Raw genomic sequence first — 57671 nt, 5'->3', positions numbered from 1 at the left:
TCATTGGTTTATCAACCATTGCAGTAATGGCATTTTCCGCAGATAAAATTTTGATTCTTTCACTATCCCTAGTTGTGATCGGAAGTACAATCGGTTTTCTTTTTTATAATTTCCATCCAGCTAAAATATTTATGGGAGATACAGGTTCGTTATTCTTAGGATATATGCTGTCGGTCTTGTCCCTTTTAGGCTTATATAAAAGCGTGACATTGTTTAGTGTTGTGGTACCAGTTATTATTTTAGGTGTACCGATTTTTGACACAACATTTGCGATTGTCAGAAGAATTTTGAATAAACAACCAATTTCTTCCCCAGATAAATCCCATATCCATCATCGACTGATGGCTTTTGGTCTGTCTCATCGAATGGCAGTGCTCGTTATTTACATGATTGGTCTTGTATTTAGCTTAAGTGCCATCTTGCTTACGAGTGCCACGATTTGGCTCTCGCTCATCATCATCTTTTTACTGGTTATTTTTATGCAAGTGATTGCAGAGGTTACCGGATTGGTAAATGAAGAATACAAACCATTCACTAAATTTTACAAACGAATGGTGAAACGAAATTAAATAGAAAGCAGCTCGTTTCATTGGAAACGGGCTGCTCTTTTTTTATGGCGTAGTTGATTCAGTTGTACTAGAAGAATTTGATGAATCAGACGAATCTCCAGTGGAAGTTGATTCAGTTGGTAGCTTCAAATGCTCCCTTAGTCCTTGTTGGACCTCAGCTAAATTCGCTTGATCTGGCTCAAAATAATACGTACGGTTTGGTCCTAAATAAAGATCAGTTCCTTTAATAGAGAGAGTTTCAGTATCGTCCCCTTTAAAACCGCTATAGATTTGTTGAAGAGCAAGTCCTTCGGTAATACGGAAATTTGTCGTAATATGATCGCTCACTGCTTTTGCGATATTATCAACATTAGTAATGTTATTAGGTTTTGCCATTTGGTCAATCATTGCACGTAAAATTTGTTTTTGGCGATCATTTCGTCCAAAATCACCACGTGGATCCTGCTTTCTCATACGAGCATAGGCAAGGGCTTCTTCCCCGTTTAAGTGCATGTTCCCTTTGGTGAAGTAAATTTTTTTGGATTTCTTTATATCACTTTTTTCGTCGAAATCAAATGGAACCTCTACATCAATTCCACCCAATTCATCAATTACATCTTTAAAGCCATCAAAGTCAACAGTGGCATACTTATCAATCGGAATATTGAGGAAATGTTCAACGGTTTCAATTGATTCATCTTTTCCGCCTGTTGCAAAAGCTGCATTAATCTTTACTTTGTTCCCCGTTGTATCGCTTGCAAGCTGTACACGAGTATCACGAGGGATACTGACCATCTTCATGGTTTTGTCCTGAGGGTTAATCGTTGCGACGATTAATGAGTCAGAACGTCCATAAGCACCCTTTGTGGCATAATCTTCAATTCCAATAAATAGGACAGAAAACGGTTTTTTCTTAATATCAATGACTGCATCGCGAAGCCTTGATTTTTCACCACGTTGTAGCTCATCGTATGTTTTGTCAGCAGCTTGAAGTGTATTGACAATCTTATATACAGCAAACCCGCCGAGGCAGATGATGAGTAGTAAAAACATCACCATGATGCGCTTGAAAATCTTTTTCTTCTTGTTTTTCTTTTTACGTACACGCACTCTTACTCTTTGTGCCATCCATCTGTCTCCTTTATCGGACCAATGTCCCTTTCTAAGTACGTTAAATCGCCTTCTTTAGTAACACTCTTTCCATTTGTGAGTTCTGTCATCCACTCAACAAAATGCTGTTTTTCAGTTTCTTCAACATATGTCTCGAAAATGACATCTCCTGCATAATGGATGTCCTTCAATTGAAAAGATGAGGCTCTAAGCTCATTCTCAACCTTTCCAAGCCATGTATAATCTATTGTTGTATGCATGATGCGCATTAAACAGCGTTCAACAATACCTACATGATTCAGTGCTTCAGAAACGGATTTACCATAAGCGCGAATCAGACCACCGGCACCTAACTTAATGCCACCAAAATAGCGTGTCACAACAACGACCGTATCTTTAAGCTTACGTTTTTTAAGCACTTCAAGCATCGGGACTCCAGCAGTACCACTTGGTTCGCCGTCATCATTTGCTTTTTGGATTAAGTCATTTTCACCAATGAGATATGCAGAACAATTATGCGTCGCGTTCCAATGCTGTTTTTTGATGGACTGTATAAATTCATGTGCTTCCTCTTCTGAGACAGCACGTTGAATATGACAAATAAAACGTGATTTCTCAATGACGATCTCATGCTCGCCTCGACATTTAACTGTAAGGTAACGATTTAGCAAAAGAGATACCCTCCTGACAAGCAAATTATGAGTCTAGAGAAAATTTGCATTGATTTTAGAATTTTAAAGCGTATTTTGTTATGATGGGAGGAGCGGAAAAAGGTCGTCATAGAAACTTCATAAATAATACGCATTCTTCCATTATAATTCGACATAAAATACAGATCAATGACATTTATAATAAAATAAGATGACATTTCACTGTTACGGGAGGGAAAAGCCATGACCGCTACTAAAATGGATCCAAAGGTGCTGGATTCAATCATCATGAAGATGCTAAATACAGTAGATGGCAGTAAGGACGAAGTATTTAGAATAGGCGAACAGTCCCGTCAGCAATATGAAAGCCTCGTAGAAGAGCTAAAACAGATCAAGCAGCAAGTAAACGAGGTAATTGATTTTGGAGATAAACTAGAAGTACACACTAGACATGCGCGTAATCGTCTATCAGAAGTGAGCAGGAATTTCAACAAATTCAGCGAAGACGAAATTAGGGAAGCGTATGAGAAAGCACATAACCTTCAAGTTGAACTCACGATGATTCAGCAGCGTGAAAAGCAGCTGAGAGAACGAAGGGACGACTTAGAACGACGTTTACTTAGTTTACAAGATGTGATTGAACGCTCTGAAGCACTTGTAAGTCAAATAACAGTCGTGCTCAACTATTTAAATCAAGATTTACGTCAGGTTGGTGTGCTCCTTGAAGATGCACAGGCAAAACAAGATTTTGGACTTAGAATTATCGAGGCACAGGAGGAAGAGCGCAAGAGAGTGTCGAGAGAAATTCATGACGGCCCTGCACAAATGCTAGCAAACGTGATGATGCGTTCTGAATTGATTGAGCGTATCTTTAGGGACAGGGGAACTGAGGAAGGCTTTAAAGAAATTAGAAGTTTAAGGCAAAACGTTCGAAATGCTCTATACGAGGTCCGAAGAATCATTTATGATTTAAGACCAATGGCATTAGATGATTTAGGTTTGATACCAACCTTAAGAAAATACTTAAATACAATAGAAGAGTATGATGGGAAAACCAAGATTACATTTCAATGCATTGGCGATACAGAAAGTGAACGGATTGCATCACAATTTGAGGTGGCTTTATTTAGATTAGCGCAGGAAGCTGTAACAAACTCATTAAAGCACTCCGAAGCTGAGGAAATATCGGTAAAAGTAGAAGTGACAAAAGAGTTTGTTACATTAATTATAAAAGATGATGGAAAAGGTTTTGATATCAAGGATGTAAAGACAAACAAAAACAAATCTTTTGGATTGCTCGGCATGAAAGAACGTGTTGATTTATTAGAAGGAAAAATGACCATAGATTCTAAAGTAGGTCTAGGGACATTCATTATGATCAGAGTTCCATTAGCATTGCAAAATAAAATTGTAAAATAGAGTCAAAAGACATATTGACCACAAAGATCAGGTGTAGAACAATAAACATGGGGAGGCGTGGCTTGTGACTAAAGTAAATATTGTAATTATTGATGACCACCAATTATTCCGTGAAGGTGTCAAACGGATATTAGATTTTGAACCTACTTTTGAAGTAGTAGCTGAAGGAGACGACGGTGACGAAGCTGCACGTATCGTAGAGCATTATCATCCGGATGTTGTCATTATGGACATTAATATGCCAAATGTAAACGGAGTAGAGGCTACAAAGCAGTTAGTTGAGCTTTATCCCGAATCAAAAGTCATTATTCTATCTATTCATGATGATGAAAACTATGTGACACATGCTTTAAAAACAGGTGCAAGAGGCTATTTATTAAAAGAAATGGATGCAGATACTCTCATTGAAGCTGTTAAAGTAGTAGCTGATGGAGGATCATATTTACATCCGAAAGTAACACATAACCTTGTAAATGAATTCCGCCGATTAGCAACGAGTGGTGTTTCAGCACATCCACAGCATGAGGTATATCCAGAGATTCGTAGACCTTTGCATATCTTAACAAGACGTGAATGTGAAGTTCTTCAAATGCTTGCGGATGGAAAAAGCAACAGAGGAATTGGAGAATCGTTATTTATTAGTGAAAAAACGGTTAAAAACCATGTGAGCAATATTTTACAAAAAATGAATGTAAATGATCGTACACAAGCTGTTGTTGTGGCTATTAAAAACGGTTGGGTAGAAATGAGATAATGGTCCGGACAAGCTCCTGAGATACACCATTTCATTTTCTAGTAGCACTTAGCCAAAGGAAAATGAAATGGATATCCCGCTTATTTAGCAGGAGTTTATTCCGGAGATGGAGCTTGCCTATTGATTAGGCAGGCTTTTTTCCTTTACAATTATTATTTTAATGAAAAACATCTCCTTTTCTTTTAGAATAGAAAAAGAGTAACGAATAAGGAAGGAATTTAAGAATGAAAATAGCCGTTGTAACAGACAGTACAGCTTATATACCACAAGAATTGCGCGAGACATATCAAATCCATATGATCCCTCTAAATGTCGTATTCGGCAATGAGTCTTATCGAGAAGAAATAGATATGGACTGGAAAACATATTATGAGGAAGTCAAAAAACATAAAGATCTCCCAACAACGTCTCAGCCTGCTTTTGGTGAGCTTATTGATCTATATGAAAAGCTAGGCCAAGAGTATGATGCTGTTATCAGTATTCATTTATCTAGCGGCATTAGTGGAACCTTCAATAGTGTCATATCAGCTAATGAACTAGTTGATGGTATTGAGATCTATCCATTCGACTCTGAAGCGAGTTGTATGGTTCAAGGCTTTTATGCAATAGAGGCAGCTGAAAAAATGAAATCAGGTGCTAGTCCAGAAGAGATTATTGATCATTTAAATAAATTAAAAGAAACAGAGCGTGCGTATTTTATGGTTGACGATTTGACACACTTACAAAGAGGCGGCAGATTAAATGGAGCTCAGGCGTTTATTGGAAGTCTTCTAAAAGTAAAGCCTATTCTTCATTTTGACAACAAGTTAATTGTCCCTTTTGAAAAGATCCGAACACGTAAAAAAGCCATTTCCCGTATTTATGAGTTGTTTGGCGAGGATGCAAGCCGCGGAATCCCGATGCGGGCAACGGTTATACATGCTAATAGAGAAGAAGAAGCAGATGAAATGATTGCAGAATTATCAGCGAAATATCCCCATGTTGAATTGTATAAAAGCTACTTTGGCGCAGTCATAGGCACACATTTAGGTGAAGGTTCCATCGGTCTAGGATGGTATTTAAAATAAAGGTCAAATCCCCTTTTTAAACAGAAAAGGGGATTTGTTTTGCATTTTTTTAGGTTGGACATAAATAAACCCCTCTTCCATAATATGAAAACAACCACATCAAAAGAGGTGTTGAAATTGGAAGTGAGTAAGACAAAAGCAATGAGAGATTTACTGCAGTACAGGCATCTTCTTTCATCTGAACTCCCTTTCTCTCACTGTTTACTCAAATGGCACGAGAGGCATTGTTTATTAAAAAAAATGCCTGCGATTGAAATGACAACAAAAGGTTATACGTGTAAACGATGTGGAGCAACAAACAAACGGTATTTTGCATTAACACCGTGTGAAATTTGTCAAAAGCAGTGTGTGTACTGTAGATCATGCATCATGATGGGAAAAGCAAGTGAGTGTACCTTCTTGTATGAATGGACAGAAGCTTCGGCATTACAGTTCTTTCAAGTGAAGATGACATGGGATGGAGAACTGTCTAGTGGACAAAAAGCCGCATCAAAAAAAATCATAGAAGTAATAAAGAAAAAAGAAGACCTATTAATTTGGGCAGTTTGTGGGGCGGGAAAAACAGAGCTTCTCTTTCATGGGATTGAGTATGCATTAAAAAAAGGAAAGCGAGTGTGTATTGCGACGCCTAGAACAGATGTTGTTCTGGAATTGGAGCCGAGAATCAGAAATGTATTTATGGGCATTGAAATAGCTGCTCTGTATGGAAATAGTCCAAATCGATTTCAAACATCTCCATTGACGATCTCAACGACTCACCAGCTTCTTAGGTATAAGGAAGCTTTTGATGTCATGATTATTGATGAAGTCGATGCGTTTCCTTACTCGCTAGATGATCGATTACGATTTGCTGTTGAAAAAGCACGTCGAAAAGACAGTGTCTGCATTTATTTAAGTGCGACACCTTCACATGAAATGAAAAGCCAAATAGAGAAAGAGATGCTGACAGCAATAAAGATTCCTCTTCGTTTTCATAAGCATCTCTTGCCAGTTCCTTGTTTTAAATGGATCGGTCATTGGAAAAAGAAAATAAAAAAAAGAAGGTTGCCATTTCCTTTAATAAAATGGCTAACTGGTCATGTTGTTCAAAAAAGAAGAGTTTTATTATTTGTCCCTTCTATTTCAATCATGAATGAAGTAACAAACATACTCACTCATTTAAATATAAACGCCCAAGGTGTTTCAGCCGAGGATAAAGACAGAAAAAAGAAAGTGAGGCAATTTCGAGAGCACATGTATGATGTTCTTGTCACGACAACTATATTAGAAAGAGGCGTGACGATTCAAAATGTTCAAGTAGGTGTTATAGGTGCTGAAGTACATATATTTACTGAAAGCGCACTTGTGCAAATCGCAGGCAGAGTTGGAAGGCATCCTGAGTATTTTAGTGGAGACGTTTATTTTTTTCATTATGGTGTGACACAAAGTATGCGAGAGGCAAAAAAGCACATTAGCCAAATGAACAAAGTTGCATTGAAAGAGTTTTCTGAAAAATAGTGTAGCCGCACCTAAATCATGGTACAGTATACACATAATACATGAAATGGCAAGGAGGTTACTAAAATGCTAATCAATGCAAAAGAAGAGTTACTTAAAGAAATATTACATCAATATCTCCATCATTTAAATATGAATTGTCATTGTGTGAAATGTATAGAAGATGTACTGGCTATCGCTTTAAATCAAGTTAAGCCTCAGTATATAACAGATATAGAGAAATTGACCTACAGTAAGTCAGAAATGGTGGATAAACAAAAAAATACGGCAATGTTGGTGATCTTAATCGAGGCAGCAGCAAAAGTAACAACTTATCCGAGATGTGAGATTCAATTAGCGAAGAAGGGGAAAGTTTGATTTGCCTCATATGTGATGAAATGTATATGCCTTCATTTACCTGGAAATCATTACTGCTTTCAGAGCAAGACTGCATTTGTATAGGATGTAAGAGTCAGTTGAAAAAGATTAATGGCCATATCTGTCCTAAATGCGGAAGAGAACAGGCAAATGAAAAGTTATGTGCGGATTGTATTAAGTGGAAAGAGAGATGGAATTCATCTGAAGTGCTTACACAAAATAGATCGGTTTATCTTTATAACGATTTTATGAAAGAAACTTTATCTCGTTTTAAATTCCGAGGTGATGTCGCTTTGGCTGAAGTGTTTAAGCGAGATTTTAGAGAAGTGTTTAAACGATATTATCAAAGTCGTCATCATGTGTTTGTACCTATCCCTTTAAGTAAAGAAAGGTTAAAAGATAGAGGCTTTAATCAATCTACAATTCTTGCGTCTCTATTAAAAGGGCGTATCATTCATCCCCTTGCTAAAGCCAATCAAGAAAAACAATCTAAAAAAAGAAAAAGCGAACGTTTGCATCAAACGGGAATGTTTACATTATTAAATCAGGATATAGCTGGTCAGGATGTTATATTAATAGACGATATTTATACGACTGGTGCAACAATCTATGAAGCGGCCAGACTCTTGAAAAATCGTTCAGGTGCCAAAAGTGTTTCTTCATTTACGTTAATTCGTAGTTAAAAATAATGATAATCAACCGATATTAATAAAAGAAAATTAACGTGAGGGGTTTTAGTCATGAATCAATTGGCAAACTGCCCAGAATGCAATCAATTGTTTTTAAAGACAAATGTTCAAACAGTCTGTAATTCCTGTTTTGAAGAAGAAGAACGTTCATTCGACATTGTTTATAAATTTTTACGTAAGCAAAGTAACAGACAATCGACGATTGCGGAAATTGTTGAAGCAACAGAAGTTGATGAAGATTTAATTTTAAAATTTATTCGACTCAAAAGACTTCAAATTAGTCAATTTCCTAATATCAATTATCCTTGTGAAAGATGTGGCAATCCGATCAGGAAAAACAAGCTATGTAGCAATTGTGAGCAAGATATTCATTCACAAATCGGTCAAATTAACCAAGAAGAAGAACGTAAGAAAGAGATCGAATCTAGGAAAAAAGACACCTATTATGCCATTAATCCTAAAAACGACTGATTCCCTAAACTAAGCTGCAGTTTGGTCGATAGAATGGATAGAATCAAGACAGACTGTAACGGAAAGCGAGAGGAATCCCGTGAAAATTAATCAATATGGAACACAGCCAGTAAACCCTTACAAGAAAACATATGAGAAACAAACGTTGCAATCGAACCAAACAAAATCAACCGATAAAGTAGAAATTTCCAAAAAAGCAATTGAAATGCAAAAGGTGCCAGATTTAATGAAAGAACGTCAAGATAAGATAGAACAAATTAAAAAAAATATTGAAGCAGGCACATATCAAGTCGATACTAAAGGCATCGCTGATAAAATGGTGAACTTTTATAAACAACAATAAAAGGAGAAGCGCGAATGTCAGTTAAAATAATCATTGAAGAGCTGCATCGTCTCTACGGACTACATGAACAGCTACTAAAGCTGTCTAACGAGAAAACAGACATTTTAAAAAGCAATGAGATTGAGGCTCTTTCTGAGATACTGAATCTTGAGCAGAAATATATTCAGGCTATTTCACAATTAGAAGAAAAGCGAATTGAAGCAACGTCCGCTTTTTTAGAGAGTGATCAAGACCCAACGATTTCTGCATGTATCGAAAAAGCTGAAGGTACAGATAAAGAAGAGCTCATTTCACTGCATCATAAGTTAAATGACATCATGATGGAATTAAAACGATTAAACGAATTAAACAAACAGCTCATTCATCAATCGCTTCAATTTATTTCACTGACATTCGATCTTGTCAACCCTAATAAAGAACATATCAATTACGGACAAAAAGGTCTTGAAGGTCCAAAGCCTAAACAGCATATGGCTTTGTTTGATTCAAAGGCGTAATAAAGGAGGATAAACAATGGGTTCAACATTTATGGGGCTTGAAACGGCCAAAAGAGGAATAACAGCCCAGCGTGCAGGTCTTTATGTGACTTCAAACAATGTGTCCAATGCGAATACTGAAGGCTATTCAAGACAACGTGTAACCTTTAAAGCGGATAATCCTTACCCAGTTGTTTCGGTTTATGATGGTAAAACATATGGCCAAATGGGGACAGGTGTACAAGTTGGAACAGTTGAGAGAATTCGAGACAGTTTTTTAGATCTGCAGTACAGAGATCACAATAACAATCTGTCATACTATGCGTCAAAATCAGATGCTCTTTCTCAAATGGAGGGCGTTATGAATGATTTAACAGATGAAGGCTTGAATAGAGCGTTTGACAACTTGTGGAAATCACTACAAGTCCTTTCTGAAAGTAAAAATGCGGATACTGCATCTGCGCGTACTGTTGTAAAAACAAGTGCACAAGCGTTAGTAGACCAATTACGACTTTTGAATTCTTCATTAACGACGATTCAAAAGAATTTAAAAGCCGAACTTGAATCAACGGCTAAAAACGTTAATACGCTCTTAACTCAAATTGATGAGATCAACAAACAGATTGCGAAGGTCGAGCCTAACGGTTATCTCCCAAACGATTTGTATGATACGCGTGACGCTCTTGTAGACCAATTGTCCTCACTTGTAGACATTAAAGTGAGTTATAACGAACCTGGTGGAAATGCGCTGAAAATTGCTGAGGGGACAATGAATATCGAGATTATTGGTGCGAACGGTCAATCAGCTGGTACTATTCTCAACGGTATCACGAACGAAAAAGCAGAAATGCAAGTTTCATTTGATGGGACGACAGGACTTGTCAACTCCCTTCAATTTGGTTCGATCTCGATCAATGCAGATCAATTTGCAGTGAATGGGGAAATAAAAGCTTTAGTAGAGGCTTACGGTTACATGTCTAATGGAGCGGAAAAAGGAATGTATCCGGAGATGCTTGCGGAGCTAGATGAGATTGCCAAAGTATTTATGGATAAATTCAATGAAGTGCATAAACAAGGTTACACATTAAAAGGTACAAATGGTCAAGACTTCTTCGATATTGAAAATAATAATGAATTAAATAAGGGCTTAGCAGCAAGAATTAAAGTGAGTGATGTTATCTTAGAATCAACTGATAACATTGCAGCATCTCTCAATCAAAATGCCGGTGACGGTACTAATGCAACGGCATTAGCTGCTATTCAAGATTTAAAATTAGCGATCGGTGGAACAACGACAACCATTCAGGATTACTATCAAAATGTCATTGCTGAAATGGGTATTCAAGCGCAGAAGAACATAACATTAGCAAGCAGTTCCGCTGCACTAGTGAACTCAGCTGAAGAGCGGAGAATGTCTATTAGCGCAGTTTCAATCGATGAAGAAATGACGAACATGATTCAATTCCAACATGCATACAATGCTGCTGCAAGAATAATAACATTACAAGACGAAATCTTAGATAAACTCATAAACGGCATGGGTGTCGTAGGAAGGTAGGAATAACTGATGCGAGTCACTCAAGGTATGATTTCACAAAATTCGTTACGTAATATTAGTAAAAGTTACGAACGTCTTTCCAAAATTAATGAGCAAGCACAAACTGGAAGACGGTTTTCAAAAACATCCGATGATCCAGTTGCCGCTGTGAAAAGTTTGCAATATAGTTCAGCTATTTTTCGTAATCAACAGTATCTAAGTAACTTAAATGAAGCGAGCAACTGGATTGATACTTCGGAAACGAGTGTCACTGAAATCGTTGATATTATGTCTAACGTTAGAGATAAAGTACTTGATGCGGCCAATGGAACAAAACAACCGGAAGACCTAGCTTCTATTGGTGTAGAGATTACTCAGATGAAAAAGCAAATCATTGATGCCATGAACACACAGATGTTAGGAAAGTATGTTTTTAATGGAACGAACACAAATGTAAAACCTGTTGTCGAAAATGCAGATGGTAGCTATACATTCAACTATGAAAATTATACGGATGCGAATGTGGTACAATCGAATGTTTCTGATGGTATTACATTAAATGTAAACTCTAATCCACTAAAAGCTTTTGGTGGACAATCTGCTAACGGTCAAAACGTCATTCAAATGTTGACTGATCTAGAAAATTCATTGAAAAATGGGACGTTTACGAATTCAGATGAAGTACTTGCCGATGTTGATCAATTTAAAGAAATGATGAGTGCAGAACGATCTGATCTTGGGGCGCGCTCCAATCGAATTGATTTGGTTAATAGCCGATTGACTTCACAGTATTCAGTGTTAAAGAATTCGAAGTCAGATAATGAAGACGTTGAGAGTGAAAAAGCAATTGTTGATCTTCTTCAACAAGAGGTTGTGAATAGAGCGGCTTTGGCAACTACTGCTAAGGTGATCCAACCGTCACTAGTAGATTTCTTAAGATAATAAAAAGCATCCGTTGGGTGCTTTTTTGCATCATGGAGGTGAAATTATGCGTATTCCTATGCTACTAATGGAACAAAAATTAGCGAAACTACAGATGTACACGACTCCTTCTAGCCAGGAAGTGGAACAACCAAAAGCAGACCTTGAGATTAAACAACCGGGAGCTGTCATGAATATCACGAGAACACCATCAAAATTAACCATTGATCAAACAGAAGCGTTTGCAGATATGGATATTAAATCGATTTTTAAACGGTCTGAAGAATGGGCAGCAGAAGGAAAACAAGCAATTGGAGCTGGAATGGGGAGAAGGGCTGAACAGGGAAGTGAACTCGTTAAGATTGAGAATGGAGGCAATGTCATTGCAGAAATTTCCAAAATAAATGGAAGTCGTCCAACGAAAGAATTAACAATCGGTTACATTCCCTCATATTTTAGTGTCAAAATAGATTATCAACCTTCAGAGCTGCAGATAGATATTGAACCACAAAAGCCGATCATTGAAGCTACACCACATAAACCAATTGTTAATTATCTTCCAGGTAAAGTGGATATTAATATGCTTCAATATCCTGAACTTAAAATAGAAGTTGACGAAACGGGCCAAAATGGTGATAAGGTATAATTAAGAAAATATAAAGGTCGTGAATTATGATCATTCAAACAAAATATCATGGTGAAGTTACAATCAAAGAGGAACAGATCATTACATTTTCAAGTGGGATACCAGGATTTCTTGATCAAAAGCAGTTTGTTATTTTGCCTTTATCTGAAGAATCTCCATTCCTTGTCCTTCAATCGCTGCAAAATGCGGACCTTGGCTTTATCGTTAGTAGCCCGTTTCTATTCTTCGATCAATATGAATTTGATTTAGAAGACACTGTTGTTGAAATTTTGGGTATTGAAGATACTGAGGATGTGGAGGTCATGGTTATTTTAACAATGGAGTCCTCAATCGAAAAGACAACTGCAAACTTAAGAGCACCTATCGTTGTCAACAAAAAGAATATGACAGCAAAACAGGTTATTTTGCATGATACTTCCTATCACACAAAGCATTTATTAGGAGTTGTATCATCATGCTAGTCCTATCTCGAAAGTTAAATCAGTCGATCCAAATAGGCGATGAAATTGAAGTGAAAGTCATTTCGATTGAGGGAGATCAAGTGAAGATAGGTATTGATGCGCCTAAACATATTGATATTCATCGAAAAGAAATTTATCTGTCAATTCAAGAAGAAAACAGTCGGGCTGCTAGCCTATCTACTGAGTTCCTTTCTCAATTATCCTCACAAAAAAAGTGAGGATTTTTTGCTGATATAAAATGTTATTTTCAACCAAATATTGCAAATGAATCTACCGAACTCGTACTGTGGTTTTTCATTTTTGTTTGAGATATTTGATGTTAGCCACTTCCATATGAAGAATCTCAATATGTATGAAAATTTAACAAATCTCTCAATATATATTTAATTTAAAAATTCGAAGCCGATATAATAGATAGATTAAAGCACAGGAGCTGAATAATTATGTCTGTTGGTAAATTGACACCTTTAGAGCCAATTTTCGATGCATATAAAACCCGTGTTTCTAATAATCAAGCTGACAATGCAAACGCTGATTTACATGCCAACTTGAAGTCTGTCACAAAAGAGGAATTAGAGCAAACCATTCAGGGAGCAAATACTTTGATAGAGCCTACTCAATTTCACCTTCAATTTGAATTGCATGAAAAGCTCAATGAATATTATGTCAAAGTAGTAGACAATCAGACAGATGAGGTTATAAGAGAGATTCCCTCAAAGGAATGGCTTGATTTTTATGCCGCGATGACTGAGATTGTAGGATTATTTGTAGATAAAAGAATGTAGTAGAAGGGAGATTTAACATTATGGTCACAAGAATTACCGGATTTTCAAACGTATTTGATATTGACGAGATCGTATCTAAATTAATGAAAACAGAGCAGGTACCACTTGATAAAATGTCTCGTCAGAAACAAACATTAGAATGGCAAAGAGATAGCTATCGAGAGACAAATGCGAAAATTAAAGAACTAGAGGACTTGATTACTAGTCTTGGCTTGAATCTTCCAAGTACATATGGCACAAAAAAGATCACAAGCTCAAACGAGGCGGCTGTTACAGCGACTGGGACAACTGGGACAACCAGTGCGACTTCTGGCACAATCAATGTGACTCAGCTTGCAACGGCTTCTGTTTTTAAATCATCAAGCACTGCTGGTTTTGCGGCATCTAATGGAACGTTTACTTTTGAAGTGACTACCCCAAACTCGACAGAACCAACTACAGTCACAATTAATACTTCTGATACAGATACACTCGATACGATCGTTACGAAAATTAACAATTCGAAATTAGGTGTTACTGCTTATAAAGGACAAATTTTTGATGGGACGAATTATGTTGATACAATTGCACTTACTTCAAGAACAACAGGTGAAGGTGTCAGCATTAAAGCGTCAGACAGTGACTCTACCTCGTTTTTAACGCAGCTTGGTTTTCAGGTAGACGGTGATAATAAGCTTGTTGCGACGACTCAAGGTGTCAAAGCTCAATATGAGATCAATGGGCTTAAAATGGAAAATAACAACAATACATTTACACAAGCCGGAATCACGTATGAGCTAAAGGGAACAACTGATGATAAACCAGTTACCTTAAACGTATCAACTGATGTAGATACGATCTTTGATAAAATCAAGCAATTTGTTGATAAATACAATGAACTTGTTGAACAGATCAATGGAAAAGTGACAGAGAAGAAAAATCGAACCTATCAACCGCTGACAGCTGAAGAAAAAAAGGGGATGTCAGACAAAGAAATAGAACTATGGGAAACGACAGCGAAATCTGGTTTGCTTAGAAGTGATTCCATTTTAAGATCGGGTGCTTCTAAAATGAGAAGTGATTTATACCTACAAGTTTCAAATGGTAATTCTGTGAATCACATTACTCAAATAGGAATTACCACTTCTCAAAAATATAAAGAAGGCGGAAAACTTGAAATCAACGATGGAAAGCTGAGAAAAGCAATTGAAGAAGATCCTGAAAAAGTTAGAGAGATGTTTCTCTCTGGTTCATTGAATGTTGATTCTAACGATAAGGAAAAAGCTGAGCAGCAATATAAAGAGCAAGGGATTATCCATCGAATTAGAAATTCATTATCAGCATTTTCAAAGAGCATTCAGCAAAAGGCCGGAAGCACAACGATGGAAGCGAAGGAATACATTCTTGGGAAAAGCCTTGACTCTTTGACAAAAAGAATGAGTGATTTTCAGGATCGCTTAAAAATGATTGAAAATCGCTATTACGTGAAATTTAATGCAATGGATAGCGCGATTCAAAAGCTGAACAACCAATCTAACTCTCTTGCTCAACTGCTTTCACAATAATTGGAGGTTTGTAAAATATGGCAATTCAGAATCCTTATGCCGCCTATCAAAAAAATTCAATTGAGACAGCTACACCTGCTGAGTTAACACTCATGCTTTATGAAGGATGTTTAAAGTTTATCAAATTAGCTAGGTATGCGATGGATCAAAACAACACTGAGATGAGAAATCAAAATTTAAAAAAGGCCCAAAATATCATCCAAGAATTAAATGTGACGTTAGATCGCTCATATGAAGTATCAAAGAGTATGGCGAGTATGTATGATTACATTTATCGCAGGCTGATTGATGCGAATTTGAAGAACGAATCTGAGATCCTTGATGAAGTTGAGCAGTACGTTATTGATTTTCGAGATGCTTGGAAAGAAGTGATCCAATCCGATAGAAAAGGGCGTCATCAATCAATTGGAGGCTCTTTATGAGTATTGTCGAAAAACTGCACGGACAAACGTTGAAAATGGCTGCCGAGATAGAGGCTAATCCACAAAGCGAGACGCTTGTTGAAGATTTTGATGCCTTTTTAGTTGCACGAGATGAATTAATGAAAGAGATTCATCATCAGTTAACGCCACAGGAAAAAGAGAAGATCCAAGAGATCATTGAGACGGATCAAATCATGGCGAAGCAATTAACGAAAATTCAAGAAGGTATCAGAGCAGACATTCATGCGATACAGAAAAAGAAAAACAAGCAACTGAATTATCAAAATCCATACCAGCCAATGACCAGTGATGGAGTGTATTACGATAAACGGAAATAAATAGGTGAGAACCGTGGCGTATCGTTCAGAGGACTATATTTTATTAAGCACATATTATCAACTTCTTTATACAATTGAAGAAAGCCTTGGGTATTTAGATGAAATTGAGAAGGATTTTTCTAAAACAGAAGGGGATCGGATCTTTAATGATCTGATCCATGCCTTCTTTCATTTGGAGACAACCCACCCCCTTCTGTTAACAATTATTGAAAATGAGTGTTTTGAGCATTCTATTCGCTCATTTGATCAGATTTTTCTTAGCTTTGACATACTAGCTTTCTATACATTTCCTTCAAATCACTTCCAAACTTTCCTTAAAGCATACTTTATTCCTGAATATAGAAAGTGGATGAATGAAATACATGCCTGCATGAGGCCGTATGTCATTCATTAATTTTAGTTAATTCGGAGAATTCGGAGGACTTTATGAAACTAAAAAAGCAATTTTTAATTGGGATTATTGTCATTTGTGTATTATTTGTAAGTATTTTAAGCTTCTCCAGTTTCATCTATTACAAGACGGATCAATCCTATAAAAATCTACTTGCTAAAGAAGTGAAATTATATCAAACAGCGCTTGAGTTGGAAACATTATTACAAAAGCAGGAAGCTCAGATTAAAACATATGTAGTGGTGCCAGATAAATCTGTTTCACAAAAAATTGAAAAAACATACGAAGAAATCAATAAAAAAGCGAAGGAAGCGTCAAAGCTTAGTATAGTAAAAAAAGCGAGCACGCTATTAGACAACATATCTGAAAAAAATTATCTATACTATACCTCAACAAATCGATTATTTAACTCTCTTAATATGAATAATCAAAAAGAGTTCAATATACGCCTCACGAATGAATTGCAACCAATCGAACAAGAAATACATACCTTTACAAAAGAATTCGCAAATACACAACTTAAGCAAAGAGATCAAAAAATCAATCAGTTAAATGAAGAAAGTAAAAATGAATTGATTTTATTAATCATCATTAGCGCTATCATCATTGTCAGCTTCTTAATTGTAGGGTTTAGATTTGTTAATAGAATCACAAAACCGATCGCTTCTGTCACAAAAGCAGCTAAAAGAATGGCTGATGGCGATTTGACGTTTGAAGAAATAGAAGTGAAATCTAAAGATGAGATTGGCCAGCTTGGCACTGCTTTTAACCAAATGACCATTCATTTAAAAGAGCTCATCCAGCATGTCCAAGTCGGTTCTCAAAAATTAGCCGATTCCGCCACACAATTTGAAGAAACAATCAGTCAGACTTTATCAGCCAGTGAGCAAACATCTAGTTCTATTGAACAAGTCAATGATGCTTCACGTGAACAGTCAGAAGCGGTTGGAAAAGTTGCATCAGCCATTCAAGAAGTATCTGCAGGGATGCAAAATGCAGCAGAGCATACAGCAGATGTCTCAACTCATTCTGTATCTGTGACACAAAAGGCCGAAGAAGGCTCGTCTCTTATCCAGCAGTTTGTGAAACAAATGAGCTCGATCCGGCAGTCTGTAAATGAACATCATACAACGATGGAAAGTGTCCAAGTCCAGTTTGGAGGAATTCAAGAATTGCTAGGTCATATCCATGCGATAGCAGACCAGACGAACCTGTTAGCGCTGAATGCGGCCATTGAAGCAGCAAGAGCTGGAGAGCACGGACGTGGATTTGCTGTCGTTGCTGATGAAGTTAGAAAGCTAGCGGAAGAATCGAGTAAATTAACCGATCAGATTAGTCGATTACTAGTTAACGTGAACAAAGATACTGAAGAATCATCACAATCAATGGCCAAAGTGGAAAGTGATGTACAAGAAGGGGTAAAAGTATCTCAATTATCTGAACAAAGCTTTACCGACATTTTAGAGGCGATAAAAGATATCTCCTTAAAAGCAGAAGAGCTATCTGCTACGACACAACAAATTTCAGCGAGTACAGAAGAAATTTCTCAAACCGTTGGTGTCATTGAACGAGGTGCGAGGCAGAATTCAGAGGAGACACAACATATGTCTGCGGCAGTAGAGGAATCTCTTGCAGCCAACGAAGAAATGAAAGCAGCGGCAGAGGACTTAAAGGAACTGTCGCAATCATTAAGAACATCTATTTCTACGTTTAATGTTTAGCAAGAGAAGTGGTCTTTTTCCGAAGTGGATAGAATATATATTGATCACCAATTGAATATGACAGGTTGCACCGCGTTATTCGACAAAATTCAATAAAAATTCACATTTTTTTTACGTTTGAGCAGGAGAAAAGGAGGGAAAAGTAGAAATAAGTTTACATATCCTTAATTTTAAAGGAGGCGTTCTTTACATGAATTACAATGTCAGAGGAGAAAACATCGAGGTAACACCTGCACTACGAGATCATGTTGAGAAAAAAATTGGAAAGCTGGAGCGATATTTTGAGCAAGGTGTTAATGCTTCAGTCAACGTTAACTTGAAATTCTATAACGATCAAGAATCTAAAGTTGAAGTGACGATTCCAATGACTGATCTAGCACTTCGAGCTGAAGTGCATAATGAGGATATGTACAGTGCAGTAGACCTAGCTACAAGTAAACTAGAACGTCAAATCAGAAAGCATAAAACGAAAGTGAACCGTAAATTCCGTGAGCAAGGTGCCCAGAAGCATTTATTTGCTGGTGGTAATGGCACTGTAGACGTGGCGGTTCAAGATGATGAAGAAATTGAGGATGTAGAGATTGTCAGACAGAAGCGCTTCAATTTGAAGCCAATGGATAGTGAAGAAGCAATTTTGCAAATGAACATGTTAGGACATAGCTTCTTCGTTTTTACAAATGCTGAAACAAATTTGACAAATGTCGTTTATCGTCGAAATGACGGCAAGTATGGTCTCATTGAACCGAACGCTTAATTTTTAAAATCAATTGATTTCCAAATTCTTATAAATAAAGGAAACCCGTTGCTTATTCTTGCAACGGGTTTTTTGTCCTAAATCATTGCAAATTCTTTGGAAATCAATGAAGGTATGGTATGATAATTGCAGGTAAATATGGCCCTGACAAACTTTTGGACATGCCGAAAAAATGCATGAAATAGAGGAGCGTTATTATATGCTTGGAATTTTAAACAAAGTGTTTGATCCAACGAAACGTACGATCAGCCGATATGAAAAAAAGGCAAATGAAATAGAAGCACTCGCTCAGGATTTTGAAAAATTATCGGACGAGGCTTTAAGAAATAAAACAATTGAATTTAAAGAGCGCCTTGATAAAGGCCAAACGGAGGATGACTTGCTTTCAGAAGCGTTTGCGGTTGTTCGTGAGGCATCACGCCGTGTGACAGGAATGTTCCCATTTAAGGTACAGATTATGGGGGGGATTTCCCTTCATGATGGAAATATTGCTGAAATGAAAACGGGTGAAGGTAAAACTTTAACCTCCACGATGCCGGTCTATTTGAATGCACTTTCTGGAAAAGGTGTACACATTGTAACAGTCAACGAATACTTGGCAAGTCGTGATGCACAGGAAATGGGCAAAATCTTTGAATTTCTTGGTTTAACAGTTGGTCTTAACTTGAACAGCTTAGACAAGGATGAAAAAAGAGAAGCATATGCGGCAGATATCACGTATTCAACCAATAATGAACTTGGTTTTGACTACTTGCGTGACAACATGGTGCTCTACAAAGAGCAAATGGTGCAACGTCCGCTTCATTATGCGGTTATTGATGAGGTTGACTCTATCCTCATCGATGAAGCGAGAACACCGCTCATTATTTCTGGACAAGCTGCAAAATCAACAAAGCTGTACGTCCAAGCAAATGCATTTGTTCGTACACTGAAAACGGAAGATGACTACACTTTTGACATCAAAACAAAGAGTGTCCAGCTGACTGAAAGCGGAATGACCAAAGCGGAAAAAGCATTTGGTATTGAGAACATGTTTGATGTGAAACATGTAGCATTGAATCACCACATTGCTCAAGCACTAAAAGCGCATGTTGCGATGCAAAAAGATGTGGATTATGTTGTTGAAGAAGGACAAGTCGTAATTGTCGATTCCTTTACAGGTCGTCTAATGAAAGGTCGTCGCTATAGTGAAGGCTTACACCAAGCGATTGAGGCAAAAGAAGGCCTTGAAGTTCAAAACGAAAGCATGACTCTTGCAACAATTACATTCCAAAACTACTTCCGTATGTATGGGAAATTGTCTGGTATGACAGGTACAGCAAAAACGGAAGAAGAAGAATTCCGAAATATTTATAATATGCAGGTTGTGTCGATCCCGACAAACAGACCTATTGTTCGTGATGACAGACCTGATTTAATCTACCGTACGATGGATGGGAAGTTTAAAGCTGTAGCAGAAGATGTTGCACAGCGTTATATGATTGGACAGCCAGTACTTGTAGGGACAGTTGCTGTTGAAACATCAGAACTCATTTCTAAACTTTTAAAAAATAAAGGAATTCCTCACCAAATATTGAATGCGAAAAACCATGAACGTGAAGCGCAAATTATTGAGGAAGCTGGACAAAAAGGTGCTGTGACAATCGCGACAAACATGGCGGGACGTGGAACGGACATTAAGCTTGGTGAAGGTGTAAAAGAGCTTGGTGGTCTTGCTGTAGTTGGTACAGAACGTCATGAATCACGTCGTATTGATAATCAGCTTCGTGGGCGTTCTGGTCGTCAAGGAGACCCTGGTGTGACACAATTCTATCTTTCAATGGAAGATGAATTGATGCGTCGTTTTGGTGCAGAGCGTACGATGGCCATGTTAGATCGCTTTGGCATGGACGACACCACTCCAATTCAAAGTAAAATGGTCTCTAAAGCAGTTGAATCTTCACAAAAACGTGTAGAGGGTAATAACTTTGATTCACGTAAACAACTTCTTCAATATGATGATGTTCTTCGTCAGCAACGTGAAGTTATTTATAAACAGCGCTTTGATGTCATTGATTCTGACAACTTGAAGTCGATTGTGTTGAATATGATTCAATCCTCAATTGAACGTGCGGTTGATTCATATACACCTAAAGAAGAACTGCCTGAAGAATGGAAACTAGATGGTCTTGTTGAACTGATCAACACGAATTATCTAGACGAAGGCACAATTGCTGTCAAAGATTTATTTGGTAAAGAAGCAGACGAAATAACTTCACTTATAATGGATCGTATTAAAGAGAAATACGATGCGAAAGAGGAGAAATTCGGAGAAGAGCAAATGCGTGAATTCGAAAAAGTCATCGTTCTTCGTGCTGTGGATTCTAAGTGGATGGATCATATTGATGCAATGGATCAGCTTCGTCAAGGAATTCATTTGCGTGCTTATGCACAAACAAATCCTCTTCGCGAATATCAAATGGAAGGATTTACGATGTTTGAACAAATGGTAGCCTCCATTGAAGATGACGTAGCGAAATATGTGTTGAAATCTGAAATTCAAAACAACTTAGAACGTGAAGAAGTCGTGCAAGGTCAAACAACTGCTCATCAGCCTCAAGATGGTGATGAAGAGAAAACAGTTAAAAAGAAACCTGTACGTAAAGTGGTCGACATCGGCCGTAATGCACCATGTCATTGTGGAAGCGGAAAGAAATATAAAAATTGTCACGGGAAGACAGAATAGAAAGAGGTGAAAACCTCTTTCTATTCATGTCAACTTCAATACATCTATGAGGTGAAGGAAATGGAATTAGTAGAAATTAGGCAAGAGCTTGAAAATATGGCTAGCAGGTTAGCTGATTTTAGGGGGTCTCTTTGACCTTGAAGTAAAAGAAGCAAAAATCGCTGAGCTAGAGGCGCTAATGGCGGAAGCTGATTTTTGGAATGACCAACAACAAGCACAGGGTGTTATTAATGAGGCAAATGCGCTAAAGGATGCGGTTCATTCATACAACGGACTTTATGAATCACATGAAGATCTACAAATGACTCATGATCTGTTAAAAGAGGACTATGATGAAGAACTTCATCAGGAGCTTGAGAAAGAGTTAAAAAACCTAACGAAACAGTTCAATGAATTTGAATTACAGCTTCTCCTAAGTGAGCCTTATGACAAAAACAATGCGATCCTTGAGCTGCATCCGGGTGCAGGAGGAACTGAATCACAGGATTGGGGTTCAATGTTACTCAGAATGTACACTCGATGGGCAGAGCGCAGAGGATTTAAGGTTGAAACGCTGGATTATTTACCTGGTGACGAAGCAGGGATTAAATCAGTGACACTGCTCATTAAAGGGCATAATGCGTATGGATATTTGAAAGCAGAGAAGGGTGTCCATCGTTTGGTTCGAATTTCTCCATTTGACTCTTCTGGTCGTAGACATACTTCTTTTGTCTCCTGTGATGTCATGCCAGAGTTTAATGAAGAAATCGATATTGATATTCGTACTGAGGATATAAAAGTCGATACGTATCGTGCAAGTGGTGCTGGTGGTCAGCATGTCAATACAACGGATTCTGCTGTGCGTATTACACATATTCCGACGAATGTAGTGGTCACCTGTCAAACGGAAAGATCACAAATTAAAAACCGTGAACATGCAATGAAAATGCTTAAATCTAAGCTGTATCAAAGACGTATTGAAGAGCAACAAGCAGAGTTAGATGAAATAAGAGGAGAACAAAAGGAAATTGGCTGGGGAAGCCAAATCCGTTCATATGTATTTCATCCTTACTCTCTTGTCAAAGACCATAGAACAAACACTGAAATGGGAAATGTACAAGCGGTCATGGATGGAGATTTAGACTCATTCATTGATGCATATTTGCGTTCTAAACTATCATAAAAAACTCGGCTTCTTGCCGGGTTTTTTTAATTATGAGAAAATATGTTGAATACGAATGGAGAAATTACATAAAGCTATTTCTATATCCTTTGTATGATGAAAATAGCTAATAAAGGGGGAAATACGTTGGGTTTACAACCGTTGAAGGAAACGTGGGATTTAGATTATTTTTTTAAAGGCGGCAGTGCTTCGCCAGAATTTGTTACATATTTAGATGGCATCAAACAACAGATTATAGATTTTCAAAAGAGAGTCGACGTATTTACAAAAGGGGAAGGGCAAGTTGAAAAGAACTTAACGAATGTGATTGAGGCGTATGAATTAATATTTCAAAAGCTTTCACAAGCAAGCTCATTTGTTACATGTTTACAATCTCAAAATACGAAAGATATGAAAGCGAGTAACCTCCGAAGTGCAGTTGCTCAGCTTGAAGCGGATTTAGGCACAGTACTTGCCTCATTTGATCAGTCGCTAGCGATGATTCCAAAAGAAGAGTGGAACGAACTCATCAATTCACCAGTTTTTTTTGATATTCAATACATATTGAATGAACGTAGAGATCGTGTGAAAGACAAATTGTCCGTTGAGCAGGAAACTTTAATTCAAAAGCTGTCTGTAGATGGCTATCACGCCTGGGATGAGCTCTATTCAAGCTTAGTCAACAAAATTACGATTCCGTTTGAACAAAATGGTGAAATAAATATGATTTCTGTCGGACAAGCTGAAAATGTCATGGATGATACAGATCGACATGTGAGACAAACGGTTTATCACAACCTTGAACATGCTTGGGAACAGGATGAACATTTATTTGCCAGTACATTAAACCATTTAGCAGGATTTCGCCTTCAAGTATATGAAGCCAGAGGTTGGGATCATATTTTAAAAGAACCACTTGATATTTGCCGTATGAAACAAGAAACCCTCGATGTGATGTGGGAAGTCATTGATGAGCATAAAAAGCCATTCATTGATTATTTGCATCGAAAGGCAGAACTACTAGGTGTTGAAAAGCTTAGTTGGTATGATGTGGGTGCACCGATTGGAAATGAATCTAAAAAATATCCTTACCAAGAGGCCGCGGCTTTTATCATTCAACATTTTTCTAGCTTTGGTAAGGAGCTAGCTACGTTTACTGAAAAGGCCTTTAATGAGCGCTGGGTTGAAGCCGAAGACAGACCAAATAAACGAGTAGGCGGGTTTTGTACAAACTTCCCTGACAGTGGAGAGTCTCGGATTTTTATGACGTTCTCTGGGAGTCCATCTAATTTGGCGACACTAGCCCACGAATTAGGTCATTCCTTCCATCAGGATGTGATGCAGAATGTACGGATGTTAAATCGTAGCTATGCCATGAATGTAGCCGAAACAGCTTCAACATTTGCAGAAATGATTGTGGCGGATGCCTCATTAAAGGAAGCAACAAACGAAGATGAGCGTCTTAGCTTGTTAGAAGATAAATTACAGCGCAGTGTGGCATTTTTTATGAACATTCAGTCTCGATTTTTATTTGAAACGCGCTTTTATGAGGAGCGAAAAAAAGGGGAAGTACCTGCCGATAGATTGAATGAGCTGATGGAAGACGCTCAACGAGAAGCATTTGGTGATGCACTTGATGAATATCACCCGCATTTCTGGGCATCTAAATTACACTTCCATATTACAGGGGTTCCTTTCTATAATTTCCCGTACACGTTCGGATATTTATTTTCATTAGGTATTTATGCAAATGCGCTGAAAGCCGGTGCATCGTTTGAAGAGAAATATATTGCCCTCTTAAAAGATACAGCTTCGATGACGGTAGAAGACCTTGCATCGAAGCACCTTGGAGTGGATTTAACTCAAAAAGCATTTTGGGAGGAAGCGATCTCTTTAGCGGTAGCAGATGCACATGAATTTCTCGAGGCAACTTCAAAATAGACTTGAAAAGCTCCTATTATGGGAGCTTTTTTGATGGTTTCAGCCAGTGAAGCATTGTGTCTATTATTTCTTTTTGTTGTGTGATGGCAGGAATGGTCGCAGCGTGATCGCCCTTTTGCTCACCGTAGAGGCCGAATTGCGCATGATTTCCACCTATGATTTCATGGTATTTCGTTTGATGAGGAAGATTTTCCTTGGATTGATCGATTTTGTCTTTTGTAGCAAGACCATCTTTTTCACCTGAAATAGATAATACTTGGAAAGAAGCATCTCTCAATTGATCGGATGCGGGATAAGAGGCTAGAAAAAACAGTCCATCCAGCTGCTTTTCATGCTTTTCTGCATACATGGATGCAGCTGCTCCTCCGAGAGAGTGTCCACCAATATACCAATGCTTGATACTCTTGTTGTCATGCATGATGTCATGGGCTTTATTTGTATCAAAGATCGCAAATGAAAAAGGCATTTTAGGAATAAAGACAGAATATCCCTCTTTCATGAATGTATTAGCTAGATACGCATAAGCAAGAGGCTCTACTTTTGCACCTGGGTAAAGGATGATACCTGTATCACTGTTTTGAGCGGTGAATGTATAAACGTTTTTCGTCTGATGAATTTGCTCTAGATTGATTTGCTTTTTTAGCTCAGGGGAGGGCCCGTATGTAAAGCGGCTCCAAATATAAAAAGAGCTAAATGCAAGGAAAAGCAATATAAATAATATGAACCCTGTTATCTTCAGTGTTTTTTTCATCGCATGTCCCTTCTTTCTCATGTACATATTAAATATACTGATCATTTAGACATAATCCAAGTAACCAGTGCGCTAATTCGATTCTGTGATAAAGCATTAATCCATTAGCACTGCATTTGGCTGTTATTTACATTAGAAGTTGAAGAGCTTAAAATAAGTGTGCATTCAAGGATGAAGTAACGGAGGAAGAAATAAATGAAGCAGGGTCATTCCCTTTTATGGATCGAAATAAAAAATTACTTGTTCATATTATTAGGATCAGCCATTGTAGCGATTGGATTTAATACGCTATTATTACCAAACCAAATTGCCGCTGGTGGTGTGAGCGGGATTAGTACGATTATGGAATCGTTTGGATATGAGGCGGCATTTGTACAATGGGCACTGAACATTCCTTTATTTATTGCAGGGTTTTATTTGCTTGGAGGTACGTTTGGCGTCAAGACGCTTGTAGGTTCAACCTTTTTGCCTTTCATGGTTTTTGTAACAAGACATATTGAGCCTGTCACACATGAAGCACTTCTTGCTGCTATTTTTGGTGGGGTTGTGATTGGAATTGGTATTGGACTTGTGTTTCTTGGAAATGGCTCAACAGGGGGAACCGCACTTGCCGCGAAAATGATTAATAAATATACAGGGCTCACCTTAGGGACTTGTCTCGCCATAATGGATGGACTGATCGTTCTCACAGCTATGACAATTTTTGGTATAGAAGAAGGATTATATGCAGTACTTGGTGTGTTTATTTCAAGTAAAACCATTGACGTTGTGCAGGCAGGATTTAGTCATTCAAAGATGGCGATGATTATTACAGGTCATGAAGATGAAGTAAGACAGGCGGTTTTTGATCAAATTGATCGAGGTGTGACAAAAATTTCAGCTGTTGGTGGCTATACGGATCACGAACGACCAATTTTGATGTGTGTTGTCGGTCAAACACAATTCACAAAGTTGAAACAAGTAGTGAAAGCAATAGATGAATCAGCATTTGTCATTGTAATGGATGCAAAGGAGGTCCTTGGTGAGGGTTTTAAAAGAGCTTAAACAAGGATATAATAGCTGTGTTCAATTGATCGCAAAGGAGGAAAGATAATGAAAATCAAAAGTTTAGTCCTGTTTTTGACAATGGCATTTGTCCTTGCTGCCTGTGGTGGTGGTTCAAATAGCAGTGACAAAGACAGCGGCAGTAAGAGCTCTAATGTTAGCTCTGGTGAAGAAATTTATCAACAAAACTGTATTGGTTGCCATGGCAAGGATTTATCTGGCGGGGGCGGACCGAGCTTAAAAGAGATTGGCAGTAAATATAGTGAAAGCCAGCTAGCAGACATTGCCCAAAATGGTAAAGGGTCTATGCCGAGTGGCATGGTTGATGAGAAACAAGCCAAGGCAGTAGCAAAGTGGTTAGCTGGAAAAAAATAAAACCTTCGTCTAATCGACAAGGTTTTTTGTTTTCTATATATAGAAAGCGGACTTTTCGATAGTATGTAAACGTATTTAATACAGTTTTAATTAAAAAATAAGGGTAAAAAGGCATGTTTTTTCGCTATATTGTGTCTTTTTTTACTTTCATTTATAGATTTTGAAATATAAATGTAATACCACTGCGTCGATTCATGACGTATAATTGTAGTTGTTGAATGAAGAGAATTCATTTTTTTCTTCATTTGGGATAGAAAGGACATAAATTGCTGGTACTTACCGAAGAGTATGAGCGTGACCATACATAAGGTTTTTTGCCGAAAGTGGCAAAAACCATTGATAAAATAATTCAACTTATGCTGATCAGCAGCCAATAAGAAAAAGATTAGGTGATTACATGATTGAAATGAAGGAAGTCTATAAGATCTATCCTAATGGCGTGAAGGCGATCAATGGAATCAACGTCTCTATCCATCCAGGAGAGTTTGTGTATGTTGTTGGTCCAAGTGGCGCAGGGAAGTCCACTTTTATCAAAATGATGTACCGTGAAGAAAAACCAACAAAAGGGAAAATCTTGATCGAAAACAAGGATTTGGGTTCGATTAAAGAAAAAGAAATCCCTTACGTGAGACGAAATATCGGGGTCGTATTCCAAGACTTTAAGCTACTTCCGTCACTTACAGTGTTTGAGAACGTGGCGTTTGCTCTTGAGGTCATCGGTGAAGAGCCGAGTGTGATCAAGAAAAAAGTTCTTGACGTACTAGATCTTGTCCAGCTAAAACATAAAGCACGACAATTCCCAGATCAACTATCCGGTGGTGAGCAACAGCGTGTGTCAATTGCGAGATCAATTGTCAATAATCCGGATGTTGTGATTGCCGATGAACCAACTGGAAACCTTGACCCGGATACTTCATGGGAAATTATGAAGACATTAGAGGAAATTAACAACCGGGGAACTACGGTCGTCATGGCGACTCACAATAAAGAGATCGTAAACAGCATGAAGAAACGCGTCATCGCAATTGAAGATGGAATGATTGTGCGTGACGAAGCAAGAGGGGAGTACGGTACATATGATTAAAACTCTCTCGCGGCATTTACGTGAGAGCTTCCGTTCACTCGGAAGAAATACGTGGATGACTTTTGCATCAATTAGTGCGGTTACAGTGACGCTGATTTTAGTAGGTGTCTTTCTTGTGATCATGTTCAACTTAAACAACATGGCATCGAATGCTGAAAAAGAAGTTGAGATTAAAGTATTAGTTGATTTAACAGCAAACCAAGAACAACGAGATACATTAAAAGCGGATATTGAAAAAATACCTGAAATTAGTGATGTGAAATTCTCATCTAAAGATGATGAACTAAAGGCACTGATTAAAAGCTTTGGTGAAAATGGACAATCTATGGGGCTTGTTGATCAAGAAAACCCATTAAACGACGCGTTTATTGTTAAAACAACGGATCCACACGATACACCAAAGGTAGCGAAAAAACTAGAAAAGCTTAAGGGCACATACAAAGTGACATATGGCAAAGAAGAAGTGGGCCGATTGTTTAATGTTGTAGGCGTTTCACGTAATATAGGGATTGGCCTCATTATTGGATTACTATTTACAGCGATGTTCCTCATCTCTAATACAATCAAAATTACGATTTTTGCTAGACGCAAAGAAATCGAGATTATGAAACTTGTAGGAGCAACAAACTGGTTTATTCGCTGGCCATTTTTCATTGAAGGACTATTGTTAGGTGTTTTTGGTTCCATTATACCGATTGCGCTCTTATTGAGCACGTATCATTATGTTGTGGGCTGGGTAGCGCCAAGAGTTCAAGGCTCGTTTATCTCAATGCTTGCATACAATCCATTTGTTTATCAAGTCTCCTTGGTACTTCTTTTGATCGGAGCGGTCATTGGTGTCTGGGGAAGCTTAACATCCATTCGTAAATTCTTAAAAGTATAATTTATAGACTAAATTTTTATGACAGCAAACAATTGACTTTATGAGAAAAGAGATGTGACCGGTTGGTGAAGATCCACTCGGTCGGATCTTCATGTAGACAGTTGTCTTGGGAGGGGAATATCGTTTTGAAAAGAAAGCTGATAATGGCTGGAATGGCGGCGTTTATTGGAACGACATGGCTATATATTCCAGGTAATGAAAATCGTGCATTCGCATACGAAGACCTAGAGCAAAAACGTCAAAAAATTGAAGAGAAGACATCTAAAGCAACATCAGAACTCAAGGAAAAACAGGCAGAGCTTTCAAAGCTTGAAAAAGAAGAAACAAAACTGAAAGCTGATATTGAAAAGATTGATACGAAAATGACTTCAATGACGGAAAAGCTCATTGCGAAAGAAAAAAAGATTGCCGAAACAAAAAAAGACATTCAAGCACTCAAGAAAGAGATTCAGGTCATTCAAGAACGTATTGAGAAAAGAAAAGCAATTTTTAAAGATCGTATTCGTTCAATGCAAAAAAACGGCGGTACAGTAAACTATTTAGATGTGCTGCTAGGTGCTCGTAGCTTTAGTGATTTCATTAGTCGTGTTGGTGCTGTAACGACAATTGTTGAAGCAGACAAAGACATGATTACTGAACATGAAAACGATTTAAAGCTAGTAGAGCAAAAAGAAGCAGAGCTAAATAACAAGCTAAGTGGACTTGAAACCTCACTAAAAGAGCTTGAATTATTAAAGAAAGACTTATCTAAACAGCAATCAGAAAAAAGCAAAGTGCTTGGTCAGGTGAAAGAAGATAAGGAACATACGCATGACGAGCTTGGTAAGATTGAAAACGAGACCGAAATCTTAGCTAACCAAAAAGCTGCTGTAAAAGCGGAAGAAGCACGTCGTCAAAAAGAAGAAGCTGACAAAGAAAAAGCTGAAAAAGAAAAGCAGCCAACCGTACAAAAAGATATTCCTGCAAATACAAACAGTGTAAATGGTTCTTCACAAGACGTCTCTGATACACCAGCTAGTAGCTCAGGCTTTATTAAACCGGCTGCAGGCAGATTCTCTTCAGGATTTGGTGGTCGTTCAGGTGGTCAGCATTATGGACTTGATATTGCTGCAAGAGGAACAGTCTCAGTTGTTGCAGCCGCATCAGGAACTGTAACAAACTCCAGCTACTCACCTAGTTATGGGAACGTTGTGTTTATTACTCATAATATAGGTGGTCAAACATATCAAACAGTTTATGCGCATCTTTCAACAAGAAGTGTGTCAACAGGACAAAGAGTAGAACAAGGACAATTCCTTGGTCACATGGGGAATACAGGTCAATCCCATGGCCAGCATCTTCACTTTGAAATTCATAAAGGCTTATGGAATGGTGCGAAATCAAATGCAGTCAATCCTGCCAATTATATTCGATAAAGAAAAAGCCGATAACATTTTCCATATGTTATCGGCTTCTTTGACTTTCTATAGACTTGCATCAGGAGATTTTATGAAAAGAGCAGTAGGATACCTGCTATAATTGGCGTCAGCAATACCGCAGATTTCAATAACGGTTTTGGGGCAAGACGTGTAAATTTTGCTCCAATAAATGCACCTAATACCGTTCCTATCAATATTTGCAAGAGCAGTACAAAATCAACATAGCCTTCTGAAATATAACCAATGCCTCCACCAACTGATATTGGGATAATGACGAGCATAGTTGTTCCGACTGCTTGTCTAATGGACAATTTCAGCATGATCAATAACCCAACTTGAATAAAGGGAGCTGATCCAATCCCAAACATGCCTGACAACATACCAGCTACAAGCCCTAGGATCATACCTCTAGTCCAAATTTGGCGATGAGAGAGTGGCTGTTGATCGGCGTTTTCCTTCAGAATAAATAATTTGATCATGATAAAAATGGCAGATAAAAAAAGCATACCGGCTGTTAAATAATGAAGGCTCTCTTCAGGAATAAAAGGTGCGACCTTTGCACCTGCAAAAGAAGCTATACATGCTAATGCGCCAACAATAAGGCCTGATTTTAATTGAATATTCCCCTCGCGATAATGACTGTAAGCCCCTGATAACGTTGTAAATGCCATGGCGGCAAGAGACGTACCGAGCGCAATATGGATGGGAATATTGAAAATTAAGGTGAGCAATGCAATCACAAAGCCAGCACCGCCAGCACCTACAAATCCTAATAAAATTCCTAATAAAAGCATTGTGAAGATCATGTACATGACTAGGTCCCCTTCTAATTAATAACAAAATAAAAACTACACCTAATAAAATAAATAGTCAACCCTTTCAAGGAAGAATGTGATTACATGAAATGGCTTCTTCTGGCATATAATAACTCAGGTCATCAGGATGTGAGTTCAAGAAGGAGGCCAAATATGAAAAAACAAGTAATATCAATCATGGCAAGTGTCGTCCTATTATTAAGTGTAGGTTTTCTGGCAGACAAGGAGGGGAATAGCTCTCAGCCATCTGCTCCAGTTACAGCACAGGCGTCTGGACAAGCCAAATCAATGGATAGAGCCAAAGAGAACGGTATGGAGAAAATTGAGAAAGCATATGATCTCATCTCCAATGAATATGTAGAGGAAGTGGATCGCAAAAAGCTGCTAGAAGGCGCGATACAAGGCATGCTCTCAACATTAAATGATCCATATTCTGTCTATATGGACAAGCAAACGGCAAAACAATTTTCCGACTCGCTTGATTCATCCTTTGAAGGAATAGGAGCCGAAGTAGGGATGGATGAAGGGAAAATGATTATTGTATCAGCCTTTAAAAAGTCACCTGCTGAAAAAGCAGGATTGAAGCCTAAGGATGAGATCATCAGCATCGATGGAGAGACGATGAAAAATAAAAGCTTAAATGATGCTGTTCTAAAAATTAGAGGGAAAAAAGGAACTTTTGTCGTGATGAAGGTGAGACGAAGTGGCATAGAGAAGGATTTGACGTTTCGCATGAAACGAGAGGAAATCCCACTTGAGACTGTCTCTTCCTCTGTAAAAGATGTAAATGGTCATAAAACAGGTTATATTGCCATTTCTAGCTTTTCTGAAGATACAGCAAGGGATTTCACGTCAGCTCTCAAAACACTTGAAAAAAAGGGCATAGAAGGGCTTGTGCTTGATGTAAGAGGTAATCCAGGAGGATACCTGCAAAGTGTAGAAGACATTTTGAAGCATTTTATTACGAAAGATCAGCCGTATATTCAGATTGCTGAACGGAATGGGGATCGAAAGCGTTATTTCTCCAAACGAAAAGAATCGAAGCCATATCCTGTGAATGTTTTAATTGATAAAGGAAGTGCCTCTGCATCTGAAATTCTTGCAGGAGCGATGAAGGAAGCCGGACAATATGACGTCGTCGGTGATGTTTCCTTCGGTAAAGGTACAGTCCAGCAAGCTGTCCCAATGGGAGACGGTAGCAATATTAAGCTGACACTTTATAAATGGCTGACACCTAAAGGGAACTGGTTACACAAAAAGGGAGTCACACCAACCATCGCTATTCATCAACCAGCCTATTTTACCGCTGGACCTCTTCAGCTGAAAGAACCTCTTCAGCAAGACATGAATAATGAAGAGGTGACACAAGCACAGATATTATTGAAAGGGCTTTCGTTCGACCCTGGTCGTGTTGATGGCTACTTTGATAAGGAGACGAAAAAGGCTGTTCTCGCACTTCAAAGCACCTATAATTTAGAAAAAACAGGCGTTGTTGATTTGAAAACGGCAAAAACCATCAACCAAAAGGTGGATGAAGTGAAATCCTACGAAAAGAATGATTTGCAACTTCAGACTGCACTAAAAGCACTATATCTTAAAAAGTAAAGAGGCGGGCGTATGCCTCTTTTTTTCTGGTTCATAAGTGTTACAAAAATGTAATGATTTATTCTTAAAAATAAATTATATCGAGAAATATGTTCATTAATTTTGGAAATAACATAACATTCCTCCGAATTTACCCGATAACAAATGTATATAGGAGACTTTCTGTTGATTTAAACATGTCATGAAAATGAAACTTTTGAAAGTTGTATGTTACATAAAAAATTCTTACAATTAAAAGTAGCACTCATATTAAGAACATTTTATTTTTTGCGGATATTCAGCTGAGGATTTTAAGCTGTGCCGAGGTTTGCGCTTTTCTTAAAAGAACTAGTAAATGGGGGAACACAATTGAAAAGGGCAAGTATTGTGAGAGAGAAAAAATATTACGAATTAGTAGATGAGCTTAAAGGCCGTACTAAAGACGTGACGTTTTCCGCCACAAAGGCAATAAGTCTGCTCATGCTGTTAAGCAGATACTTGGTCAACTATACAACTGTAGAATCAGTCGATGAAATTGATGAGGACTGTGCTGAGATATACTTCAATTATTTAATGGATAATCATAAAAGACTTGGTATTAACTTAACCGACATCAAGAGATCCATGCAACTGCTTGGCGGTATACTAAATGTCGATGTCAATCACTATTTAAAAGATTTTTCACTGTCTAATGTCACACTTTGGATGAACCAGGAGAAATAAACCTAATGTCAAGCATCGATTTATTTGATAGAATAAGAGAAAATGCTTGACTTGGCGGTGAACAAAAATGAGCTCTGATTGGATAGGAGTAGGATTAAAAGCCATTGGTCTGTTTTTAATCCATCCTCTTTTTTATTTTATGATATTGGTGAGCCTATTTTATGGCTATCTCCGCGTGAAGCGAGAGAGAAGAGCGTTTCAAACGAGAATAGAAGATGTTTACGATGAAGTGAAATTTACATACTCAAAAGGCTGGCTTGCAGGAGTTTGCCTTTCAATCATTTCAGTCGGGCTAGGCATTGCCTTACCAGTTGGATTGATTGTCTTAATAGCTGGCTTTACCATCGTTTTCTCTCTATTTTTCAAGGCGAGTGCGCTTTCATCTGCGTATACACTCGGTTTCAGTATTGTGGCAGCATTTGGTCTTATGTTCTTCCAAATAAGCCATCCTTTGCTTCCGCAGCTTTCTATGATTCATTATGCGGCAGCTGTGATCCTTTTAGGATTACTGCTCATAACGGAAGGAATTTTAGCATATCGAACGGCACATTTACGCACGTCTCCAACAATGGTGATGAGTAAAAGAGGGCTCTTGATTGGACAACAACGGGCAAATCGCCTCTGGCTATTACCACTTGTGCTACTGATGCCAGTAGGCGAGGTATCTTCCTCAATTCCATGGTGGCCAGTTCTCCAAGTTCAAGATCAGACGTTCTCGTTGATTTGCATTCCGTATATTGTCGGTTTTGGACAACGAATTCAGGGCTCTCTTCCAATCGTGAGCATTCAAATTACAGCAAGGCGCATTCTCTTTTTAGGTCTTGCGATTGTGGCATTAGGTGTAGGAAGCATTTGGTATGAACCAATTGCATTTATTGCAGTAGCTCTGGCGATATTTGGAAGGTTCTTTCTTTCGTGGAAACAGCGAGCAAATGATAATGCCGCACCGTTTTTCTTTTCAAAACGTAATCAAGGCTTGATGGTGCTCGGCATCATCCCAAATACGCCTGCGGCTGATTTAAAACTTGAGATTGGCGAAGTCATTACGAAGGTGAATGGCATCGAGATGAAGACTGTCTCAGAATTTTATGAAGCTCTTCAAAGAAATCGTGCATTGACAAAGCTTGAAGTCATTGGTTTAAATGGTCAGACAAGATTTGAAAAACGTGCTTCTTATGAAGGAGAACACCATCAGCTTGGTATACTATTTGTCAAAGATGATCCAATGCAAGAACAGACCGCTATTTCGTCATCATAATAAAGGGCTGCCGGCGATGGCAGCTTTTTTTATGTGCAGTTTTTCTTTACCATATGAAACGCCCCACTCTCGCATTGCAAGAATAATAGGTTTTAATGTATCTCCAACCGGCGAAGTTTATAATAACGCTTTGGGTAGCATGTCAGGTGTTAGAGAATGACCCCTTTCATTTGCTCCCGATGCCAAAGGAGCGGAATCAGCAAGTCACGTCAATTACGTGAAACGTTCAAGCACAGCGATAAGCTGGCATTACACTGTAGATGCTAAAGGCTCTCCTTTTTCATTGATAATATCAATTGCATTAAGCCATATTTCTTGTTGTTCTAGGGGGACATTTTTAAGAGCAATTTCTTTTTGGAGCTCTGTAGGGTTGAAAATTCTGCCGCATATGTAGTTGTTGATGGAATAAAAACAGCAGAGGATAACAGGACTAGCATCATCTTAACAAAAGTTTTTTCATGCATGTAGATTTGGAGTTTTACGGTTTTATTGCGGTGTAGCATTATTTGGAAAATGATAATATATGTCATTATAGGGGGAATAGAGGAAGGGGTAAGTCTTATGGAGAAAGTTCTTTCTTCTCACGTTGGCTTGAAGATCAATGAATGGTATTATCACATTCAGAGATTCAACGTGACGGATGCTGAAACATATAAAGAAGAAGTCAAAACAATGCTTGATCATATGGAAAAAAATCAAGATTTATTGCTATATTACTCTCTAATGGATTTCAGACATAAATTAATGTTGGATTATCTAAATCCATTAAAGAATGGAGAAGAACGAGCCAACTTTCGGGAACTCGCAAACAAGATAAAGAAAGACCAAGAAAAGTTGACAGGTTTACTTGATTATTATTTCAACTTCTTTTACGGGATGTATGAATTTGAAAATTATGAATACCTCAATGCGATCACCTTCTATAAGAGAGCAGAAAAAAAGTTATCTCTCGTAAGTGACGATATAGAGAGAGCGGAATTCAATTATAAGTTGGCTGAAATCTATTACCATATGAAACAAACCCATATGTCTATGCACCATATAGCCCAAGCGATAGAATGCTATAGAGAAAAAGAAACTTATGCAGTGCGAGAAATACAATGTTCTTTTGTAATTGGACTAAATTATTTAGATATGGGTTGCCCTGAAAAAGCAACGCCTCATTTTGAACATGCACTAGATAAATCCGCCGACAACTCAACAAAGAGATTAAAAGGATCAGCTCTATATAATTTAGGGTTGAGTTACTTCTATAGAAATGAATTGACACAAGCGATAAAATACTTTAATGCCTCAATTCGAGCATTCAAAGAACAAGGTTACGAACATTTAAATAGAATTTTAGACCCGCAGATTATGCTGTCTAAATCTTATTTCAAAAAAAACGAAAAGGATTTAGGTATCTATGCATTAAATAACGGCATAGAATTATCTGAAAGGCTGAAAGATACTGTTCTGCTACCCATGTTCAAATTTTTAAAATCATTATATGTTGAAAATGATTTTGAGCAGTTAAATAAAATAATGGATCTTTTAGAATCAAAATCAATGTATGCCGATCTTGAGGATTTAGCTAAAGACGCTGCAAAATATTATAAAGAGGTAGGAGATAAGGACAATGCAATGATTTTTTATGAGAAGGTTCTTTATTTCCAAGATCAAGTGAAACGAGGTGATTGTCAGTATGAAATTTAAGTCGGTATCAATCGTATTAATCATTATCAGTGCAATAGGTGTGTTTAGTTATTTTTCATCCGAAGTGACAGCAAGTCATGACGAAGCAAGAAGAGGTCACACGGCAAGTATCGGTTATTCTGCTTGAAAAAAGACCCGTAAAAGGGCTTTTTTATTTGAATATTTTTTCAAGCAGCTTCCCAGATGCTTTGCCCGCAGCACGACGCACTTTGATGTTTTGTAAAGGAAGGATCTTATTTTGTTTATGTTCATTTTCATTTTACGCTCCTTTTGCTTCTGTCTATTTTTAAAAGCCTCCCTCAACTCCTCCGATGGAATGTTTTGGGGATATTGACATAGACCGTGATATCAGTGTTTCTGATTGTAATAATGAATGTTTTCATTCTGGAAACATCATTAAACCTAACGCACAAAATGTGCGTACTTGAATCAAGATATTATTTCTTTTATCATTACGGTTCGTTCATTTTTCTAGCGTAACAATTTAACGAAAAATAGAAATGAATTGAATCAAAGAAAAGAGAAGAGGCCCACAGTTTTAAAATTGGAAAGGGTGAACGATATGAGAGACAAAGAAACATTGAAAAAGGAAATAATTGAAGCCTATCAATTTCGTCATGCGACAAAGGAATTTGATCCGACAAAGAAAATAGCAGAAGAAGATTTTCAATTTATTTTAGAAACAGGCAGGCTTTCTCCTAGCTCTGTAGGTTTTGAACCTTGGAAATTCCTTGTGATTGAAAATGAAGCGTTCAGAGAACGATTAAAAGAGTTTACATGGGGAGCGCAAAAGCAATTACCAACGGCAAGCCATTTTGTTATCATTCTGGCAAGAACAGATGCACGCTATGATTCAGCATATGCAGAATATATTAGTAAACAAGTGAAAGGAATGTCAGACGATATGTTTGACATGGTGCAGGATCGTTACAAAGAGTTCCAGGAAAATGATCTCCACTTATTAGAAAATGAGCGTACACTCTTTGACTGGGCTTCAAAACAAACCTATATTGCTCTTGGAAATATGATGACAGCCGCTGCACAAATTGGGATTGATTCATGTCCTATAGAAGGCTTTAGCTATGATGAGATCCATCGCATATTGGAAGAGGAAGGGCTACTTGAACATGGTCAATATGACATTTCTGTGATGGTTGCTTTCGGTTATCGCATGACAGAAACAACACGAGAAAAAACGCGCCGTCCACTAGAAGAAGTCGCTGTTTGGATTCGCTAATGAACCTATCTATTTAAAAAGCTGTTGACAATTGCTTGGTTAGTCAGTATATTTAAAAAATAAAATCTTTGACAAAATATGAAATTTGACTATAAACGCTTTGAATTGAGAATAGTAAATGAACATCCGTTTTTTTTAGAGAGCTGCGGGGTGGTGCAACGCAGTAAAACGTATCATTGAACTCGCTCAACGAGCGGTAAGACTGAATATAGTAAGTCTTCACGTGTAACCTGCGTTATCGGGTTTTAAGCTGGATTTGGCTATAGGCTGAATCAACAAGAGTGGTAACGCGGTTGTAAGGTCAGTCGTCTCTTCATAAGGGATGACTGGCCTTTTTTTACGTGTTTTTATCTCATATTTATCTGAAGATTCAAATTTGAAAGGAGCTAAAGCAAATGGAAAAGGAACAAGTACATTTAAAACGAACAATGACTTCAAGGCATATTATGATGCTTGCGCTTGGTGGTGCAATCGGTGCAGGGCTTTTTAAAGGAAGTAGCTCAGCAATTGATATTGCAGGTCCTGCAGTCATTCTTGCATATATGATTGGCGGTCTTATTTTATTATTTATCATGCAAGGACTTGCTGAGATGACTGTATCACGACCAGGAGCAAGAACATTTCGTGATTTGATCGAGCCAGTTTTAGGGAAGTATCCTGCTTATTTTCTAGACTGGATTTATTGGAAAATGTGGGTGCTTAATATCGCAGCAGAAGCGATTGTATGTGCCGTTTTTATTCGGTATTGGTTCCCTCAAGTACCCATCTGGATTCTTGTCTTGATCATTTCGCTTGCCGTAACATTGATTAATGTGTGCTCAGTGAAAATGTTTGCTGAGACAGAATACTGGCTTGCATCTGTGAAAATAGCAGTTATTATTTTATTCATTATCATTGGTTTAACGATGTTATTTGTATCATTTGGACAGCATACAGCACCAGGTTTATCAAATTTAACAGCACATGGTGGGTTCTTCCCAAATGGTACTGGTGGTCTGATTGCCGCAATGCTTGTTGTTGTGTACTCATACGGTGGTACTGAAATGATCGGTGTCACATTGGCTGAAACAAAAAACCCTGAAAAGGTCATTCCAAAAGCCATTCAAAGTACATTTGTGCGTATCATTGGTTTTTATGTGTTGCCGTTCTTCATTATTGTGAGCTTAATTCCTTGGGATCAAGTGAACAAGGAACAGGTCAGCCCATTTGTAACAGTGTTTGCCACAATCGGCGTGCCGTATGCAAGTGATATTATGAACGGAATTATTCTACTAGCGATCTTGTCTTCCATGAATTCCGGTCTCTACGCTTCTTCAAGAGTGCTTTATACACAAGCGATGGACGGACGTATATGGAAGGGGTTTTCTAAGTTATCAAAACAACAAGTGCCGGTTCGTGCAATCTTGGCGTGTACGTCTACTCTTTATGCGGCTGTGTTAATTTCATTATTTAATGGTGAACAAACATTTAACTACCTCATGGGCTCTCTGAGCTACACTGTGTTATTTATTTGGTTTATTATCGCAGTAGGTCATTTGAAATCACGTAAAGTCAGTGAGCTCGGTGAGTATCGAGTCAAATGGTATCCTTTTACGACATGGTTCTCAGTTCTTGCCATTATTGCTATTTTCATCGGAGTTGTTGCGACAACACCTGTCATTCAAACGGTTGTGACAATGACGATTTATTTGCTAATCACCCTTTCTTTCTTTATAAAAAGAGAGCGGTTTGAGACGATTGCTTAATTGAAAAACGTGCGACGCCTGACAAGGCATCGCACGTTTTTTTAACGTTGGGATTGTTTTAAGAATAGATGAGATGTAGCAGTTTGCTGATTCGGTTTCATTCCATAGCTGTCTCTCACAATATAGAGTGGACGATCCTTTGCCTCATCGTAAATTCTACCAATATATTCTCCAATCATCCCAAGCATAAAGAGAATGATGCCGCTGAAGAAGAGCTGAATGACAATTAAGGAGCTCCATCCTGTTATCGTACTGTCTGTAAATAACTTTAGATACAAGACAATGAACATGGAAACAAATCCGATTGCAGATAGAATAATCCCTGCAAAACTCGCTAATTTTAAAGGTTTATAGGAAAAGGAAGTCAATCCGTCCATCGAAAGCTTCAACATTTTTTTTAGTGGATATTTTGTTTCTCCTGCTAGTCGTTCATCACGCACGTATTCCACAGCAGTTTGTTTAAAACCAATCCAGCTCACCAAACCGCGGACAAATGGATTTTTCTCTTGAATCTTTCTCATTTCATTGCAAACCTTGCGATCAATGAGTCTGAAATCTCCAGTGTCAATTGGAATATCGACCTCGGTCATTTTACGAAGGACACGATAGAACATTGCAGCGGTTTGTTTTTTGAAAAAGGTCTCACCCTTCCTATGTGTACGAACAGCATAAACGACCTCGAAGCCTTCTTTCCATTTTTCAATCATTTCTAAAATTAACTCAGGTGGGTCTTGCAAATCTGCGTCAATGACGATGACTGCATTGCCCCTTGCATAGTCCATTCCAGCTGTAATTGCAATTTGATGTCCAAAGTTCCGAGAGAAATCAATCAATTTAACACTTGGATCTTGCTGGCAATAGCCTTTGATCATTTCTGAGGTTCGATCTTTACTGCCGTCATTGACGAAGAGAAGCTCGTAGGCTTCTCCCGTCGAATCCATGACGGTCTTTAATCGTTGATATGATTCATGAATCACAAGTTCTTCATTATATACTGGAACTACGATTGAGTATTGTGGTGTTTTTTCCATCATTTTTCTCCTCCCCATGTTTATTCAACGGAAAGTTCATAAAGTGTGCCGTTTTCCATTCCGCCCATTATGCCACCTAATTGCCCACTGCTAGAGCTGACAGATTTTTTTTCAGATGTTGTAGATGATGAAGAAGTTGTCTGCCATTTAGAAGAAGAAACTTTTTTTCCGTTTTCTTGAATCCAGTTCAGTATGTCAGAGCTGCCGACTCTCATACCGGAGACATAGAAGTATTTGAGTTTCCCTTCTTTGACCAGTTGTTTAAATTCACTAAGTATTAAGATCGAATCAGAACCGCTGAATCCGCCCAATGCCATGACGGCCTTGCCGGTTTTAATAATATATGGGGCAGCCGATGTCGCATCAGTTGTGCCAAACAGAAATTCTTCGCCTGTATTATTTTTCTCAAGGAAACTGATCAGCTTCTTATTCGCTTCAGAACTCATGATGCCACTTGATGTTGCAAGCTGTGGTCCTGCTTCTGGAAGCATGCTATTTCCACCATATAGAAATGGCGTGCTTGCCCAGTAAAGAGGAACAATTAACATCCCTAAGATGGCGACGAGTGAGAACATCTTTCTTAGCTTTTCTTTACCTTTCAGTACAAGGAGTGCAATGACAGAGCCCACTCCGATGACACCGACTGCAATACTCCAGCCATAGCCAATCGTGCTTGTGTACGTGCTAAGAATGAAAATTTCAAATGTAGTTGTTGCCAAAATGGCAATTGGAAGTAACCATTTCTTAAAGCCTGTTTCTGTTTTAAACATGCTAGTCATCGCTACCCAGCCTACTCCTGCTAACACAGCGATTGGCGGCGCAAGCATAATTAAGTAATAGTGATGGAAAAACCCTGCAACACTGAAGAATGCTGCGACCGGTACTAGCCATGCCAGCCAGAAAACCGTTTCTTTTTGTTTCGTGCTCAGTCTTCTTCTTTCAAAAGCACTTGAAAGGAAAATGCCGATTGCACCAAAGATAGCAAATGGAAGGAGCCAGCTAATTTGATCTGAAAGCTCGGACTGGAAAAGTCGTAAAGGACCTGCTGTACCAGTACCAAACATACCGGAGTCATTACCCATTTTTCCGACACCACTTGGTGGACCATCTCCTCCGTTTCCACCAACATTACCAGAAGGCATCTCAGGCGGTGTCATTCCATTAGCGTTACCCGAAGGACCTTCCATCGAAGGTTGCTGCTGATTGGCAGAGTTGCTTGAGCTATTGTTATTGGAATCAGTTGGTGGCTGTGGCATAGAATTTGAATCATTGCCGTTTTGCTGGTCATCCTGCTGATTCGATGATTCATTTTGTGATGGTGGTTGACCTTGTTCTTTGCCTTCGTCTGGGCCGTTGCCCATGCCGTCCCCGCCGAATGATTGTTGGCCAGTCAATCGCTGAATCCCGTTATAACCAAAGGCAAGCTCTAAGGCGGAGTTTGTTTGACTGGACCCCATGTATGGGCGATTTTCTTTTGAGATGCTATCAACGGCAAAAGACCATGAGGCTGAAACGCCTAAAAGAACGATCATTGAGATGACCAAAGAGATTAGCTTCTTTTTCCATGTCGTTCTGTAGGCAATGATATAAAAAAGAACGAGCGCAGGAACGATCATATATGCCTGTAGCATTTTTGTGTTAAACCCGACGCCAACCATTGCAAAGGAGGCAATCGCCCACAGGACCTTTTGTTGTTTGACAGCCTTGAACATCATCCACGTTGCGAGCAAGAGAATAAAGACAAGTAAACTATCAATGTTATTCGTACGAGCCACCGCAACAACAATAGGGGTACAAGCCATGATAAGCGCGGCTAACCTAGCTGCTACCTTACCAAAAGTCGGTTTCACAAGGATGTAAATAAGGAAAACAGATCCAATGCCAGCAAGTGCTTGTGGCAAGATGACACTCCATCCATGTAAACCAAAGATTTTTGCGCTGATGGTTTGTAGCCAAAATGTAAGAGGTGGCTTGTCAACTGTGACATAGCCTGCTGGGTCAAATGCAGCAAAGAAGAAATTATGCCAGCTTTGCATCATACTTTTGACCGCTGCTGTGTAATAAGCGTTAACAGTATCATCTTTCCAAATGTTATAAAGATTTAAAATGGCTGATAATAAAAGAATGAAAATGAGATAGATATCTATTTTCTTAAATCTTTGTTTCAAAAGAAAATCACTCCTTTTCTTAACTTGAAAAAAGTGTAACAAGCAAATGTGAATAAATTATTAATAAAAAAAGGCAATTCTTTTATTTTTGGAAAAGTCTCTGCACAAGGGAGAAAGGTACAAAAAAACGGCTTCTCTTTGTAAAGAGAGCCGTAATCAAGAAGCGGTCGTATTTCTTGTTTTATAAAGGAGATAGATAAAGTACGGCGCTCCTACTGCTGCAGTAAACACACCAGCAGGTACTTCAATAGGAGCGAAGAGTGTACGTCCGATTAGATCGGCCACCATGACCAATATGCCTCCAAGTAAAGCAGACACAGGAAGAAGTGCACCAAAAGAAGATCCAGCAAGTCTTCTCGCCATATGGGGAGCCATTAATCCAACAAACCCAATGGTTCCTGCAACTGAAACCGCACAACCAGTTAATGCAGTGCTCAGTAATAACAAGAGGAAACGGTTTTTCTGCACCGCACTGCCGGCGCCCGTAGCTACATCCTCCCCCAATGCTTGAATGTTCATATGCTGACTCATCAGTAAACAAATGAACAAAAGAATAAGAGCGATCGGAAGCATCAGGTGAAATTGATTCCAGTTTGTTCCATATACAGACCCAGTAATAAATACATTTGCTTGTGAAGCGCGGTATATCGGTCCTTTGATCATCAAAAGAGTGGTCATAGCCTGCGTAAACATAGAAAAACCAATTCCGATAATGATCAAGCGAAAAGTAGAAGCTCCATGTTGATAAGCTAGTACATATACGATCAAGCCAACGATAGATGCACCAATAAACGCCGCTACAGGTAACCATGAAAGACTAACAGAAAGTGTAGAGCTTTTATCAGCAAATAGCATGTAAAAGAGAACAACACCACAGGATGCACCACCTGTAACGCCAATAACATCTGGCGAAGCGAGTGGATTCCGAATCAATCCTTCAAGAATAGCACCAGCAGATGCAAGACAAATCCCTGCAATAAAAGCAACCAAGATACGTGGCCTGCGAAATGACATAATGATCATCTGATCAAGTGGTGTTCCATAGCCAATCATGGTTTTTGCCGCAGTAATTGGATCAATCAATTTATTCCCAATGCCTGCACTCAATAAAATGGTAACAATAGCAAACAAGCAGAGAAAAAGAATGACGAGTGCTTCTTTTTTTCCAGTGAGAAAGGAGATACGACCATGGGCAAGCCGAACTGCTTTATACTTTTTCACGAATGAAGCCCCCTTCTAGCGATGTAGACAAAGATCGGCAGTCCAATAATCGCTGTCATCACACCGACAGGAACTTCTTCAGGCATCATAATATAACGAGCCCCAATATCTGCAATGACAAGGAGAATCGCTCCCATGAAAGCAGAATAAGGTAAAGTCCAACGATGATCATTTCCCCCTATGAATCTCGCAAAATGAGGGAGAACAGCAAATGTGCCTGAAAGCCCTAAAAGAGTGGTCATTTTGACAAACGAAGGAACGGAGGCATTACTTTCTTTAGGAGTGACTCCTGTAGGGGCTGTCCAATCTTGGGAAGGTGATCCGTGGTACGATTACATAAAAGATGAAATGAAAGATGTCAAAGACGTAGGCTTAGAAACGGAGCCCAATGTGGAGGCTATTGCAGCGCTAAATCCAGACTTAATCATTGGAAACAAAGTAAGACAAGAAAAGATTTATGACCAGTTAGATGAAATAGCTCCAACAGTATTTGCTGAAAAGTTATCTGGAAATTGGAAAGAAAATCTACAATTGTATGCGAAAACAGTAAACAAAGAAGAGGCAGGCAAGCAGCTCATTGCTGATTTCGATAAACGTATCGCTTCAATCAGCAATGAACTGGGAGATCAAAAGGATAAAAAAGTATCAGTTGTGCGTTTCTTAGCTGGTCAGTCTAGAATTTATTTCACGGATTCCTTCCCAGGCATCATTTTAAGTGACTTAGGCTTTAAGCATCCTGAAAATCAAGAAAAACTTTTTAGTAAACAAAAAGATCAATTTATGTTTGCGACAGATAGTAAAGAAAATATTCCTGACATGGATGGAGATGTTCTTTTCTACTTTACGTACACAGCAGATGAAAATAAAGAAAATATTGAATGGAAAAATGAATGGACTAGTGATCCACTGTGGAAAAATCTAAAAGCCGTTAAATCAGGTAATGCACATGAAGTAGACGACATTGTTTGGACAACAGCCGGCGGAATTAAAGCAGCAAATATGCTGTTAGATGACATCGAAACATACTTTTTGAAAAAATAAAGAAACGCCTAACAACTCAAGAAAAAGACGCTAGGAATGCTGCCTTGAATGAATAAGGCAGCTTTTTGAATGGTAGAAAGCGTTTTGTATTAGTCGCCTTTATTAAAGATTTGCAGGTAATATGATTTTTGCAGTAGTTCCTTCACTTTCTTTAGATAGTAGTTCGAAAGACCCACCGTGTTTTTTAATGATTTGAAAGACTATAGCAAGCCCTAAGCCAGATCCTCCATCTTTTCTAGTTCTTGCTTTGTTCACACGATAAAACCGTTCTGCGACGTGAGGAAGGTCCTCTTTCGGAATTCCTTCTCCTTCATCAATAATAAGGAGCTCTACTTTATTTTGTTTCACGGTTAAATGGACTGAAATGGTTTTGCCTGAGGGTGTATATTGAAGTGCATTGTCTAATAGATTTCTTACAACTTGATGAAGCCGATCACTATCCCCATAAATAATACAGTCTTCCTCTAGGTTTCGCTTGAGTGTTATGCCTTTTTGAGTGGCAATCAGATCAAAAGGATCAAGCACGTCGTGAATAAGTTGAGCGAAAACTATTGGCTCTGTTGTGAGTGGATATGAATCACCTTCAAGCTGGGCAAGATCAAGAAGGTCATGAACGAGACGACTCAAACGAGTGGATTCATCTTGAATGATTCTCATCCCTTTTTTCTGTTCAATGACGCCTTCTTCGATTCCTTCTGCATATCCTTTCATATAGCTTAAAGGAGTTCTCAGCTCATGAGAAACATTCGCTAGGAACTCCCTGCGCTGATGTTCCACCTTTTCCAGAGTAGAGGAAAGTTTATTGAAAGAACGGCTTAACTGATTCAATTCATCTCCATTCTTTGTCACGGACATTCGCTTTGAAAAGTCTCCTGATTCCATTTCGATAGCGATTTCTTTCATCTTATTAATAGTCGTCACCACTTTATTGGAGCTTTTATAACCAACTAGGAAAATAAGTAGTAAAATCAATAAAATAGACAGACCGAGCGTTAATCGGATTTGAACAAAAGGCTCATAGACATCTGAAAGTGGCATTGAAAGAAAAATAGTACCAGACAAATCATTGTTATTTGAAAAAACAGGAATGGCAATTCCGAGAATATCTTGATGAAACTGAGGATGTTCCCTAATTAATACAACTGTTTTTCCTTGAAGTAGTTTTTGTCGTTCTTTAAACGTGATGAGATTATCATTTGTATTCGTATCAAAAGGAATCCCACTTGAAAGCTCCATCGGATCGTCAGTAAATAAAATATTTGCTTGGCTTGAATCGTTTGCCCACGAGACTCTATTAGTAAAATAGGCATCTGTCCCATGCTTATGATATACTTCAGCCAGCTTTTCACCTTGTAATGTCAAGGTGTCAATTTGCTTATCGATATATAAGTGCTGATATAAATAATAAGTAAGAACAAGAGCAGAAGCTGCGACAATACTGATGACCGCGAGTATTAAAAAAAGTATTTTATTTTTAATAGATAGCGGCTTCATGCGATTTCCTCAAATTTATAGCCAACGCCCCAAACGGTTTTAATATAACGGTCTGCTGATTTTAATTTAAGCCTTAGCGTTTTAATATGAGTATCTACTGTTCTCAATGATCCATGTGAAGAATGTGAATCCCATAATTTTTGATAAAGCTGTTCACGGGAAAAGACCTGTCCTGGATTTGTTAGTAAAAACATGAGTAAATCAAACTCTCTCCTCGTTAGATTGACGGGTTCGTTATTTAGGTAAACTTGTCTTCCATCTTTATCAACTTCAATTTCGCCAACTTGCATACGGGTGCGCTTTAAAGAGAGTCCCTTGATTCTGCGTAAAGTTGTTTCAATACGTGCAGATAGCTCTCGTAGACTAAAAGGCTTCATGATATAGTCATCTGCACCAATTTCGAGTCCTTTTATTCGATCCTCTTCATGACTTCTAGCCGTCAAAAACAGAATTGGGATTTCTGTAAACTTTCTCATTTCTTTACATACTTCAAAACCATCCATATTTGGCATCATAATATCTAGAACAACAAGATCAATGGGCTCTTTCCTTAAAATCCCCAGTGCATCAGGGCCGTTACTGGCAACAGATGTCCCAAAGCCCTGTTTCTTTAAAAATGAACGAATCAGTTCGAGCATATCTAACTCGTCATCTACTATTAAAATATGCATCTTTTCTTTCATTTCTTTTCCTCCAACACAATTGCATAAGGTCCAGATGGGACATGCAGTCTGTTTTTAATCATCATAGACTTTTTGTCGATCACAGCAACAGAATTGTCATCTAAATTACTGACATATATAGAAGTGGTTCCGGCTGTTACATAATTAGGGTTTTGTCCTGTTTCAACAGAACCGAGCAGTTTGCCTGTTTCCGTATTTACTTTATATAGTACATGGTCTCCATGACACAATACGTAAAGAACAGAGGAATCCTTTTCTGCAAAGAATGCTACAGGCATGACGCCTAATTTTATTTCTTTTTGGCGTTCTCCCGTGTCTGGATCGTAAGCAAATATACTTTTATTTAAGGTGCCTGTTCTGCCATGACCACCCACCCAAATAGAATGTCCATCGTAATGAATACCTGAGGGGCGATCGAGCACGGAAATCGTACGAACTGTTTTTGCTTTGGTTGTATCTATAATTGAAACTGTGTTGCTCTCAGCATTTAAAACAAACAATTCACCTGATGGAGAAAAAACCATTGAAGAGGGGAGCTTTCCTGTTTTAACCGTTGTTTTCACCTTTTTTTTCTTCATATCGATAAAATGAATCAGGTTTTCCTCTGAATCAGCAACAAATAAAGTATGTGAAGCTGGATCGTATGCTAGAGAAGTAAGTCCTCTATGCACCTCCATATATTGTGTAGATGTTCCCTTATTTAAATCAATTTCAATTAGTGATTCATCCTCTTTACTTGTTGCAATTATTTGGTTGCTGTTTATTTGAATAAGATCTGTCAGTGGGTGTTTTAGATCAATAGAAGATAAAAGCTTGTTCTTATGAAGATCGACAATTGAAAAGGATGCTTTTTTCAATTGGGAGATAACAGCTATTGATTGAGAGCTGCTAGGTGGTGTGAATTGGTGATTGTATTGACAGCCTGTGACAAAAAACAACAGAGCTAATATACATATCACGTAATATTTGAAACGCTTCATTCGTCTGCTCCTTTGCGTCCTTTATTTTAAAAAAAGCATACCATAAAATTGTGAAAAAAAATCGAAGTTATCACTACGTGAAGGATTCAAAATCTCTTTTTGTAAGCGTAAATGAAAAGAAACTTTAAGTGAAAGCTATTTTTTGATATGTATTTTTGATAAGTGTACCCATTAAGATGTTATTTTTAAGATTTGCATGTAGAAAGTTTTACAGCTATAGTGGTCAAAAATTGATGGAGAATGAGAGAAGAGAACAAGCCCTCCGCTTTGAAATAAGAATTTCGGAGCGAAAGGCTTGCATTAAGCAGAGTGCTCAGTTGACTGATTCAAAGCATCTTTTTTTAAACGCATAGATAAGAATAGGCCAACAATTCCAGCACTCATTAAAATAATAAACAAGGTGTGATACCCGCTGATTAAGCCAATTAATGTAGAAGAGGTAATACTGCCAAAATATCTAAAGGTCGAAAATATACCTGACGCTGAGCCAGACATACTTTGATCGACGGATGTTAACGATGCCATCTGCATGCTAGTCATGCCAATCCCAGAGGAAATTCCTCCAGCAATCAAAACCACTACTAGAAAAGGAACAGAAGGGTACGCACTTAAAAGAATGAGCATCACACCAGACAATGTAAGAAAAAAGAATGAGCAACTAATCATTTTTTTTGCGCCTTGTTTCGGATGAAGTCGTGCACCAATCAGTCCACTAATAGACATGCAAAGTGAAAAGATTGAAAGGATCATTCCGCTTTGTGTAGTTGTCAGTGCTAATTGTTTTTCCATAAACAATGGCATGATCAGAAGAATTGCGTACATGACAAAGTTGCTAAGCATGATGGACAGGTTGGCATTTGTAAACGTTCGGTTTTTAAACAGTGACATATCTATTATTGGATTGTTTGTTTTAAGCTCATGTCTAAAAAAGAGTGGAGTGATGATGAGGGCTAATACACCATATAATGTATACTCTTGAAGCCCTTGGCTTTTGCTTAACAAAATAATAGCTGTAATTCCGATTGTTAAATAGATTGAACCTAGTATATCAACCGTCGCTTTTCGAGTTGGATGTTCCATTTTAGGTATTAAGAACAATCCAGTCACGAGTGTGATGATTAAAAAAGGTATGTTAACTAGAAAAATAGAATGCCAATCGAAAGATTGAATTAAAATAGAGCCGATTAATGGTCCAAGAGCAGCGCCTATTCCTGCACCAAAGCCAAAATAACCCATGGTTTTAGATAATTTCTTTTCAGATACAGCATATCGAATGACTGCGATACTGTTTGGTGTAAGAACAGCTCCACCTGCTGCTTGAATAGATCGAGATACAATTAGAACAGCTAGATTTGGAGCGAAGGCGCATCCGATGGATCCAATGAGGAACAAAGTCACCCCGAATAAATACATTTTACGGTGGCCATATATATCACCTAATTTACCGGCAATTGGTTGGGTAACCGCCATGATGATGAGATAAATGGTTACGACCCATGTGATATCTGTCAGTGATTTTTCATAATAGGTAGACATTGAAGAAAGTGCGACAGCAATCATTGTTGAGTTAATCGGAACTAATATAGCGCCCAACAATAAGGACAAAATAATTAGGTTTTCTTTTTTCATACTCAATATTTTTGCTCACCTCTGTGAAAAAAGAAGAATTTCTCCCGTTATGTGGGGGAAATTCCTCTCATAAAGATTTGTGTGCATTGCTCAATTAAATCGTCTTTGTTTGTTAATACCAAACGTATGTCTTTTTCAAGCTGTTGAACAAAATAGCCGAAGTACGTACTGATGAAAATATCTGCATAGATGTCTTCATGTCCTTTTAATACGATGTTTTTCTCGCTCATTGTTTTGAAATACTGTATCAGCATTTCTCGCAGTTCTTGCGGGTATATTTTTTCATGATTGGTTAAATCTTTAAACATCTCTGGTTCTCTTAGGCTGATAAAGATGAACTCTTTTTTTGAAGTTAAATCTTCAAGTATACATGTCCCAAGATATTTTAGATCATGATATAAATCGCTCTTGAATTCAGCCGCTATGGTAGTTGTCGGTTTGGACTTCATTGACATAATGGCAACTACGATGCCTCGTTTATTTTTGAAGTTACGAAAAATAGTAGCTTCACTCACATTTGCTTTTGCTGCAATCTCTTTTGTCGTTGTTTTTTGATAGCCCTTTTCAGAAATCAGGTCCATAGTGGCACTGACGATTCGTTGACTGGTAGATTTCAACAAGTATACTCACCTCGTATCATGAATGTGTTAGCGTCAAAGTAAGTATACAGATAAAATCTATGACAGCCAATAAGAGCCAAAAGGACATTATTCTGTCAAAGGATAACGCTCCATGATTTGAATACGCCCGTTTGTGCCATCCACTGTCACAATGTCCCCTGTTTGTAGTTTCGATGTGGCGACTCTTGTGCCTAACACTGCTGGAATCATATATTCTCGTGCGATGATAGCTGAGTGAGATAAAATGCTACCTGCATCTGTAATAACGGCTTTAGCATCTCTAAAAAGACTCGTCCAAATAGGTGTTGTCGTTTTACAAACTAATATGTCATCCTTTTTAAACTCAGAAAATTCATCAGCACTTTGAATGACCTTTACCTGTCCTGAAACGATCCCACTTGAAGATCCCACACCATAGATGACGTCATCAGTATTATTTTCATGTTCTTCCAAAGAACCTAGCATTTTTTCGACTTGCTGCATCTGTTCTTCAGTCGGGGAACCAGTATATGTTGGGGGCTGAATAAGTTCATTTTCCGCCATTTCTTCTTTTCTTAAATCTACTATTGATTGATACTTTGTCGATGTTGTTAGTGCGTTTTGAACCTCATCATCATATAAGTACCAAATATCCTCTTTATTATTGATGGCTTGTTTTTGATTTAGAATCTCTCCAATTTTCAACAAATACAGTCTTGCTTTAGCATCAAGCATGGCATCAATGTAAAAATGATGATCATCTCTTACGTTTGCCGCCCGTAATGCAAACTGATATAATTCATCAAATTTTGATTTAAACTGATCGTCTTCAATGCTACTTATCATTTGCTGATAAATCTCTTTTCTTTTTTCGACCGCACGTTCAAACTCTTTGTCAAAGTTACTATTGTGTTGGATATTGTTTTTAATAATATCTAGCACGAAGGTTGGATTTTCAAACCATGTTTCTTCAATAAAGTCATGGCTTCTGACAGATCGCCAGCCAAAAGTATTTAAAAATTCTTGAAGTTTGACTAAAAATGCTATTCCTCTGTCCGATTGCCTTAACGTAGAAAGGAGTTCTTCATTAGATTGACTATTTGTAAAAGCGAATAACAGCTCTGTATCTTGTCTTGCCTCCTGTGATAAGTAATCGAGTTCTTTGTCTGTTTCAAGTGATTTGTTCATCTTCCCAATTAGCATTTCATGAAGCTTCATGATAACTTTTGGGTCGCCGGTATAGGTCAATAACATGTCTTCAAGCACTGCTGATAATATCATTTGTGGCACAACAATATCAAAATGATCATCATAGGCTTGGATGTAAAAAGCCTTTAATTCTTCAAAGCCTTTTATTGCTTCCTCGACTGATAGAGGTTGGTTTATTTTCTCATCTAACGATTTGTAAAAAGGGAAAAAGTTTTTTTCTAAAATCTGATACATTCGCTCACTAATAAGAGGCAATGTTTCAATGATAGAAGGATCGATGACGGATTCGTTTGCAGTTTCCATTTCATTATGAGCGGGAGAAGCAAAAATGTGCCCACTATAAAGTTTAATATTTCTGATGTTTAAATCCGCAACCTTGTATTTCTCTGCATTTCTTCTCATCCCTATCTTCAAAGCAGGAATGATGAAGCTTGAGAACAGAGGGCTTGTTGGACCTGGCATATGGTCATCCATTGATATCCAAAAATCTTGAAGTTCTTCGGGACGAAGGTGAAAATCTCTTGTATCATTTCCGGTATGTTTACCGATGGAAGTAATGGGCCTTGCTTGAAGTAAATAAAACTCACCATCCGAAATGCCGAACTCTAAATCAATTCCATGTCCATATAATTCTTCGGTCTGTTTTGTGATTTCTGCAATTTCTAATAGTTTTTCATCATGAAGACAATATTGGTTTGCTAGTGTAGTTGAAATTGGTTGTTTTAGAACACCTTCCTCGTGTGGCACCATTTGAATTTCTTTTGTGCCAAGTTTTTTTTCAATAGTGAAGTTATGTTTATCAATAATAAAAGTATCAGGTGTCACCATACCTGAGACAATTGCTTCACCTAAACCGTAGCTTGCGGTAATCATGATTTGATTTGTGTTTCCAGAAACAGGATGTTGACTGAATATGACACCTGATACATCTGAGTGAATCAAGCCTTGAACGACAACTGCCATAAGTGGGGGGCTGTCTTCGAATTCAGTCATCTTTTCTTTATAATGATTTACTCTGGCTGCGAAATAGGATGACCAGCATTCTTTTACACGAAGCAAAAATTCTTCATCTGTTTTGATATTCAAATATGTTTCGTATTGTCCAGCAAATGATGCGCCTTCAAGATCCTCTGCAACGGATGATGAACGAACGGCAACTGACGGATACGATTCAATCAATGTCCGAAGCGATGCCAGCAGTTCTTCTTGCATTTGTTGAGGAAATTGGCCTTCTTTGATTTTTTGAACCAGGTTCTCTTCATTAGGATGCAACTCGTTATATGTGAGAAAGTTTGCGAAACTTGAAGTTGTGATAATGAATCCATCCGGTACAGGTAGACCACTATTGTTTAATTTAATGAGGTTAACGCCTTTTGCACCTGCTAGTGTTGCTGATTCTTCAGCTTCACTGAATAAAACTGAATACATGGGAATGCCCCCTTATCCAAATAGCCAATGTTTTTCATCTATTTTTTTAAAAAATGATAGTGCGCACTATCATTCTCAATGATAGGGTTATTTGGTTGTAAATGTCAAAGTCGGAAAGACCCATCTTTTAAAAGGGGACATTTACACTATGTGGGATATTTTTCAGTAGAAAAACACTTGTATATCATACTGTTGCTGGCAGGCTATAAAGAAAATCGTAAGAAATTGTATACTGTGAATTGTTCATTATGCCAATCTTTACTATAATCAAGGGAGTAGATCATAGTAGAGGGAGGGTTTTTGTGATTACAAAAGCCATATTTGCACTCGTTTTTCCTTTCCTGCTTGTTGTATTATTTTCAAAGGTTACCTACAATCACTATGTCGGCATTGCTTTAACAGCAGCGCTTTTATTTGCCTCTTATATGAAGGGCTATACAGAGACGTATTTCATAGTTGGTCTGGATATTATTTCTTTGGTTGCTGGAGCATTGTACATGGCGAAAAAAGAAATTGAAAAAAGAGAAAGAGCAGAAAAGAATCAATGATTTTTATTTTCATAAGACTGAGGCGTGCTTACCGATATGAATTGGGTGAGAGGCTTTCTTTTTTTTGTAAAACAGGACAATATACTGCACTCACTTTGTTTAAAACAACAGTGGGTGCAGTTTTTTATTTACAAGACTATTATGAATCAAGGTTTCACATCGAATATCTCAACTCAGATTGTCCCATACTGAAAAGAAGGTTTTTCCTAAGAACTTTATACCAATGTAGAAGAGGTTATCTGATATGAGGTATAGGGTATAACATCACTGGAAATTAAAATGACACGAACTTTAGTTCGTATTTTTGTGTTCTTTTATGATAATATATTCAATAGAAAGATTTCGTAACGAAACGGAGGCTTTTATGTGAGTGACCGCTTTGAATTAGTTTCTAACTATAAGCCACAAGGGGATCAGCCAAAAGCGATTGTAGAGCTTGTAGAAGGCATTCGGCAAGGCAAGCAGCATCAAACATTGTTAGGTGCTACAGGTACAGGGAAGACGTTTACTGTATCGAATTTGATTCAGGAAGTGAACAAACCGACGCTTGTCATTGCACACAACAAAACGCTTGCTGGACAGCTATACAGTGAGTTCAAGGATTTTTTCCCGAACAATGCTGTTGAATATTTTGTAAGCTACTATGACTATTATCAGCCTGAGGCATATGTTCCTCAAACGGATACATTTATTGAAAAGGATGCAAGCATTAATGATGAGATAGACAAGCTAAGACATTCAGCGACGTCCTCTTTATTTGAACGAAAAGATGTCATCATTATTGCGAGTGTTTCCTGTATTTATGGATTAGGTTCTCCAGAGGAGTACCGAGAGCTCGTGCTTTCTTTACGTACAGAAATGGAAATTGAACGAAATCAGTTACTCCGCAAACTTGTCGACATTCAGTATTCTCGTAATGATATAGATTTTCAGCGAGGAACTTTCCGAGTCCGAGGAGATGTTGTTGAAATATTCCCTGCTTCACGAGACGAGCATTGTATTAGAGTGGAGTTTTTCGGTGATGAAATCGAACGCATTCGTGAAGTAGATGCATTAACTGGTGAAATTCTTGGAGAAAGAGATCATGTGGCCATTTTCCCAGCATCCCATTTCGTTACAAGAGAAGAAAAAATGGAAAAAGCCATTATCAATATTGAACAAGAGTTAGAGGAACAGCTTGAAAAGCTTCGTGAAAATGGAAAGCTTCTTGAAGCACAGCGTCTCGAACAGCGAACAAGGTATGATCTTGAGATGATGAGAGAAATGGGTTTTTGCTCTGGTATCGAAAACTATTCAAGACATCTCACGTTAAGACCTGCTGGTTCAACACCTTACACACTGCTAGATTATTTTCCGGATGATTTTATGATTGTTGTAGATGAGTCCCATGTGACACTTCCGCAAATTCGCGGGATGTATAATGGTGACCAAGCAAGGAAGCAAGTGTTAGTTGATCATGGGTTCCGTTTGCCGTCTGCACTTGATAACAGACCGTTAACATTTGATGAGTTTGAAAAGCACATTAATCACATTGTTCATGTTTCTGCAACGCCTGGTCCTTATGAGCTTGAGCATACACCTGAAGTCGTTGAACAAATTATTCGCCCAACCGGCTTGCTTGATCCGATCATTGAGGTGCGACCGATAGAAGGACAAATTGATGATTTAATCGGTGAAATCAATGCACGTGTAGAAAAGAATGAACGTGTGCTTGTAACCACATTAACAAAGAAAATGTCCGAGGATTTGACTGATTACTTAAAAGAAATAGGCATAAAGGTCAATTATCTTCATTCTGAAATTAAGACCCTAGAGCGAATTGAAATTATTCGTGATCTGCGTCTTGGGAAATTTGATGTTCTTATTGGGATCAACTTACTGCGTGAAGGATTAGATATTCCAGAGGTTTCGCTTGTTGCCATTTTAGATGCGGATAAAGAAGGATTTCTTCGTTCGGAGCGCTCGCTTATTCAGACCATTGGTCGTGCGGCGAGGAATGCTGAAGGCCGAGTGATTATGTATGCTGATCGTATGACGAAATCGATGGATATTGCCATCAATGAGACGAAACGTCGTCGTGAACAGCAGGAAGCGTATAACGTGAAGTATGGGATTACACCACAAACCATTAATAAGAAAATACGGGATGTCATTAAAGCTACAACTGTCCTTGAAGATACAGAAGAGTACGAAACAAACGCAACACCAAAGCTATCGAAAATGACCAAAAAAGAACGAGAAAAAGTGATCAAACAAATGGAACAAGAAATGAAAGAAGCAGCAAAAGCGCTTGATTTTGAAAAAGCAGCTGAACTAAGAGATCTATTGCTAGAGCTAAAAGCGGAAGGATGATTGCCTGATGGCTATGGAACGAATAGAGGTGAAAGGTGCGAGAGCACATAACCTTAAAAATATTGATGTTGATATCCCGCGAGATCAGCTTGTTGTCATCACGGGACTGTCTGGTTCTGGAAAATCTTCACTTGCCTTTGATACGATTTATGCAGAAGGACAGCGTCGTTACGTTGAATCTTTGTCTGCCTATGCACGCCAGTTTCTTGGACAGATGGATAAACCGGATGTTGATGCAATTGAAGGGTTATCTCCAGCGATCAGTATTGATCAGAAAACAACAAGTCGTAACCCCAGATCAACAGTAGGAACGGTCACGGAAATTTATGATTATCTACGTCTGCTTTATGCAAGGATCGGTAAACCGATTTGTCCCATTCACGGCATTGAAATCACTTCCCAAACCATTGAACAGATGACAGATCGCATTTTAGAATATCCAGAAAAAACAAAGCTGCAAGTCCTTGCACCAGTTGTATCTGGGCGCAAAGGTACACATGTGAAAATCATTGACCAAATCAGACAACAAGGCTATGTTCGCATGCGTGTTGATGGAGAAATGGTGGACCTTTCTGAAGAAATAGAGCTTGAAAAGAATAAAAAGCATTCAATAGAAGTGGTAATTGATCGTATCGTTGTGAAGGAAGGGATCACTGCAAGGCTATCTGATTCTTTAGAAGCAGCACTGCGCCTTGGAGAAGGCAGAGTCATGATTGATATGATCGGACAAGAAGAGCTTTTATTCAGTGAACATCATGCGTGCCCACATTGTGGGTTTTCAATTGGCGAGCTTGAACCGAGAATGTTCTCTTTTAACAGTCCATTCGGCGCTTGTCCTAGCTGCGATGGTCTAGGGGCTAAGCTTGAGGTTGATCCTGAGCTTGTCATCCCGAATAAAGAATTGACGCTTCGTCAGCATGCGATCGCACCATGGGAGCCGCAAAGCTCTCAATACTATCCACTGCTATTAGAGGCGGTTTGCACTCATTATGGTATTGATATGGATATTCCGGTAAAGGACATTCCCTCACATTTATTCGATAAAATTTTATATGGCAGTGGTTCTGAACTGATTTATTTTAAATATGAAAATGACTTTGGCCAAGTTCGAGAAAATGAAATTGAGTTTGAAGGGGTCCTTCGCAATATCGAAAGACGCTATAAAGAAACAAGCTCTGACTACATTCGTGAACAAATGGAAAAATATATGGCGAATCAGCCCTGCCCAACTTGTAAGGGGTATCGTCTAAAAAAAGAAACGCTTGCTGTATTAATCAATGGAAAACATATCAGTGAGATGACAGATTTATCTGTATCAGATGCACTTGACTTTTATCAAAAGATTGAGCTGTCTGAGAAAGATATGCAGATTGCTCAGCTTATTCTTCGTGAAATCAAAGAGCGATTGACCTTTTTGAACAATGTAGGACTGGACTACCTGACATTAAGCCGATCTGCGGGTACGCTTTCTGGTGGAGAAGCGCAGCGTATTCGTCTTGCAACGCAAATTGGCTCAAGGCTAACAGGAGTTCTATATATATTAGATGAGCCATCAATCGGTCTACATCAACGGGACAATGATCGTTTGATTGATACGTTAAAAAATATGCGAGATATTGGAAATACACTCATTGTGGTTGAGCATGATGAGGATACGATGCTTGCTGCTGACTATTTAATTGATATTGGACCTGGTGCCGGTGTTCATGGTGGACAAGTGATTGCGGCTGGGACTCCTGAAGAAGTGATGAAGAACTCTAAATCTCTGACGGGTCAATATTTGTCAGGAGAAAAATTCATTCCGCTTCCGGTTGAAAGACGTAAACCAGACGGACGTTTTATCGAGATCAAAGGTGCAAAAGAAAACAATTTGAAAAACGTCAACACAACGTTTCCTTTAGGCGTATTTACTGCGGTAACTGGCGTTTCTGGTTCAGGGAAAAGTACACTCGTTAACGAAATTTTACT

53 protein-coding genes, 2 pseudogenes and 1 other annotated feature (2 of these 56 running past the window's edge) are annotated in these 57671 nt (G+C 38.2%); of the genes and pseudogenes, 41 read left to right on the top strand and 14 right to left on the bottom strand.

The annotated features are described in order from the left end of the window. Positions 1 to 569, top strand: partial view of a glycosyltransferase family 4 protein gene (locus ACQKEZ_RS07760; protein WP_427299733.1) — the 3' portion only. The gene continues 499 nt to the left of window position 1, outside the view; only the last 569 of its 1068 coding nucleotides appear in the window; its start codon lies off the left edge, out of view; the stop codon is at positions 567 to 569. A gap of 42 nt (positions 570 to 611) precedes the next feature. Here ACQKEZ_RS07760 and ACQKEZ_RS07755 read toward each other — a convergent pair whose 3' ends face one another. Further along, positions 612 to 1676 carry an LCP family protein gene (locus ACQKEZ_RS07755; RefSeq protein ID WP_427299732.1) on the bottom strand — a complete coding sequence of 355 codons (1065 nt, stop codon included), beginning with the start codon at positions 1674 to 1676 and terminating at the stop codon, positions 612 to 614. Continuing rightward, entirely contained in the window at positions 1661 to 2329 is a 669-nt protein-coding gene (locus ACQKEZ_RS07750) for a YigZ family protein (protein ID WP_427299731.1), read from the bottom strand. Before ACQKEZ_RS07750 ends, ACQKEZ_RS07755 begins: the two co-directional genes overlap by 16 nt. 222 nt (positions 2330 to 2551) lie before the next feature. On the opposite strand from ACQKEZ_RS07750, the gene ACQKEZ_RS07745 reads away from it, so the two are divergent. From ACQKEZ_RS07745 to ACQKEZ_RS07630, 24 genes are all read left to right on the top strand, one after another. Further along, positions 2552 to 3727 (top strand): sensor histidine kinase, encoded by a 1176-nt coding sequence (locus ACQKEZ_RS07745; protein WP_427299730.1) that lies wholly within the window; start codon positions 2552 to 2554, stop codon positions 3725 to 3727. 64 nt (positions 3728 to 3791) lie between these two features. After that, complete coding sequence (degU, locus tag ACQKEZ_RS07740) at positions 3792 to 4481, top strand: two-component system response regulator DegU (protein WP_008348273.1); 690 nt, start codon at positions 3792 to 3794, stop codon at positions 4479 to 4481. Between the two features lie 224 nt (positions 4482 to 4705). Then, positions 4706 to 5548 carry a DegV family protein gene (locus ACQKEZ_RS07735; protein ID WP_427299729.1) on the top strand — a complete coding sequence of 281 codons (843 nt, stop codon included), beginning with the start codon at positions 4706 to 4708 and terminating at the stop codon, positions 5546 to 5548. Positions 5549 to 5665: 117 nt separating this feature from the next. After that, positions 5666 to 7045: a DEAD/DEAH box helicase gene (locus ACQKEZ_RS07730; RefSeq protein WP_427299728.1), complete on the top strand. Its 1380-nt coding sequence runs from the start codon at positions 5666 to 5668 to the stop codon at positions 7043 to 7045. A 66-nt stretch (positions 7046 to 7111) separates the two neighbouring features. Then, positions 7112 to 7402, top strand: a complete 291-nt coding sequence (locus ACQKEZ_RS07725; protein WP_427299727.1) for a late competence development ComFB family protein — start codon at positions 7112 to 7114, stop codon at positions 7400 to 7402. A gap of 20 nt (positions 7403 to 7422) precedes the next feature. After that, positions 7423 to 8085, top strand: coding sequence for a ComF family protein (locus ACQKEZ_RS07720; RefSeq protein ID WP_427300510.1), 663 nt, complete (start codon positions 7423 to 7425; stop codon positions 8083 to 8085). 57 nt (positions 8086 to 8142) lie between these two features. Next, entirely contained in the window at positions 8143 to 8562 is a 420-nt protein-coding gene (locus ACQKEZ_RS07715; RefSeq protein ID WP_427299726.1) for a TIGR03826 family flagellar region protein, read from the top strand. 79 nt (positions 8563 to 8641) lie between these two features. After that, on the top strand, positions 8642 to 8905 hold the full coding sequence (gene flgM, locus ACQKEZ_RS07710; protein WP_427299725.1) for a flagellar biosynthesis anti-sigma factor FlgM: 264 nt from the start codon (positions 8642 to 8644) through the stop codon (positions 8903 to 8905). Between the two features lie 14 nt (positions 8906 to 8919). Next, positions 8920 to 9402 carry a flagellar protein FlgN gene (locus tag ACQKEZ_RS07705; protein WP_427299724.1) on the top strand — a complete coding sequence of 161 codons (483 nt, stop codon included), beginning with the start codon at positions 8920 to 8922 and terminating at the stop codon, positions 9400 to 9402. 16 nt (positions 9403 to 9418) lie between these two features. Further along, positions 9419 to 10939, top strand: coding sequence for a flagellar hook-associated protein FlgK (gene flgK, locus ACQKEZ_RS07700; protein WP_427299723.1), 1521 nt, complete (start codon positions 9419 to 9421; stop codon positions 10937 to 10939). A gap of 9 nt (positions 10940 to 10948) precedes the next feature. Continuing rightward, positions 10949 to 11860, top strand: coding sequence for a flagellar hook-associated protein FlgL (gene flgL, locus ACQKEZ_RS07695; RefSeq protein WP_427299722.1), 912 nt, complete (start codon positions 10949 to 10951; stop codon positions 11858 to 11860). 46 nt (positions 11861 to 11906) lie between these two features. Next, the gene (locus ACQKEZ_RS07690) at positions 11907 to 12485 is read left to right on the top strand and encodes a DUF6470 family protein (protein ID WP_427299721.1); all 579 of its coding nucleotides are present in this window, start codon (positions 11907 to 11909) and stop codon (positions 12483 to 12485) included. Between the two features lie 26 nt (positions 12486 to 12511). Then, the gene (fliW, locus tag ACQKEZ_RS07685; RefSeq protein WP_427299720.1) at positions 12512 to 12946 is read left to right on the top strand and encodes a flagellar assembly protein FliW; all 435 of its coding nucleotides are present in this window, start codon (positions 12512 to 12514) and stop codon (positions 12944 to 12946) included. Then, positions 12940 to 13164: a carbon storage regulator CsrA gene (csrA, locus tag ACQKEZ_RS07680; RefSeq protein ID WP_427299719.1), complete on the top strand. Its 225-nt coding sequence runs from the start codon at positions 12940 to 12942 to the stop codon at positions 13162 to 13164. The genes fliW and csrA overlap by 7 nt, the downstream gene beginning before the upstream one ends. Positions 13165 to 13389: 225 nt before the next feature. Next, a complete protein-coding gene (gene flaG, locus ACQKEZ_RS07675; protein ID WP_427299718.1) occupies positions 13390 to 13731 on the top strand; it encodes a flagellar protein FlaG in 342 nt (113 codons plus the stop codon). Between the two features lie 20 nt (positions 13732 to 13751). After that, positions 13752 to 15275 carry a flagellar hook-associated protein 2 gene (locus ACQKEZ_RS07670; protein ID WP_427299717.1) on the top strand — a complete coding sequence of 508 codons (1524 nt, stop codon included), beginning with the start codon at positions 13752 to 13754 and terminating at the stop codon, positions 15273 to 15275. A 17-nt stretch (positions 15276 to 15292) separates the two neighbouring features. Continuing rightward, entirely contained in the window at positions 15293 to 15697 is a 405-nt protein-coding gene (gene fliS, locus ACQKEZ_RS07665; protein ID WP_427299716.1) for a flagellar export chaperone FliS, read from the top strand. Then, positions 15694 to 16035: a flagellar protein FliT gene (locus ACQKEZ_RS07660; protein WP_427299715.1), complete on the top strand. Its 342-nt coding sequence runs from the start codon at positions 15694 to 15696 to the stop codon at positions 16033 to 16035. Before fliS ends, ACQKEZ_RS07660 begins: the two co-directional genes overlap by 4 nt. Positions 16036 to 16048: 13 nt before the next feature. Continuing rightward, positions 16049 to 16429 carry a hypothetical protein gene (locus ACQKEZ_RS07655; RefSeq protein WP_427299714.1) on the top strand — a complete coding sequence of 127 codons (381 nt, stop codon included), beginning with the start codon at positions 16049 to 16051 and terminating at the stop codon, positions 16427 to 16429. 32 nt (positions 16430 to 16461) lie between these two features. Beyond that, positions 16462 to 18147, top strand: a complete 1686-nt coding sequence (locus ACQKEZ_RS07650) for a methyl-accepting chemotaxis protein (protein WP_427299713.1) — start codon at positions 16462 to 16464, stop codon at positions 18145 to 18147. A gap of 190 nt (positions 18148 to 18337) precedes the next feature. Beyond that, positions 18338 to 18901, top strand: a complete 564-nt coding sequence (gene hpf / locus ACQKEZ_RS07645; protein WP_427299712.1) for a ribosome hibernation-promoting factor, HPF/YfiA family — start codon at positions 18338 to 18340, stop codon at positions 18899 to 18901. Positions 18902 to 19100: 199 nt separating this feature from the next. Further along, the gene (secA, locus tag ACQKEZ_RS07640) at positions 19101 to 21626 is read left to right on the top strand and encodes a preprotein translocase subunit SecA (protein ID WP_427299711.1); all 2526 of its coding nucleotides are present in this window, start codon (positions 19101 to 19103) and stop codon (positions 21624 to 21626) included. 60 nt (positions 21627 to 21686) lie between these two features. After that, a protein-coding gene (prfB, locus tag ACQKEZ_RS07635) for a peptide chain release factor 2 (protein ID WP_427299710.1) occupies positions 21687 to 22788 on the top strand; the annotation gives its coding sequence in 2 pieces (ribosomal slippage) (positions 21687 to 21758 and positions 21760 to 22788; 1101 coding nt in all). 126 nt (positions 22789 to 22914) lie between these two features. Beyond that, positions 22915 to 24708 carry a M3 family oligoendopeptidase gene (locus ACQKEZ_RS07630; protein ID WP_427299709.1) on the top strand — a complete coding sequence of 598 codons (1794 nt, stop codon included), beginning with the start codon at positions 22915 to 22917 and terminating at the stop codon, positions 24706 to 24708. Positions 24709 to 24724: 16 nt separating this feature from the next. On the opposite strand, the gene ACQKEZ_RS07625 is transcribed toward ACQKEZ_RS07630, so the two are convergent. Then, positions 24725 to 25459 carry an alpha/beta fold hydrolase gene (locus tag ACQKEZ_RS07625; protein WP_427299708.1) on the bottom strand — a complete coding sequence of 245 codons (735 nt, stop codon included), beginning with the start codon at positions 25457 to 25459 and terminating at the stop codon, positions 24725 to 24727. A 195-nt stretch (positions 25460 to 25654) separates the two neighbouring features. Between ACQKEZ_RS07625 and ACQKEZ_RS07620 the strand changes: the two genes are divergently transcribed. The 5 genes from ACQKEZ_RS07620 (at position 25655) to ACQKEZ_RS07600 (ending at position 30260) form a co-directional block, all read left to right on the top strand. After that, positions 25655 to 26503 carry a YitT family protein gene (locus tag ACQKEZ_RS07620; protein ID WP_427299707.1) on the top strand — a complete coding sequence of 283 codons (849 nt, stop codon included), beginning with the start codon at positions 25655 to 25657 and terminating at the stop codon, positions 26501 to 26503. 48 nt (positions 26504 to 26551) lie between these two features. After that, entirely contained in the window at positions 26552 to 26878 is a 327-nt protein-coding gene (cccB, locus tag ACQKEZ_RS07615) for a cytochrome c551 (RefSeq protein ID WP_427299706.1), read from the top strand. 397 nt (positions 26879 to 27275) lie between these two features. Continuing rightward, the gene (gene ftsE / locus ACQKEZ_RS07610) at positions 27276 to 27962 is read left to right on the top strand and encodes a cell division ATP-binding protein FtsE (protein ID WP_427299705.1); all 687 of its coding nucleotides are present in this window, start codon (positions 27276 to 27278) and stop codon (positions 27960 to 27962) included. Continuing rightward, the gene (gene ftsX / locus ACQKEZ_RS07605; RefSeq protein ID WP_427299704.1) at positions 27955 to 28845 is read left to right on the top strand and encodes a permease-like cell division protein FtsX; all 891 of its coding nucleotides are present in this window, start codon (positions 27955 to 27957) and stop codon (positions 28843 to 28845) included. Before ftsE ends, ftsX begins: the two co-directional genes overlap by 8 nt. A 125-nt stretch (positions 28846 to 28970) precedes the next feature. Continuing rightward, positions 28971 to 30260 (top strand): murein hydrolase activator EnvC family protein, encoded by a 1290-nt coding sequence (locus ACQKEZ_RS07600; RefSeq protein ID WP_427299703.1) that lies wholly within the window; start codon positions 28971 to 28973, stop codon positions 30258 to 30260. 71 nt (positions 30261 to 30331) lie between these two features. On the opposite strand, the gene ACQKEZ_RS07595 is transcribed toward ACQKEZ_RS07600, so the two are convergent. Next, complete coding sequence (locus ACQKEZ_RS07595) at positions 30332 to 31075, bottom strand: sulfite exporter TauE/SafE family protein (protein ID WP_427299702.1); 744 nt, start codon at positions 31073 to 31075, stop codon at positions 30332 to 30334. Between the two features lie 156 nt (positions 31076 to 31231). Between ACQKEZ_RS07595 and ACQKEZ_RS07590 the strand changes: the two genes are divergently transcribed. The 7 genes from ACQKEZ_RS07590 (at position 31232) to ACQKEZ_RS07560 (ending at position 39320) form a co-directional block, all read left to right on the top strand. Beyond that, the gene (locus tag ACQKEZ_RS07590; RefSeq protein ID WP_427299701.1) at positions 31232 to 32683 is read left to right on the top strand and encodes a S41 family peptidase; all 1452 of its coding nucleotides are present in this window, start codon (positions 31232 to 31234) and stop codon (positions 32681 to 32683) included. 348 nt (positions 32684 to 33031) lie between these two features. Further along, a complete protein-coding gene (locus ACQKEZ_RS07585) occupies positions 33032 to 33385 on the top strand; it encodes a swarming motility protein SwrAA (RefSeq protein ID WP_427299700.1) in 354 nt (117 codons plus the stop codon). 67 nt (positions 33386 to 33452) lie between these two features. Beyond that, the gene (locus ACQKEZ_RS07580; protein ID WP_427299699.1) at positions 33453 to 34643 is read left to right on the top strand and encodes a PDZ domain-containing protein; all 1191 of its coding nucleotides are present in this window, start codon (positions 33453 to 33455) and stop codon (positions 34641 to 34643) included. A 561-nt stretch (positions 34644 to 35204) separates the two neighbouring features. Then, positions 35205 to 36338 carry a tetratricopeptide repeat protein gene (locus ACQKEZ_RS07575; protein WP_427299698.1) on the top strand — a complete coding sequence of 378 codons (1134 nt, stop codon included), beginning with the start codon at positions 35205 to 35207 and terminating at the stop codon, positions 36336 to 36338. Then, positions 36328 to 36465, top strand: a complete 138-nt coding sequence (locus ACQKEZ_RS07570) for an aspartate phosphatase (RefSeq protein WP_427299697.1) — start codon at positions 36328 to 36330, stop codon at positions 36463 to 36465. The genes ACQKEZ_RS07575 and ACQKEZ_RS07570 overlap by 11 nt, the downstream gene beginning before the upstream one ends. A gap of 435 nt (positions 36466 to 36900) precedes the next feature. Further along, positions 36901 to 37575: an NAD(P)H-dependent oxidoreductase gene (locus tag ACQKEZ_RS07565; protein ID WP_427299696.1), complete on the top strand. Its 675-nt coding sequence runs from the start codon at positions 36901 to 36903 to the stop codon at positions 37573 to 37575. Between the two features lie 91 nt (positions 37576 to 37666). Continuing rightward, positions 37667 to 37891: a binding site (T-box leader), on the top strand. 79 nt (positions 37892 to 37970) lie between these two features. Next, positions 37971 to 39320 (top strand): amino acid permease, encoded by a 1350-nt coding sequence (locus tag ACQKEZ_RS07560; RefSeq protein ID WP_427299695.1) that lies wholly within the window; start codon positions 37971 to 37973, stop codon positions 39318 to 39320. 41 nt (positions 39321 to 39361) lie between these two features. On the opposite strand, the gene ACQKEZ_RS07555 is transcribed toward ACQKEZ_RS07560, so the two are convergent. The 4 genes and pseudogenes from ACQKEZ_RS07555 to ACQKEZ_RS07540 form a co-directional block, all read right to left on the bottom strand. Further along, the gene (locus ACQKEZ_RS07555; protein WP_427300509.1) at positions 39362 to 40351 is read right to left on the bottom strand and encodes a glycosyltransferase family 2 protein; all 990 of its coding nucleotides are present in this window, start codon (positions 40349 to 40351) and stop codon (positions 39362 to 39364) included. 20 nt (positions 40352 to 40371) lie between these two features. Continuing rightward, complete coding sequence (locus ACQKEZ_RS07550) at positions 40372 to 42519, bottom strand: ArnT family glycosyltransferase (protein WP_427299694.1); 2148 nt, start codon at positions 42517 to 42519, stop codon at positions 40372 to 40374. 156 nt (positions 42520 to 42675) lie between these two features. Beyond that, positions 42676 to 43740, bottom strand: coding sequence for a FecCD family ABC transporter permease (locus ACQKEZ_RS07545; RefSeq protein WP_427299693.1), 1065 nt, complete (start codon positions 43738 to 43740; stop codon positions 42676 to 42678). Then, positions 43737 to 43946 (bottom strand): annotated as a pseudogene (locus ACQKEZ_RS07540) (iron chelate uptake ABC transporter family permease subunit); the annotation flags it as partial. The gene ACQKEZ_RS07545 and the pseudogene ACQKEZ_RS07540, both read right to left, overlap by 4 nt. A 10-nt stretch (positions 43947 to 43956) precedes the next feature. On the opposite strand from ACQKEZ_RS07540, the pseudogene ACQKEZ_RS07535 reads away from it, so the two are divergent. Continuing rightward, positions 43957 to 44781, top strand: a pseudogene (locus tag ACQKEZ_RS07535) (ABC transporter substrate-binding protein); the annotation flags it as partial. Positions 44782 to 44883: 102 nt separating this feature from the next. On the opposite strand, the gene ACQKEZ_RS07530 reads toward ACQKEZ_RS07535, so the two are convergent. The 6 genes from ACQKEZ_RS07530 to ACQKEZ_RS07505 all read right to left on the bottom strand — a co-directional run bounded on the left by ACQKEZ_RS07530 (position 44884) and on the right by ACQKEZ_RS07505 (position 52803). Beyond that, positions 44884 to 46275, bottom strand: a complete 1392-nt coding sequence (locus ACQKEZ_RS07530; RefSeq protein WP_427299692.1) for a HAMP domain-containing sensor histidine kinase — start codon at positions 46273 to 46275, stop codon at positions 44884 to 44886. Further along, on the bottom strand, positions 46272 to 46958 hold the full coding sequence (locus ACQKEZ_RS07525) for a response regulator transcription factor (protein WP_427299691.1): 687 nt from the start codon (positions 46956 to 46958) through the stop codon (positions 46272 to 46274). The genes ACQKEZ_RS07530 and ACQKEZ_RS07525 overlap by 4 nt, the downstream gene beginning before the upstream one ends. Beyond that, complete coding sequence (locus ACQKEZ_RS07520; RefSeq protein WP_427299690.1) at positions 46955 to 47938, bottom strand: YncE family protein; 984 nt, start codon at positions 47936 to 47938, stop codon at positions 46955 to 46957. Before ACQKEZ_RS07520 ends, ACQKEZ_RS07525 begins: the two co-directional genes overlap by 4 nt. A gap of 300 nt (positions 47939 to 48238) precedes the next feature. After that, positions 48239 to 49573, bottom strand: coding sequence for an MFS transporter (locus ACQKEZ_RS07515; protein ID WP_427299689.1), 1335 nt, complete (start codon positions 49571 to 49573; stop codon positions 48239 to 48241). Positions 49574 to 49614: 41 nt separating this feature from the next. After that, the gene (locus tag ACQKEZ_RS07510) at positions 49615 to 50187 is read right to left on the bottom strand and encodes a TetR/AcrR family transcriptional regulator (RefSeq protein WP_427299688.1); all 573 of its coding nucleotides are present in this window, start codon (positions 50185 to 50187) and stop codon (positions 49615 to 49617) included. 87 nt (positions 50188 to 50274) lie between these two features. Beyond that, positions 50275 to 52803, bottom strand: a complete 2529-nt coding sequence (locus ACQKEZ_RS07505; RefSeq protein ID WP_427299687.1) for a PEP/pyruvate-binding domain-containing protein — start codon at positions 52801 to 52803, stop codon at positions 50275 to 50277. A 302-nt stretch (positions 52804 to 53105) separates the two neighbouring features. Between ACQKEZ_RS07505 and ACQKEZ_RS07500 the strand changes: the two genes are divergently transcribed. The 3 genes from ACQKEZ_RS07500 to uvrA all read left to right on the top strand — a co-directional run. After that, positions 53106 to 53351, top strand: coding sequence for a CsbA family protein (locus ACQKEZ_RS07500; RefSeq protein ID WP_427299686.1), 246 nt, complete (start codon positions 53106 to 53108; stop codon positions 53349 to 53351). A 366-nt stretch (positions 53352 to 53717) separates the two neighbouring features. Then, positions 53718 to 55703 carry an excinuclease ABC subunit UvrB gene (uvrB, locus tag ACQKEZ_RS07495; RefSeq protein WP_427299685.1) on the top strand — a complete coding sequence of 662 codons (1986 nt, stop codon included), beginning with the start codon at positions 53718 to 53720 and terminating at the stop codon, positions 55701 to 55703. A gap of 7 nt (positions 55704 to 55710) precedes the next feature. After that, on the top strand, positions 55711 to 57671 hold the 5' portion of the coding sequence (gene uvrA, locus ACQKEZ_RS07490; protein ID WP_427299684.1) for an excinuclease ABC subunit UvrA. It continues 910 nt past the right edge of the window; 1961 of the gene's 2871 nt are visible here — the first part of the coding sequence; its start codon is at positions 55711 to 55713; the stop codon falls past the right edge of the window.

Origin of the sequence: Bacillus sp. NPDC077027, assembly GCF_050269555.1 — a bacterium.
Lineage (GTDB): Bacteria > Bacillota > Bacilli > Bacillales > Bacillaceae > Bacillus.
The sequence above is the reverse complement of the archived record's forward strand: the minus strand, read 5'-3'. Positions and strand labels throughout refer to the sequence as shown.

Excerpts from the sequence above, each read along its gene's own strand:
- ACQKEZ_RS07755 (WP_427299732.1), bottom strand. The coding sequence starts at position 1,676 with ATGGCACAAAGAGTAAGAGTGCGTGTACGTAAAAAGAAAAACAAGAAG.
- ACQKEZ_RS07745 (WP_427299730.1), top strand. The coding sequence starts at position 2,552 with ATGACCGCTACTAAAATGGATCCAAAGGTGCTGGATTCAATCATCATG.
- ACQKEZ_RS07735 (WP_427299729.1), top strand. The coding sequence starts at position 4,706 with ATGAAAATAGCCGTTGTAACAGACAGTACAGCTTATATACCACAAGAA.
- ACQKEZ_RS07725 (WP_427299727.1), top strand. The coding sequence starts at position 7,112 with ATGCTAATCAATGCAAAAGAAGAGTTACTTAAAGAAATATTACATCAA.
- ACQKEZ_RS07720 (WP_427300510.1), top strand. The coding sequence starts at position 7,423 with ATGTATATGCCTTCATTTACCTGGAAATCATTACTGCTTTCAGAGCAA.
- ACQKEZ_RS07715 (WP_427299726.1), top strand. The coding sequence starts at position 8,143 with ATGAATCAATTGGCAAACTGCCCAGAATGCAATCAATTGTTTTTAAAG.
- ACQKEZ_RS07705 (WP_427299724.1), top strand. The coding sequence starts at position 8,920 with ATGTCAGTTAAAATAATCATTGAAGAGCTGCATCGTCTCTACGGACTA.
- flgK (WP_427299723.1), top strand. The coding sequence starts at position 9,419 with ATGGGTTCAACATTTATGGGGCTTGAAACGGCCAAAAGAGGAATAACA.
- flgL (WP_427299722.1), top strand. The coding sequence starts at position 10,949 with ATGCGAGTCACTCAAGGTATGATTTCACAAAATTCGTTACGTAATATT.
- ACQKEZ_RS07690 (WP_427299721.1), top strand. The coding sequence starts at position 11,907 with ATGCGTATTCCTATGCTACTAATGGAACAAAAATTAGCGAAACTACAG.
- fliW (WP_427299720.1), top strand. The coding sequence starts at position 12,512 with ATGATCATTCAAACAAAATATCATGGTGAAGTTACAATCAAAGAGGAA.
- csrA (WP_427299719.1), top strand. The coding sequence starts at position 12,940 with ATGCTAGTCCTATCTCGAAAGTTAAATCAGTCGATCCAAATAGGCGAT.
- flaG (WP_427299718.1), top strand. The coding sequence starts at position 13,390 with ATGTCTGTTGGTAAATTGACACCTTTAGAGCCAATTTTCGATGCATAT.
- ACQKEZ_RS07670 (WP_427299717.1), top strand. The coding sequence starts at position 13,752 with ATGGTCACAAGAATTACCGGATTTTCAAACGTATTTGATATTGACGAG.
- fliS (WP_427299716.1), top strand. The coding sequence starts at position 15,293 with ATGGCAATTCAGAATCCTTATGCCGCCTATCAAAAAAATTCAATTGAG.
- ACQKEZ_RS07660 (WP_427299715.1), top strand. The coding sequence starts at position 15,694 with ATGAGTATTGTCGAAAAACTGCACGGACAAACGTTGAAAATGGCTGCC.
- ACQKEZ_RS07650 (WP_427299713.1), top strand. The coding sequence starts at position 16,462 with ATGAAACTAAAAAAGCAATTTTTAATTGGGATTATTGTCATTTGTGTA.
- hpf (WP_427299712.1), top strand. The coding sequence starts at position 18,338 with ATGAATTACAATGTCAGAGGAGAAAACATCGAGGTAACACCTGCACTA.
- secA (WP_427299711.1), top strand. The coding sequence starts at position 19,101 with ATGCTTGGAATTTTAAACAAAGTGTTTGATCCAACGAAACGTACGATC.
- ACQKEZ_RS07625 (WP_427299708.1), bottom strand. The coding sequence starts at position 25,459 with ATGAAAAAAACACTGAAGATAACAGGGTTCATATTATTTATATTGCTT.
- ACQKEZ_RS07620 (WP_427299707.1), top strand. The coding sequence starts at position 25,655 with ATGAAGCAGGGTCATTCCCTTTTATGGATCGAAATAAAAAATTACTTG.
- cccB (WP_427299706.1), top strand. The coding sequence starts at position 26,552 with ATGAAAATCAAAAGTTTAGTCCTGTTTTTGACAATGGCATTTGTCCTT.
- ftsE (WP_427299705.1), top strand. The coding sequence starts at position 27,276 with ATGATTGAAATGAAGGAAGTCTATAAGATCTATCCTAATGGCGTGAAG.
- ftsX (WP_427299704.1), top strand. The coding sequence starts at position 27,955 with ATGATTAAAACTCTCTCGCGGCATTTACGTGAGAGCTTCCGTTCACTC.
- ACQKEZ_RS07595 (WP_427299702.1), bottom strand. The coding sequence starts at position 31,075 with ATGTACATGATCTTCACAATGCTTTTATTAGGAATTTTATTAGGATTT.
- ACQKEZ_RS07590 (WP_427299701.1), top strand. The coding sequence starts at position 31,232 with ATGAAAAAACAAGTAATATCAATCATGGCAAGTGTCGTCCTATTATTA.
- ACQKEZ_RS07580 (WP_427299699.1), top strand. The coding sequence starts at position 33,453 with ATGAGCTCTGATTGGATAGGAGTAGGATTAAAAGCCATTGGTCTGTTT.
- ACQKEZ_RS07575 (WP_427299698.1), top strand. The coding sequence starts at position 35,205 with ATGGAGAAAGTTCTTTCTTCTCACGTTGGCTTGAAGATCAATGAATGG.
- ACQKEZ_RS07570 (WP_427299697.1), top strand. The coding sequence starts at position 36,328 with ATGAAATTTAAGTCGGTATCAATCGTATTAATCATTATCAGTGCAATA.
- ACQKEZ_RS07565 (WP_427299696.1), top strand. The coding sequence starts at position 36,901 with ATGAGAGACAAAGAAACATTGAAAAAGGAAATAATTGAAGCCTATCAA.
- ACQKEZ_RS07560 (WP_427299695.1), top strand. The coding sequence starts at position 37,971 with ATGGAAAAGGAACAAGTACATTTAAAACGAACAATGACTTCAAGGCAT.
- ACQKEZ_RS07555 (WP_427300509.1), bottom strand. The coding sequence starts at position 40,351 with ATGGAAAAAACACCACAATACTCAATCGTAGTTCCAGTATATAATGAA.
- ACQKEZ_RS07530 (WP_427299692.1), bottom strand. The coding sequence starts at position 46,275 with ATGAAGCCGCTATCTATTAAAAATAAAATACTTTTTTTAATACTCGCG.
- ACQKEZ_RS07525 (WP_427299691.1), bottom strand. The coding sequence starts at position 46,958 with ATGAAAGAAAAGATGCATATTTTAATAGTAGATGACGAGTTAGATATG.
- ACQKEZ_RS07520 (WP_427299690.1), bottom strand. The coding sequence starts at position 47,938 with ATGAAGCGTTTCAAATATTACGTGATATGTATATTAGCTCTGTTGTTT.
- ACQKEZ_RS07505 (WP_427299687.1), bottom strand. The coding sequence starts at position 52,803 with ATGTATTCAGTTTTATTCAGTGAAGCTGAAGAATCAGCAACACTAGCA.